The organism is Microseira wollei NIES-4236 (genome assembly GCF_020521235.1).
Lineage (GTDB): Bacteria > Cyanobacteriota > Cyanobacteriia > Cyanobacteriales > Aerosakkonemataceae > Microseira > Microseira wollei.
This window is the reverse complement of record NZ_BLAY01000066.1, coordinates 1-48502: the sequence shown is the minus strand read 5'-3', so window position 1 is coordinate 48502 and position 48502 is coordinate 1. Positions and strand designations below refer to the sequence as shown.

General features: G+C 44.7%; 59 protein-coding genes and 7 pseudogenes. 39 read left to right on the top strand and 27 right to left on the bottom strand.

Features of this window, described 5'->3' with window-relative positions; genetic code table 11:
- Window positions 1-243 precede the first annotated feature (243 nt).
- The 3 genes from MiSe_RS21765 to MiSe_RS21755 form a co-directional block, all read right to left on the bottom strand.
- A complete protein-coding gene (locus MiSe_RS21765) occupies window positions 244-699 on the bottom strand; it encodes an Hsp20/alpha crystallin family protein (protein WP_226584855.1) in 456 nt (151 codons plus the stop codon).
- Window positions 700-951: 252 nt separating this feature from the next.
- The gene (locus MiSe_RS21760) at window positions 952-1245 is read right to left on the bottom strand and encodes a hypothetical protein (RefSeq protein WP_226584853.1); all 294 of its coding nucleotides are present in this window, start codon (window positions 1243-1245) and stop codon (window positions 952-954) included.
- Between the two features lie 65 nt (window positions 1246-1310).
- Complete coding sequence (locus MiSe_RS21755; protein WP_226584851.1) at window positions 1311-1751, bottom strand: DUF3122 domain-containing protein; 441 nt, start codon at window positions 1749-1751, stop codon at window positions 1311-1313.
- Window positions 1752-2072: 321 nt separating this feature from the next.
- Here MiSe_RS21755 and MiSe_RS21750 point away from each other — a divergent pair, with 321 nt between their 5' ends.
- Together MiSe_RS21750 and MiSe_RS21745 are read left to right on the top strand one after the other, a co-directional pair.
- Window positions 2073-4862 (top strand): CHASE2 domain-containing protein, encoded by a 2790-nt coding sequence (locus tag MiSe_RS21750; RefSeq protein WP_226584849.1) that lies wholly within the window; start codon window positions 2073-2075, stop codon window positions 4860-4862.
- The gene (locus tag MiSe_RS21745; protein WP_226584847.1) at window positions 4846-6756 is read left to right on the top strand and encodes an adenylate/guanylate cyclase domain-containing protein; all 1911 of its coding nucleotides are present in this window, start codon (window positions 4846-4848) and stop codon (window positions 6754-6756) included. Before MiSe_RS21750 ends, MiSe_RS21745 begins: the two co-directional genes overlap by 17 nt.
- A gap of 833 nt (window positions 6757-7589) precedes the next feature.
- On the opposite strand, the gene MiSe_RS21740 is transcribed toward MiSe_RS21745, so the two are convergent.
- Window positions 7590-8282 (bottom strand): PEP-CTERM sorting domain-containing protein, encoded by a 693-nt coding sequence (locus MiSe_RS21740; RefSeq protein WP_226584845.1) that lies wholly within the window; start codon window positions 8280-8282, stop codon window positions 7590-7592.
- 696 nt (window positions 8283-8978) lie between these two features.
- On the opposite strand from MiSe_RS21740, the gene MiSe_RS21735 reads away from it, so the two are divergent.
- The 5 genes from MiSe_RS21735 to MiSe_RS21715 all read left to right on the top strand — a co-directional run bounded on the left by MiSe_RS21735 (window position 8979) and on the right by MiSe_RS21715 (window position 15029).
- Entirely contained in the window at window positions 8979-13550 is a 4572-nt protein-coding gene (locus MiSe_RS21735; protein ID WP_226584843.1) for a WD40 domain-containing protein, read from the top strand.
- A gap of 150 nt (window positions 13551-13700) precedes the next feature.
- Window positions 13701-13961, top strand: coding sequence for a hypothetical protein (locus MiSe_RS21730; protein WP_226584841.1), 261 nt, complete (start codon window positions 13701-13703; stop codon window positions 13959-13961).
- Window positions 13962-13963: 2 nt separating this feature from the next.
- Complete coding sequence (locus tag MiSe_RS21725) at window positions 13964-14368, top strand: type II toxin-antitoxin system VapC family toxin (RefSeq protein WP_226584839.1); 405 nt, start codon at window positions 13964-13966, stop codon at window positions 14366-14368.
- 216 nt (window positions 14369-14584) lie between these two features.
- On the top strand, window positions 14585-14812 hold the full coding sequence (locus MiSe_RS21720; protein ID WP_226584837.1) for a type II toxin-antitoxin system HicB family antitoxin: 228 nt from the start codon (window positions 14585-14587) through the stop codon (window positions 14810-14812).
- Between the two features lie 34 nt (window positions 14813-14846).
- Complete coding sequence (locus tag MiSe_RS21715; RefSeq protein WP_226584859.1) at window positions 14847-15029, top strand: type II toxin-antitoxin system HicA family toxin; 183 nt, start codon at window positions 14847-14849, stop codon at window positions 15027-15029.
- 65 nt (window positions 15030-15094) lie between these two features.
- Here the strand turns inward: MiSe_RS21715 and MiSe_RS21710 are convergent, their stop codons facing one another.
- From MiSe_RS21710 to MiSe_RS21705, 3 genes are read right to left on the bottom strand one after another with little or no spacing between them, the layout of a single operon-like run.
- Window positions 15095-15304, bottom strand: a complete 210-nt coding sequence (locus tag MiSe_RS21710; RefSeq protein WP_226584835.1) for a DUF6887 family protein — start codon at window positions 15302-15304, stop codon at window positions 15095-15097.
- On the bottom strand, window positions 15301-15420 hold the full coding sequence (locus MiSe_RS52815) for a DUF6888 family protein (protein WP_373872834.1): 120 nt from the start codon (window positions 15418-15420) through the stop codon (window positions 15301-15303). The genes MiSe_RS21710 and MiSe_RS52815 overlap by 4 nt, the downstream gene beginning before the upstream one ends.
- The gene (locus MiSe_RS21705) at window positions 15413-15685 is read right to left on the bottom strand and encodes a hypothetical protein (RefSeq protein WP_226584834.1); all 273 of its coding nucleotides are present in this window, start codon (window positions 15683-15685) and stop codon (window positions 15413-15415) included. Before MiSe_RS21705 ends, MiSe_RS52815 begins: the two co-directional genes overlap by 8 nt.
- 51 nt (window positions 15686-15736) lie before the next feature.
- Here MiSe_RS21705 and MiSe_RS21700 point away from each other — a divergent pair, with 51 nt between their 5' ends.
- From MiSe_RS21700 to MiSe_RS21625, 16 genes and pseudogenes are all read left to right on the top strand, one after another.
- Window positions 15737-15964, top strand: a complete 228-nt coding sequence (locus tag MiSe_RS21700) for a type II toxin-antitoxin system HicB family antitoxin (RefSeq protein ID WP_226584833.1) — start codon at window positions 15737-15739, stop codon at window positions 15962-15964.
- Window positions 15957-16181, top strand: a complete 225-nt coding sequence (locus MiSe_RS21695) for a type II toxin-antitoxin system HicA family toxin (protein WP_226584832.1) — start codon at window positions 15957-15959, stop codon at window positions 16179-16181. Before MiSe_RS21700 ends, MiSe_RS21695 begins: the two co-directional genes overlap by 8 nt.
- Window positions 16182-16300: 119 nt before the next feature.
- Window positions 16301-16519 (top strand): AbrB/MazE/SpoVT family DNA-binding domain-containing protein, encoded by a 219-nt coding sequence (locus MiSe_RS21690; protein WP_226584831.1) that lies wholly within the window; start codon window positions 16301-16303, stop codon window positions 16517-16519.
- Window positions 16516-16791: a type II toxin-antitoxin system VapC family toxin gene (locus MiSe_RS21685; protein WP_226584830.1), complete on the top strand. Its 276-nt coding sequence runs from the start codon at window positions 16516-16518 to the stop codon at window positions 16789-16791. The genes MiSe_RS21690 and MiSe_RS21685 overlap by 4 nt, the downstream gene beginning before the upstream one ends.
- A 95-nt stretch (window positions 16792-16886) precedes the next feature.
- A pseudogene (locus tag MiSe_RS21680) lies at window positions 16887-17087 on the top strand (PIN domain-containing protein); the annotation flags it as partial.
- Window positions 17088-17349: 262 nt separating this feature from the next.
- Window positions 17350-17583: a hypothetical protein gene (locus MiSe_RS21675; protein ID WP_226584828.1), complete on the top strand. Its 234-nt coding sequence runs from the start codon at window positions 17350-17352 to the stop codon at window positions 17581-17583.
- A gap of 107 nt (window positions 17584-17690) precedes the next feature.
- Window positions 17691-17918, top strand: a complete 228-nt coding sequence (locus MiSe_RS21670; protein ID WP_226584826.1) for a type II toxin-antitoxin system HicB family antitoxin — start codon at window positions 17691-17693, stop codon at window positions 17916-17918.
- A complete protein-coding gene (locus MiSe_RS21665) occupies window positions 17911-18138 on the top strand; it encodes a type II toxin-antitoxin system HicA family toxin (protein ID WP_226584825.1) in 228 nt (75 codons plus the stop codon). The genes MiSe_RS21670 and MiSe_RS21665 overlap by 8 nt, the downstream gene beginning before the upstream one ends.
- A 242-nt stretch (window positions 18139-18380) precedes the next feature.
- Window positions 18381-18566, top strand: coding sequence for a hypothetical protein (locus MiSe_RS21660; protein WP_226584824.1), 186 nt, complete (start codon window positions 18381-18383; stop codon window positions 18564-18566).
- Window positions 18567-18578: 12 nt separating this feature from the next.
- Window positions 18579-18857: a DUF433 domain-containing protein gene (locus MiSe_RS21655; RefSeq protein WP_226584821.1), complete on the top strand. Its 279-nt coding sequence runs from the start codon at window positions 18579-18581 to the stop codon at window positions 18855-18857.
- A 39-nt stretch (window positions 18858-18896) separates the two neighbouring features.
- Window positions 18897-19130, top strand: coding sequence for a hypothetical protein (locus MiSe_RS21650; protein ID WP_226584819.1), 234 nt, complete (start codon window positions 18897-18899; stop codon window positions 19128-19130).
- Window positions 19130-19477 carry a type II toxin-antitoxin system PemK/MazF family toxin gene (locus tag MiSe_RS21645; RefSeq protein WP_307731494.1) on the top strand — a complete coding sequence of 116 codons (348 nt, stop codon included), beginning with the start codon at window positions 19130-19132 and terminating at the stop codon, window positions 19475-19477. Before MiSe_RS21650 ends, MiSe_RS21645 begins: the two co-directional genes overlap by 1 nt.
- A 127-nt stretch (window positions 19478-19604) precedes the next feature.
- The gene (locus MiSe_RS21640; protein ID WP_226584817.1) at window positions 19605-19844 is read left to right on the top strand and encodes a hypothetical protein; all 240 of its coding nucleotides are present in this window, start codon (window positions 19605-19607) and stop codon (window positions 19842-19844) included.
- Window positions 19832-20272 (top strand): type II toxin-antitoxin system VapC family toxin, encoded by a 441-nt coding sequence (locus MiSe_RS21635; RefSeq protein WP_226584815.1) that lies wholly within the window; start codon window positions 19832-19834, stop codon window positions 20270-20272. Before MiSe_RS21640 ends, MiSe_RS21635 begins: the two co-directional genes overlap by 13 nt.
- Window positions 20269-20541 carry a hypothetical protein gene (locus MiSe_RS21630; protein ID WP_226584813.1) on the top strand — a complete coding sequence of 91 codons (273 nt, stop codon included), beginning with the start codon at window positions 20269-20271 and terminating at the stop codon, window positions 20539-20541. The genes MiSe_RS21635 and MiSe_RS21630 overlap by 4 nt, the downstream gene beginning before the upstream one ends.
- A gap of 4 nt (window positions 20542-20545) precedes the next feature.
- The gene (locus tag MiSe_RS21625; RefSeq protein ID WP_226584811.1) at window positions 20546-20911 is read left to right on the top strand and encodes a hypothetical protein; all 366 of its coding nucleotides are present in this window, start codon (window positions 20546-20548) and stop codon (window positions 20909-20911) included.
- A 104-nt stretch (window positions 20912-21015) separates the two neighbouring features.
- Here the strand turns inward: MiSe_RS21625 and MiSe_RS21620 are convergent, their stop codons facing one another.
- From MiSe_RS21620 to MiSe_RS21610, 3 genes are all read right to left on the bottom strand, one after another.
- The gene (locus tag MiSe_RS21620) at window positions 21016-21237 is read right to left on the bottom strand and encodes a type II toxin-antitoxin system HicB family antitoxin (RefSeq protein ID WP_226584810.1); all 222 of its coding nucleotides are present in this window, start codon (window positions 21235-21237) and stop codon (window positions 21016-21018) included.
- The gene (locus tag MiSe_RS21615; RefSeq protein ID WP_226584809.1) at window positions 21230-21442 is read right to left on the bottom strand and encodes a type II toxin-antitoxin system HicA family toxin; all 213 of its coding nucleotides are present in this window, start codon (window positions 21440-21442) and stop codon (window positions 21230-21232) included. Before MiSe_RS21615 ends, MiSe_RS21620 begins: the two co-directional genes overlap by 8 nt.
- A gap of 98 nt (window positions 21443-21540) precedes the next feature.
- The gene (locus tag MiSe_RS21610; protein ID WP_226584808.1) at window positions 21541-21774 is read right to left on the bottom strand and encodes a hypothetical protein; all 234 of its coding nucleotides are present in this window, start codon (window positions 21772-21774) and stop codon (window positions 21541-21543) included.
- A gap of 151 nt (window positions 21775-21925) precedes the next feature.
- Here MiSe_RS21610 and MiSe_RS21605 point away from each other — a divergent pair, with 151 nt between their 5' ends.
- From MiSe_RS21605 to MiSe_RS21595, 3 genes are all read left to right on the top strand, one after another.
- Window positions 21926-22102: a hypothetical protein gene (locus tag MiSe_RS21605; protein WP_226584807.1), complete on the top strand. Its 177-nt coding sequence runs from the start codon at window positions 21926-21928 to the stop codon at window positions 22100-22102.
- Window positions 22103-22272: 170 nt separating this feature from the next.
- Window positions 22273-23724 carry an RNA-guided endonuclease TnpB family protein gene (locus MiSe_RS21600; RefSeq protein WP_264196632.1) on the top strand — a complete coding sequence of 484 codons (1452 nt, stop codon included), beginning with the start codon at window positions 22273-22275 and terminating at the stop codon, window positions 23722-23724.
- Window positions 23725-23993: 269 nt separating this feature from the next.
- Window positions 23994-24560, top strand: a complete 567-nt coding sequence (locus tag MiSe_RS21595; protein ID WP_373872832.1) for a Uma2 family endonuclease — start codon at window positions 23994-23996, stop codon at window positions 24558-24560.
- Window positions 24561-24593: 33 nt separating this feature from the next.
- Here the strand turns inward: MiSe_RS21595 and MiSe_RS21590 are convergent, their stop codons facing one another.
- On the bottom strand, window positions 24594-25160 hold the full coding sequence (locus tag MiSe_RS21590; protein WP_226584805.1) for a YdcF family protein: 567 nt from the start codon (window positions 25158-25160) through the stop codon (window positions 24594-24596).
- A gap of 225 nt (window positions 25161-25385) precedes the next feature.
- On the opposite strand from MiSe_RS21590, the gene MiSe_RS21585 reads away from it, so the two are divergent.
- The 3 genes and pseudogenes from MiSe_RS21585 to MiSe_RS21575 form a co-directional block, all read left to right on the top strand.
- Window positions 25386-26477, top strand: coding sequence for a medium chain dehydrogenase/reductase family protein (locus MiSe_RS21585; protein ID WP_226584804.1), 1092 nt, complete (start codon window positions 25386-25388; stop codon window positions 26475-26477).
- A 133-nt stretch (window positions 26478-26610) separates the two neighbouring features.
- Window positions 26611-27651 (top strand): annotated as a pseudogene (locus tag MiSe_RS21580) (pyruvate kinase); the annotation flags it as partial.
- 173 nt (window positions 27652-27824) lie between these two features.
- A pseudogene (locus MiSe_RS21575) lies at window positions 27825-28304 on the top strand (pyruvate kinase); the annotation flags it as partial.
- Window positions 28305-28701: 397 nt separating this feature from the next.
- Here MiSe_RS21575 and malQ read toward each other — a convergent pair.
- Window positions 28702-30216: a 4-alpha-glucanotransferase gene (gene malQ / locus MiSe_RS21570; RefSeq protein ID WP_226584801.1), complete on the bottom strand. Its 1515-nt coding sequence runs from the start codon at window positions 30214-30216 to the stop codon at window positions 28702-28704.
- Window positions 30217-30439: 223 nt separating this feature from the next.
- Between malQ and MiSe_RS21565 the strand changes: the two genes are divergently transcribed.
- Window positions 30440-31006, top strand: coding sequence for a hypothetical protein (locus MiSe_RS21565; RefSeq protein ID WP_226584800.1), 567 nt, complete (start codon window positions 30440-30442; stop codon window positions 31004-31006).
- 628 nt (window positions 31007-31634) lie between these two features.
- On the opposite strand, the gene MiSe_RS21560 is transcribed toward MiSe_RS21565, so the two are convergent.
- Window positions 31635-32207: a Crp/Fnr family transcriptional regulator gene (locus MiSe_RS21560; RefSeq protein ID WP_226584799.1), complete on the bottom strand. Its 573-nt coding sequence runs from the start codon at window positions 32205-32207 to the stop codon at window positions 31635-31637.
- 294 nt (window positions 32208-32501) lie between these two features.
- On the opposite strand from MiSe_RS21560, the gene MiSe_RS21555 reads away from it, so the two are divergent.
- From MiSe_RS21555 to MiSe_RS21540, 4 genes are all read left to right on the top strand, one after another.
- The gene (locus MiSe_RS21555) at window positions 32502-32663 is read left to right on the top strand and encodes a hypothetical protein (protein ID WP_226584798.1); all 162 of its coding nucleotides are present in this window, start codon (window positions 32502-32504) and stop codon (window positions 32661-32663) included.
- A gap of 386 nt (window positions 32664-33049) precedes the next feature.
- Window positions 33050-33790, top strand: a complete 741-nt coding sequence (locus MiSe_RS21550) for a sulfite exporter TauE/SafE family protein (RefSeq protein WP_444980531.1) — start codon at window positions 33050-33052, stop codon at window positions 33788-33790.
- A gap of 132 nt (window positions 33791-33922) precedes the next feature.
- Complete coding sequence (locus tag MiSe_RS21545) at window positions 33923-34966, top strand: AI-2E family transporter (protein WP_226584796.1); 1044 nt, start codon at window positions 33923-33925, stop codon at window positions 34964-34966.
- Window positions 34959-35108, top strand: coding sequence for a hypothetical protein (locus MiSe_RS21540; protein ID WP_226584795.1), 150 nt, complete (start codon window positions 34959-34961; stop codon window positions 35106-35108). Before MiSe_RS21545 ends, MiSe_RS21540 begins: the two co-directional genes overlap by 8 nt.
- Window positions 35109-35231: 123 nt before the next feature.
- Here the strand turns inward: MiSe_RS21540 and MiSe_RS21535 are convergent.
- Window positions 35232-35875 (bottom strand): annotated as a pseudogene (locus tag MiSe_RS21535) (DUF389 domain-containing protein); the annotation flags it as partial.
- Between the two features lie 42 nt (window positions 35876-35917).
- On the opposite strand from MiSe_RS21535, the gene MiSe_RS21530 reads away from it, so the two are divergent.
- Both MiSe_RS21530 and MiSe_RS21525 read left to right on the top strand, forming a co-directional pair.
- Complete coding sequence (locus MiSe_RS21530) at window positions 35918-36301, top strand: cation transporting ATPase C-terminal domain-containing protein (RefSeq protein WP_264196630.1); 384 nt, start codon at window positions 35918-35920, stop codon at window positions 36299-36301.
- Between the two features lie 42 nt (window positions 36302-36343).
- Window positions 36344-37042: a rhomboid family intramembrane serine protease gene (locus MiSe_RS21525; RefSeq protein WP_226584794.1), complete on the top strand. Its 699-nt coding sequence runs from the start codon at window positions 36344-36346 to the stop codon at window positions 37040-37042.
- 635 nt (window positions 37043-37677) lie between these two features.
- Here MiSe_RS21525 and MiSe_RS21520 read toward each other — a convergent pair.
- From MiSe_RS21520 to MiSe_RS21475, 11 genes and pseudogenes are all read right to left on the bottom strand, one after another.
- Window positions 37678-38124 carry a ubiquinone biosynthesis protein COQ4 gene (locus MiSe_RS21520; protein WP_226584793.1) on the bottom strand — a complete coding sequence of 149 codons (447 nt, stop codon included), beginning with the start codon at window positions 38122-38124 and terminating at the stop codon, window positions 37678-37680.
- Between the two features lie 114 nt (window positions 38125-38238).
- Entirely contained in the window at window positions 38239-38958 is a 720-nt protein-coding gene (locus MiSe_RS21515; protein ID WP_226584792.1) for an RNA ligase family protein, read from the bottom strand.
- Window positions 38959-39105: 147 nt separating this feature from the next.
- Window positions 39106-39729, bottom strand: coding sequence for a LysE family translocator (locus tag MiSe_RS21510; RefSeq protein WP_226584791.1), 624 nt, complete (start codon window positions 39727-39729; stop codon window positions 39106-39108).
- A gap of 616 nt (window positions 39730-40345) precedes the next feature.
- Window positions 40346-40666 (bottom strand): DUF5615 family PIN-like protein, encoded by a 321-nt coding sequence (locus tag MiSe_RS21505; RefSeq protein ID WP_226584789.1) that lies wholly within the window; start codon window positions 40664-40666, stop codon window positions 40346-40348.
- Between the two features lie 24 nt (window positions 40667-40690).
- A complete protein-coding gene (locus MiSe_RS21500; protein WP_226584787.1) occupies window positions 40691-40966 on the bottom strand; it encodes a DUF433 domain-containing protein in 276 nt (91 codons plus the stop codon).
- 161 nt (window positions 40967-41127) lie between these two features.
- Window positions 41128-41406 (bottom strand): BrnA antitoxin family protein, encoded by a 279-nt coding sequence (locus MiSe_RS21495; protein WP_226584786.1) that lies wholly within the window; start codon window positions 41404-41406, stop codon window positions 41128-41130.
- A pseudogene (locus MiSe_RS52810) lies at window positions 41369-41509 on the bottom strand (BrnT family toxin); the annotation flags it as partial. The pseudogene MiSe_RS52810 and the gene MiSe_RS21495, both read right to left, overlap by 38 nt.
- Window positions 41510-41541: 32 nt before the next feature.
- Window positions 41542-41826: pseudogene (locus MiSe_RS53935) on the bottom strand (type II toxin-antitoxin system RelE/ParE family toxin).
- Window positions 41823-42050 (bottom strand): hypothetical protein, encoded by a 228-nt coding sequence (locus tag MiSe_RS21485; RefSeq protein ID WP_226584784.1) that lies wholly within the window; start codon window positions 42048-42050, stop codon window positions 41823-41825. Before MiSe_RS21485 ends, MiSe_RS53935 begins: the two are co-directional and overlap by 4 nt.
- 178 nt (window positions 42051-42228) lie before the next feature.
- Window positions 42229-43512, bottom strand: coding sequence for a serine hydroxymethyltransferase (gene glyA / locus MiSe_RS21480; RefSeq protein ID WP_226584783.1), 1284 nt, complete (start codon window positions 43510-43512; stop codon window positions 42229-42231).
- A gap of 436 nt (window positions 43513-43948) precedes the next feature.
- Window positions 43949-45257, bottom strand: a pseudogene (locus MiSe_RS21475) (RNA-guided endonuclease InsQ/TnpB family protein).
- A 611-nt stretch (window positions 45258-45868) separates the two neighbouring features.
- On the opposite strand from MiSe_RS21475, the gene MiSe_RS21470 reads away from it, so the two are divergent.
- Genes MiSe_RS21470 through MiSe_RS21460 form a run of 3 tightly spaced genes read left to right on the top strand, consistent with a single transcriptional unit; the run spans window position 45869 to window position 46698 of the window.
- Complete coding sequence (locus MiSe_RS21470; protein WP_226584781.1) at window positions 45869-46066, top strand: hypothetical protein; 198 nt, start codon at window positions 45869-45871, stop codon at window positions 46064-46066.
- A gap of 31 nt (window positions 46067-46097) precedes the next feature.
- Window positions 46098-46235 (top strand): hypothetical protein, encoded by a 138-nt coding sequence (locus MiSe_RS21465; RefSeq protein ID WP_226584779.1) that lies wholly within the window; start codon window positions 46098-46100, stop codon window positions 46233-46235.
- Window positions 46207-46698 (top strand): Tic20 family protein, encoded by a 492-nt coding sequence (locus MiSe_RS21460; protein WP_226584777.1) that lies wholly within the window; start codon window positions 46207-46209, stop codon window positions 46696-46698. The genes MiSe_RS21465 and MiSe_RS21460 overlap by 29 nt, the downstream gene beginning before the upstream one ends.
- Window positions 46699-46706: 8 nt before the next feature.
- Here the strand turns inward: MiSe_RS21460 and MiSe_RS21455 are convergent, their stop codons facing one another.
- Complete coding sequence (locus MiSe_RS21455) at window positions 46707-47498, bottom strand: fumarylacetoacetate hydrolase family protein (protein WP_226584775.1); 792 nt, start codon at window positions 47496-47498, stop codon at window positions 46707-46709.
- 482 nt (window positions 47499-47980) lie between these two features.
- Window positions 47981-48145 (bottom strand): hypothetical protein, encoded by a 165-nt coding sequence (locus MiSe_RS21450; protein WP_226584773.1) that lies wholly within the window; start codon window positions 48143-48145, stop codon window positions 47981-47983.
- Window positions 48146-48502: the final 357 nt, after the last annotated feature.

Below are 48502 nucleotides of genomic sequence, written 5' to 3'. Positions count from 1 at the left end.
TGTGTTGCACCCAGTTGGTATGGCGTAGGGACACGGCATCAATAAATTTTGTCCCTCAGGGCAAAGTTGGTGGAATGCCGTGTCCCGACAATGTTGTGTTGCACCCAGTTGGTATGGCGTAGGGACATGGCATCAATAAATTTTGTCCCTCAGGGCAAAGTTGGTGGAATGCCGTGTCCCGACAATGTTGATTCCTGTGAAATAAAGTTTCATCCCCCACCAATGGCGGGAGATGAAAACAATTTAGTTAGCTGCTTCAGGGGCAGTTTCTCCTAAGTTAATCTTGACCACTTTGTTGCGAACTTCGACAACTTTGGGCAAGGTTAGGGTCAAAATACCATTGGTGAAATCAACTTTCACTTGGTCATTTTGAATCGGGTAAGGTAATTGCAGAACTCCTTGGAACTTGCCGTAGCGAAACTCTGAGTGCAGCTGTCTAGCGCCTTCTCTTTGTTCGGTGCGATATTCCCCAACGATGGCAACTGCTTTTTGGGTTACTTGAATCTCAACATCTTTACCTTCAATACCCGGCAGTTGAGCTTTCAGAATCAGGTTATCACCCGCATCGATTAATTCAATAGCTGGCTGCCAGGTAGAAGGAGTATTCTGAGCATTTAAAGCGAATTGATCGAACATTTTATCGAGTTGACGACGGACGTTTTCAATTTCAATGCCTGGATGCCAATAGCGAATCATCATAGTAACAATTGCCTCGATTTGAATCTCTGAATTTTTGGGTTAGCTGCGGTGTTACGCTGGAGTTGCTTACCTTTTTATAATGCCAATAACTCAATTCGACTGACAGTAAAGAGAACCCTACCGAGTTATTCGTATTCACCCTAATTTTTGGGTTAGGAAATAGGGGATTAGGAAGTATAAGGGAACAGATAAAAAAGCAATTGGGTAAACCCAACCTATCAAGTAGGGTTTACCTCAATACGGTTGGGTTTTCTATAGGAGTCCTGCGGCTTTCAATTCGGCTTCATTGGGGAGGGAAGCTCCGGGTGTTTTGCAGATTGCTTCTATTTTGGAGAAAAGCTGATCTTTTTCTTCAAAAGAACAGGATTCGAGCTTTTCGAGTAAGGTTTCTGGATCGCAGCCGTAATCTGGTTGGTTAGCGATACGGCTGACGCCACACTTCGTGACCGCATCCTCGATCTGGGTGATAAATGTAGAAGCGCAGCACTTGATACCACTTAAGGCTGCGATCGCAAAAGTAAGTTCTTCTTTAGTAAATTGCATCATTGACAACTGACTAACAACTCAAATGGCTAATAGCTAATGGCTAATGGCTAGTCTCAGGAAAAATGCTACATTACGACCCGATCGCAATTAGCAATTAACCAGCAATTAGCATACTCGCCAACATTAGCGGGTAAAGATAATTCATCGAATGCATCTTTAGCTTGCCAAACTTCCCCAGTTCCTGCCGTAATTTGTAAGTTTTTTGGGTGCGATAACTCGACCATTCCGGGAAAGCCAACCAAGCGCAGATGGATCGAATCCACCATCCCCGACTTAACGCGCTTATACACGACGACTTGCCAAGCTTTATGGGAAGCATCCCGAAAGCTTTGAACAGAGCGATACATGGTTTGAGTCGGCGATTCGGGATAACCGTGAATAGAAGCTAAAGTGGGAATCGGATTCCCTAGAATTAGAGCTAAAAAGCATGGTATTATAACCCAAAATCGCCAATTTTTGAAACTCTTTATGACCAAGATTTTATTCATAATGGGAAAATTTTCCATTTGCTTGTGGCTCCTAATCAGAGCGAGTCCGCTCTCGGAATTATATCGGTTGTAAAGATTTTTTGCCCCTAGAGCGCCAAAAATCTATTTTTATCCAAAATGAAAGAGTTTTTTTAATCAGCTGTGGCTCTAATAATCTGATTTTAATTAAAAAAATGTGTTAATATTATAGCATATTTGGCTAGATTTGCTTAATTTTTCATTGAACAAATACAAGAAGGCAGCGCCAGCTGCGAGATGGCTATTTAAGCTGCTGACGGCTAAATAATATTGAACCAGACCTCAAGGGGTCTGGTTTTAACCTAGAGATAAAAAGGGAAGATGAAAAGGCTGTTTAGGCAAATTTTGCAACGGCGAGGCATCGGGATTACAGTTATTGGGGTAACGGGAGCAGTGTTGGCACTGCAATGGTCTGGAGCGTTGCAGTTGCTTGAATGGGCGATTTTAGATCGATGGTTTCGCCTGCGTCCGTTAGAATCTGGAGAACCCCGCGTCGTCATCGTCACGATTGACGAATCAGATATTTCGCGCTTGGGACGCTGGCCTATGTCTGATGAGACTTTAGCAAAAGTGTTGGAAAAAGTGAAACAGCAGCAACCTCGAGCGATTGGGTTAGACTTGTATCGCAATCTGCCGGTAGAACCCGGACACTCCGAATTACTCAAAATCTTTGGTTCTACGCCTAATTTAATTGGGGTTAAAAAGGTGGTCGGCGATGCCAGCGGACCAGTGGTTGACCCGCCGCCGGTGCTGCGAGATCGCTCTCTGGTCGCCGCCAGCGACTTAGTAGTAGATGCGGATGGCAAAGTCCGCCGTCACCTATTATCGCTGCGCGAAAGCAGAGGTAAAACGATGTTGACCTTGGGAACCAAGCTGGCATTAACTTATTTACAAGAAGAAAATATTGGACTTCAAACTAATGGCAACACCAGAAGTCTCAAGCTAGGTCAAGCGAAGTTTTTGCCCCTGGAAAAAAACGCTGGCGGTTACGTGCGCGTGGATGTAGGCGGATATCAAATACTATCTAACTTTCAGAGATTGCAAACGGGATTTCCGAAAATTTCGCTCACTGACGTACTGGAGGATCGAATACCGGCGAATTTGATGCGGGGACGGATTGTGGCGATCGGATCGACAGCGGAAAGTTTGGGCGATCGCTTCTACACCCCCTACACAAACAATATTCCCACGGCTTGGTCTGGGGTAGAAATCCACGCCAACCTTGCCAGTCAGATCGTCAGTGCTGCCTTGGATGGCAGACAACTGCTCAGAGGCATTGGAGAACCCCTGGAATGGCTGTGGATAGGCTTTTGGTCGAGTTTGGGAGGTGCGTTGGGATGGAGCGTGCGCACCCCACGCTGGGCAATTATTACCATCCCCGCCGCCATCGGTAGTTTGTTTGGCAGCGCCTACCTATTATTTTTAGCTGGTTGGTGGATCGTCGCCGCCTCGCCCTTTTTAGCACTGATCGGCGCCGGACTGGCAAGTCGCGGCTACCTACTATGGAAACAGCTACAATTATCCCACCAAGAGTTAGAAAACTACGCCCAAACCTTAGAACAAAAAGTGCAACAGCGCACCCAAGAACTGCTAGAAAAAAATATCGCCCTGGAGAAAGCAAAACAAGCAGCCGAAGCAGCCAACCGCGCCAAAAGTGCTTTTCTAGCAAACATGAGCCACGAACTACGAACCCCCCTGAATGCCATTCTGGGATTTAGTCAATTATTGAGTCGAGAGCTAGAACTACAACCGCAGTACAGAGAGCAAATAGGCATCATCAACCGCAGCGGCAACCATTTGCTCAACTTAATCAACGATATTCTGGAAATCTCCAAAATTGAAGCAGGCAAAGCCGCAGTCAATCTCAGCCAAGTTGACCTGTACAACTTGCTGCAAACCTGGCAAGAAATGTTTCAACTCAGAGCCACATCAAAAGGATTGCAACTGATTTGCGATTTGGCTAGTGACTTGCCCCGATACGTAGAAACAGACGAGGGAAAACTAAGTCAAATTTTAATTAACTTACTGGGCAATGCCGTTAAGTTTACCGAAAAAGGTAGCGTAACGCTCCGCGCCAAAATCGGTAAGGGAAAAGAAAATCACAATTCCCAATTACCAATTCCTTTTCGTTTTACAAATTCCCAATTATTCTTTGAAGTTGAAGACACTGGACCCGGTATTGCCCCAAAGGAAATCGAAAAATTATTTGCCACATTTGTGCAAACCGAAGCCGGTGTGAAATCTCAGCAAGGCACTGGACTCGGATTGGCAATTAGTTATCAACTCGCGCAATTAATGGGGGGTGAAATGACCGTTAAAAGTACTGTAGGTCAGGGTAGCATCTTTCAATTAGTTCTTCCCGTCAGCATCAGAGAATTTGCCGAACAAGCCGATCCAATCGACGCATTAAAAGTAATCGGTTTGGCTCCGAATCAACCCAAGTATCGCATTCTTGTAGTTGAGGATGTGGCGGAAAATCGTTTATTTTTAGTACAGTTACTTTCATTGGTGGGCTTTGAGGTGCGCGCAGCCGAAAACGGTCAAGTAGCCATCGTCATGTGGGAAAGCTGGCATCCCGATTTAATTTTGATGGACATGCGGATGCCAGTGATGGATGGTTACGAAGCAACTCGGCAAATTAAAGCCACTGCCGCCGGACAAAAGACAGAGATTGTCGCTTTAACCGCGAGTGTGTTTGATAATAAACCGGCGATTTTGGCAGCTGGTTGCAATGACTGCGTGCAGAAACCTTTCCGGGAGTCAGAACTGTTCGCCAAGATAGCCGAACATCTTGGGGTACAATATGTCTACTCACAAAACCCATTGAGTCCAAAGCTTGCTCGCTCTGAGGAAAATGGGAATAAATCTGCTGGTATAGTAGAACAAACTGCAAGAGAAAATCTCGCAGCTTCTCTGTCAGCGATGCCCACCCAATGGAAAACCGAGCTATACGATGCAGCCTTGCTGCTCAACGAGGAAGGATGCATGGAACTGCTCGATCAAATTGCAAAAGACTACCCCGACTTGTACGAGATGATAAAAAATTTGTTAATTAACTTTCGGTTTGATCTTGTGATGAATTTAATTAAACCCGATGAAAATGGTGAGTAGCGAACGCGATTGCGTGCGGTCGGCATATCGCCCCCAACTACCAAAACTATCAACCTTAATTTTTGACGGCATTCTTTCTCCCACGCGGGAACTTGGATTAAATTTTGCTCAAATGGGATTAGATGTGGCGAATTTACACCCAGAAAATCGGCTTTTACTTTCTCCGGCGATCGCCTACTACCTGCAAAAATTACTCCTGCTCAATTTAGATAGATTAATTGTTATAAGCGCTGACGTCGCCGATAGGGTGAGCGATTTAGATGCAGTTTTAGAAAGTTTGTATTTAAGAAACCAGCAAATTAATGCCGCCACCCTTGAATTAGAACAGTTGGTGTTATCCCATCAAAATTTGAGTTATCAAGGAGCGAAGGCGATTTTACAGCGAAATAAAATAGAGCGGCAAATTTTTGAGCGATTAGGATTTAAGCTAAAAAATGATGGAAGAGTCAATATCTTAATTATTGACGATACCCCCGATAATCTGCGCTTGCTATCGGCAACGCTGATTCAGCAAGGGTACAAAGTTCGCAGCGCAATTAGCGGTAAAATCGCTATAGAAAGTATTAAATATTTTGTTCCTGATTTGATTTTACTCGATATTTTGATGCCAGAAATGGATGGCTATCAAGTCTGCACGCACCTGAAAGTAAATGCCGTAACTCGCGACATTCCAGTCATATTCATCAGTGCAGTCGATCGGGTTATAGACAAAGTTAAAGCTTTTGGTATTGGGGGTGCAGACTACATTACCAAACCGTTTCATGTAGAGGAAGTATTAGTACGAGTCGAGCAACAATTGCAACTGAGAAACTTGCAAAAAAGACTCGCAGAACAAAACATGCGCCTGCAACAAGCACTGGTTGAACGCAAGCAATTAGAAGAGCGATACCGCAGCATGTTTGAAAATTCGGTTGACGGCATTTTTCAAAGTACGCCGGACGGACGTTTTTTAAGAGTAAACCAAGCCTTGGCGAGAATTTATGGTTACGCTTCTCCGGAAGAAATGATAGCTGCGATCGTAGACATCAATCAACAAGTATACGTCCACCCCGGACGCCGATATGAATTCGCCGCCTTTGTCGAGCAATACGACACCGTATCGGATTTTGAATCCCAAATTTACCGCCAAGATGGCAGCATTATTTGGATATCCGAAGACGTGCGTGCAGTCAAAGACGGGAATGGCAATTTGCTATTCTACGAAGGTACTGTCAAAGATATTACCGCGCGCAAGCAAGCTGAAGAAGAACTGCGGCGCGAACGCCTGAAAGCAGAACGGTTGCTGCTCAACATTTTACCCCAACCCATAGCCGAACGGTTGAAACGGAATGAAACAGCGATCGCAGATCGCTTCGACGCGGTGACGGTTTTATTTGCCGATTTAGTTGATTTCACTTCACTTGCTGCCAAAATTACACCCACCCAACTGGTTAATTTACTGGACGAAATTTTCTCCGCCTTCGATCGCCTAGTCGAGCAATATAATTTAGAGAAAATCAAAACAATTGGGGATGCCTATATGGCAGTGGGAGGCTTACCCACCCCCCGCACCAATCATGCCGAAGCCGTCGCCGATATGGCATTAGCAATGCAGCAAGCTATTGTCAACTTTCAAAAAGATGTAAAAAAACCCTTTCAACTTCGCATCGGTATCAATACCGGCGATGTAGTAGCCGGTGTGATTGGTAAGAAAAAATTTAGCTACGATTTATGGGGCGATACAGTTAATATTGCCAGCCGCATGGAATCAGAAGGCATGGCAGGAAAAATTCAACTCACCGCCGCCACCTACGAACTATTGAAAGATAAATATATATTGCAGCCGCGAGGAAATGTTTTTATTAAAGGTCGCGGAGAAATGTTGACTTATTGGTTATTGGGTAAAAAAGAATAATACGCAAAGAAACTAAGGTGATGGCAACGCCCTGGCGTAAGTCCTATAAATTTCAGGAAAACCTAGACGAATGATTAAATCAGCAGTTAGCTTAGAGGCAGAGCCTCTCTGATCTCGTTCCCAGGCTCTTGCCTGGGAACGATAATCTAGAGGCTCTGCCTCCCTTAGAGACTGGTGCAAGATCTCAGTTTTTTCTTTTGATGCGTTACGGTGTGGGTTTTACAAACAATCAAAGCGTTTCACAGACATTTTCAGTCAGATCCAGGACTTACGCAAAGAAACTTTGGTGATCCGAAAAATCGTTGGTTTGGTTTCGAGAGATCGACTCTGAAACCGGGTTTCTGGCAACGCCCTTGCGTAAGTCCTGAGAGCAATGGGGGGTAGGGAACATCAGTAAGTTTTGTCGCCAGCTCAAAGGTTGTAGGATGTTCCCTACTACAATGTTGTGTTGCACCCAATTGAAACCCACTGTAATTGGTAATTGGATTAAAATGCTTTTGCCGTCTGCACAATTACCGATTACCCATTACCCATTACCTATTACCAGTCCAAAAGCGATCTAACTAACTCAAGTTGCTAGTTATCTCTCTGGGAGCGGCTAATGGCTAATGGCGAGATTGGTAAAAATCCTATATTAGCAAGCTGGCAATTAGCAATTAGCAATGCCCTTGTTTATAACTAGCAACTTACGTTATTTAACTCAAGTTGCTAGTTATCTCTCGATGAGCGGCTAATGGCTAATGGCTAATGGCGAGATTGGTAAAAATCCTATATTAGCAATTAGCAATTAGCCATTAGCAACGCCAAAGTTTATAACTAGCAACTTACGTTATTTAGCTTTCGACGGGTATTACAGCCTGTTTTGACTGTTGGCGCTTGCGGAAAGAAGCAGCACCCAAAGCACCAAAAGCCAACAAACCCATCACAGAAGCAGGTTCGGGAACGCCAACGACTTGGGCGCCACTCAGAGCAATTCTGTAAGTTCCGCTGCCGTAAATCTCTCCCCTCCAAGTTTCCAGCGGTCGAGAGCCACCAGGACCCGTTGGCGCGTTGAGTTCAGCGTAGGGCGGATCTGGGAAAATCTCTCTTAAACGGAAACCAAGACCGCGGCTTACTGGGTCATAGTCGTAGCTGGAAATCCCTAAGAAGTATAAGCCTGCTGAGAGTGTGGTTGAGATCGTAGAACGCCTTGTTCCAGAAGCATCGTCGTTTGCCAGCAAGCCAAAACCAGCCGAGTTAAACAGAAACAGTTGCGTATCGCCAAGCGTTCCAGGCTGATCAACCGTTGTAGCTGAAAACAAGCCTCCAGGGGAGTAAAACTGGAACAAGTCAGCTGCTCCACCCAAGCGACCAGAAATGCTGGTGATGGAGGTGCCGGGTGTACCTGTGAGAACGCGAGCAGTGCCAAGGGTTTGACCCGCATCAGGCGGTTCGCTGAAGGAAATGGCTTGAGCCTCTCCGATTGAACCAAAAGCTACCATTGCGGTTCCAGCAGCAGCAAGAGCGAACTTTTTGATCGCAAACATGGAATTTCTCTCTCCCAATTGGGCGAACGTTGACAGCAAAGATTTGTTGCAGAGTCCTTCTGCAAGAGGTCATGTTGTGCAGTAGACGGGATGCAAGGTGCATCGCCGTAGTTTAAAAGGTTTGATCGGGTGCGATCGCATACCATACAAGTCGCTAAGACTTGTGTTTCTAGGCAGCTCTGGGTTTCGTTGCGCTCGCGTCAAAATTCGTTTATGTAGTAAATTTACTTTTTTTCTCTCAGTATTGCAAGCCACTCGCTTGGATCTTGATTAAAACTCTACAGTACGCTTTGCCAATGTAAAGTTAGAGTAAACAAGCTGGTAAATCTGAGCCACCCACAGCCGTTATATTTTCTAGTTAATATGCATAAACTCTTATACAGCAAGGATTTAAGCCGTTTTTCCCAATCCGTATCGCCTCAGTTCGATCGACCTTTTTTCAGTGTAAACACGTGGCATTTATGTAAAATTACGGAACGGTTATCGCTCTGATTGTCATGGGAATTGAGAGCGAGATCGCCAGCCACATCACCATATCCAACCATAGTAATAGTACTGAAAGTTACTTGTTTACTTACGTAATGTCACTCAAGAAGCCGATTCATACCAAATCCGCCTCGACACACTGGGTCGCTGGTAACTGGTGTAAGCGAGAGGTTAGCGTAGAAATAGATTCCCGTTCGCTCCTGCAACTCCATGATTCCCATCAACCTCGAAGCGATAATTAGTGCTATTACCGGCGTCGCCAGTCCCACCGCCGTACTAAAAGAAAAACTTCAACGCAACGAAACCGTCATCAAATTATTAAAACAATTTAACCTCGACCCCGAACATCCGCCCTCAGATTTTAGCGCCGTTTACGTCTACGCCTTAGTAGAATACGGCGTTGGCAAACCCAAACCCCTTTTAGAACTATTCCGAAAAAACGAAATTCAAAAGGCATTTCGCGAAGCATTTGATGCGTATAATTTCGCCATTTTAGAAAAAGCTTGTACTGAATTTCTAGATACTTATGAATTAGGCGATGAAATTCGCAATTTAGGTATTGACATCCGACGAGAATTTATCGCCTTTGCTGCCGTTTATATCGAAGTCGCCAAACGTACCCGCACGCCGAAAGAAGTTTTAACCAATCAACAAATTGGTTCCTTACACAGAACTATAGCAACCCTCCAAGAACGCCTAGATAGACTCCCCACCCTAGAGGGAATTCGCACCGAAATGGCGCGCCTCGCAGGTCAAAATTATCCCGCACTTCCCGCTGCTGTAGAGACGTTGCAGGCAACGTCTCTACAGGAAAATAATTGTAAGGCTTTTGCTTTAGCTCAACAAATTAAAGGTTGGTTTGAAACTTTAGGATATCGGTTTGAAAAATATGAAAATTGGCAAGATAACTATTTTGAATATATTATCAACATTCCAGTCAGAAGGAATCGCTACGACCGCATTTTAGTACGCGGAATTGAAGGCGAAGTGGGACTCAAAGATATAGCAGCATTGCGCGATGTAGTGGAAAAACAAAGAACCGATGAAGGATGGTTAGTGACTGCCCGTCGCATCAGTCGGGCGGCGCGAGATGAAGTTGAAAAAGCAGAAAATCGTCACTTGGGATGCTATACATTTGACGAATTATTAGACCAAGATGCCGATTTTAGCGGTTATCTCAATTGGCTAGAAACTGAAATAAAATCCCGCCATATTGAAACTAAATACGTCCCTCTTGCCTGTACAAAAGAAGAACTCGATCCAGTAACGGGGCGAAAAATTGCCGTCAGTCGCTACGACGAAAGAGATGGCTGGATAGACGGTTATATCGACCTTTGGATTGATGATCCTGCCAAAGAACATATCTCAATTTTAGGCGAATTTGGCACAGGAAAAACCTGGTTTGCCTTCCACTATGCTTGGACAGCATTGCAACGCTATCGAGATGCCCAAAAACGCGGCATCGAACGTCCTCGCTTACCTTTAGTTATTCCCCTGCGCGATTATGCCAAAGCGGTGAGTGTGGAGTCTTTATTTTCCGAGTTTTTCTTTAGAAAGCACGAGATTCCTTTAGCCGGATATTCAGCTTTTGAACAACTCAACCGCATGGGGAAATTGCTGTTAATTTTCGATGGTTTTGACGAAATGGCAGCGAGGGTAGACCGCCAAGAGATGATTAATAACTTTTGGGAATTAGCCAAGATAGTAGTTCCCGGTGCAAAAGTTATCCTGACTTGTCGCACCGAACACTTCCCAGAAGCGAAAGAAGGGCGGGCTTTACTTAATGCGGAATTGCAGGCATCAACTAAAGCTTTAACGGGAGAAACGCCGCAATTTGAAGTATTGGAATTAGAGAAATTCAACGACGACCAAATTCGGCAAGTGTTATCGTTACAAACCGAACCCGCGACAGTAGAACAAGTGATGGGAAATCCGGCATTATTGGATTTAGCCCGTCGTCCGGTGATGACCGATTTAATTTTAGAAGCATTGCCCGATATTAAAGCCGGGAAACCTGTGGATATGTCGCGGGTTTATCTGTATGCAGTGCGACGGAAGATGGAGAGGGATATTAAAAGCGATCGCACGTTCACCTCGTTAGCAGATAAGCTATATTTCCTGTGCGAATTGTCCTGGGAAATGCTCTCTACCGACCAAATGAGCATCAATTATCGACTATTTCCCGACCGCATTCGTCGCCTCTTCGGTTCCGTTGTCCAGGAGGAAAAAGACTTAGACCACTGGCATTATGACATGATGGGTCAGACAATGCTGAGCCGCAATTCAGATGGGGATTATACTCCCGCGCATCGTTCGCTGTTAGAGTTTTTTGTCGCTTATAAGTTTGCGGCAGAATTGGGAGTGTTGGCGGATAATTTTATCGAATTGGCTCAAGCACAATCTTATTTAGATGCTAGTGCTGCACCTCAGAATTACACTTGGTCATCTTATTTTCGCCGTCAGATAGATGGGGCGGGTAATATTGTGCCTATTGCGCCTTTAAAGGCATTTACCAGCGAAGATTTAGCGCAGCTTCGCCATAGTTTTGGACAAGTAACGCTGGCAAAAGCAGTGATGGATTTGTTATTGCCGATGCTGAATACAACTCCCCCCTTGATAAGGGGGGCAGGGGGGGATCTTCACGATGCTGGAGAAGAGAGATCCCCCCAACCCCCCTTGCAAAGGGGGGCTAAGTCGCTACTCTTTGAAATTCTAGAAGCGACAAGGAGCAAAACAGAAAATGAGGTGGGTTATGTTGGAGGAAATGCAGCGACTTTGTTAGTGAAAGCTGATAAAGCAGCGTTGGAAGATAGAAATCTCTCCCGTGCTGTAATTTTAGGGGCTGATTTTTCTAATGCTAGTCTGCGCCGCGTCAATTTTATAGAAGCGAATCTGACTGATTCTGTTTTTACGGAAGTTTTAGGTACTGTTTTGTCGGTGGCATTCAGTCCAGACGGAACGGTCTTGGCTACAGGGGATGCTAACGGTGAAGTTCACTTGTGGAGAGTTGCAGATAGCGAACGACTTTTTATCTTTAGGGGACATATTAATTGGGTGCGTTCAGTTGCTTTTAGTCCTGATGGTCGGATGTTAGTTAGTGGGAGTGATGACCAAACAGTGATGTTATGGGATGTCCAAACTGGTCAACGTCTTCAAACTTTGCGGGGTCACACGAAGCTGATACAGTCGGTTGCTTTCAGTCCTGATGGTTACCTGCTAGCTAGTGGGAGTGATGACCAAACAGTGATGTTGTGGGATATACACACTGCTCAATGTCTTAAAACCTTACAGGGACATACTGCTGAGGTAGGGGCTGTCACCTTCAGTCCCGACAGTCAAACCCTAGTCAGTGGTAGTCATGATTTAACGGTGCGACTATGGAATGTCCAAGATGGTGAATGCCTCCGAATTTTGCAGGGTCACACCGAAAATGTGCGGTCAGTCAGCTTCAGCCCTGATGGTCACACGATAGCCAGTGGTGGCAAGGATCAAACAGTGCGACTCTGGGATGTACATACAGGGGAATGCCTTAAAGCTTTGCAAGGGCATACTAATACGGTACGGTCAGTCACCTTTAGTCCTGATGCTCAGATACTAGCCAGTGGTGGCAGGGATCAAACAGTGCGACTCTGGGATATACGTACTGGTACATGCCTGAAAAATTTGCAAGGACATACTAACTGGGTACGGTCAGTCACCTTTAGTCCCGATGGTCAAATGATAGCCAGTGGTGGAGATGACCAAACAGTGCGATTGTGGGACGTTCATACGGGTCAATGTGTCAAAACTTTGCAGGGTTACCATCATCTGGTAGTATCCGTTGCTTTTAGTCCTGATGGTCACATGTTAGCCAGTGGCAGTAATGACGCAATAGTGAGGCTATGGAGCGTAAGCACGGGTAAATGCTTCAAAACTTTACAAGGGCATACTAGCTGGGTAACATCCATTACTTTCAGTCCTGACGGACAAATCTTGGCTAGTGGGAGTAGTGGGAAGAGCGACCAGACAGTAAGACTTTGGGATGTCCATACTGGTGAGTACCTCAAAACTTTACAAGGATACAGCAGTTGGGTATTACCAGTTGCTTTCAGTTCTGATAGTCAAACCCTGGCTAGCGGTTATGACAAGACAGTAAAGTTGTGGAATGTCTCTACTGGTGAGTGCCTTCAAACTTTGCCAGGACATAGCAGTTGGGTAAGGTCTGTCACTTTCACTCCTGATGGACAAATACTAGCTAGTGGAAGCGAAGACGGGACAGTAAAACTTTGGGATGTCCATACTGGTCAGTGCCTCAAAACCTTGCATGAACACGTTAATAAAGTATGGTCAGTTGATTTCAATCCTGACAATCAAACTTTAGCCAGTGGGAACGATGACGGGACAGTAAAACTGTGGAATATTCATACTGGTCAGTGCCTTAAAACCTTGCAGGCGCATAGCCTTCGGGTAAGGTCAATTGCTTTTAGTCCGAATGGTCAAATCCTAGCTAGTAGCAGCGACGACAGGACAATAAAATTATGGAATGCCCATACTTGTCAGTACCTCAAAACCTTGGAGGGACACATTAATTGGGTTGTATCCATTACCTTTAATCCGGATGGACAAATTTTAGCTAGTGGGAGCGAAGATGGAACCATTAAGCTGTGGGATATTAAAACCGGAGAGTGCCTCAACACGCTCAGACCTGAAAGACCTTATGAAGGCATGAATATCGCGGGTGTGATGGGTTTAACCGAAGCTGAGAAAGCGACGCTCAAAGCTTTAGGGGCGGTGGAAGATTAGGTGATGGGGAGGAGTGCGATCGCCTTCAGGTGCAAGTTGTTAGCGCGATCGCCTTCAGGTGCAAGTTGCTGGCGCGATCGCATCCTCCACTAGCTAAAATATAATCAATCGTAGATCTTCTCTAATTCATGGTATTAAAAAGGAGAAAGTATGCAATCAGCAATACGGATTACAACCAAGATTCTTCCAGGAGATAAACTTGAAATTCAAGTGCCACCTGGCTCTGTAGGTGAAGAAGTTGAAGTCTTTGTCATTCTGCCAGAAAAACCTCAACCAAGCCACAGATTTGTCAAGAAACGGCTCAGCGAATTCTATGGTGCATTACCTGCAACTGAACCCTATCCAGGAAAGGAAGCAATTCGTCAGATTGTTGCAAATGTTCTGGCTCAACAAATACTCCCTACTGAATAATCATGACTGACTTATGGGTAGATGCTAATGTCCTCCTGCGATTTCTCACCGGAGAGCCTCCGGAGCTAGCCCAACGCGCTCTGAGGCTGATGCAACAAGCTGAAAGAGGAGAAGTTATCCTCAGACTTTCACCCATCGTAGTGGCAGAGGTAGTTTGGGTATTAGGTTCATTTTACCGCTATCCTCGCAACCAAATTGCTGAAGTTTTGTTACCGTTGGTGATAGCGGAAGGAGTCTTTTTAGAAGAGTCTGAACAAGTGGTAGCAGCTATCGATCGCATGGCAACTGCAAATGTAGATTTTATTGATGCCTACCTTGCAGAAGTTGCCCGTAGAGAAGGAGGATCGGTAGTTTCTTTTGACCGAGATTTCAGACGTTTAGACATTCCTTGGGTGGAGCCAGAGTAGGATATCAAAAACAGGCGTTAAGGGTTTAACAGATGCCCAGAAAGCGATGCTCAAAGCATTAGGTGCGGTGGAAGAATGGGTGATGGGGAGGAGTGCGATCTCTCGCTGCTACAAGTCGCAAGTTGCTGGCGCGTGAAGCGAAGCTATCGCGTCAGCGAATCGCATCCTCCACAAGGCTAAAATGTAATCAATCGTAAATATTCTCTAATTCATGATATGAGCAATATTCGACAATTTACAGCAATCATCGAACGGGAAAATGATGGATACGTCGCACTTTGCCCAGAACTGGATATTGCCAGTCAGGGAGACACCGTTGAACAAGCACGAGCGAATTTAATCGAGGCTTTAGAGTTATTCTTTGAAGTTGCCGATCCTTCAGAAATTGAAAGACGTTTGAATAATGAAGTATTTATTACTCGACTAGATGTGTCTGTTGGGTAAACTACGAGTTCTGTCAGCACGATAAGTTTGCTCCATTTTAGAGCAACAGGGCTTTGTTGAAGCTAGGCAACGCGGTAGCCACATTATCATGCAGCAGCGAACGGAGGAAACAACGAGATCTGTTGTGGTTCCTAATTATGCAGAAATACGCACCGGAACTTTAATGTCAATTATCCGGCAGTCTGGGCTACCCCGTTCTCTGTTTGAAGTTATCTAGTTGCTGGCGCGTTCCGCTGGCGCGATCGCGGAGCGCGATCGCATCCTCCACTAGCTAAAATGCAATCATTTTTTTCCTGGTTCTTTACCTATTGCTTGGAGAAATTCAGGATAATTATCAAGGTCATCAATTGACTTGAGAGGTGGCATTTTTATCCAGTTTTCTTCTGCCTTAGATCTGTCCATGTACGCATAAAAAGCCTCATTATCATCTCGATGCTCAAGCATATATGCTCGTAGCTCTTTAAGACTCATTGCTGCAAAATTAGGTTTCATGCTTTGTATGTCCATTTACCATCTGGCTCAATTGCTATCTGGGTTTCGTCCCCAGCTATGATGACTACCTCACTTGTACGTTCATCTAAACGTACAAGATAAATAGGTCTATACATCATCGTTAGCCGTTGACACAAAATAAAACACTGTAATAGTTGTGCTACTGTCGGAATGATTGCAACTCCTAAAGATTCTGCTTTTTTTATTGTATAACTTCCGATTCAGCATGAAGAGTAGGGACGCGGGTTTAACGGAACCCCAGAAAGCCAAGCTCAAAGCATGAGATGCCGTGGAAGAGTAGGTGATGGGGAGGAGTGCGATCGCCTTCCAGTCGCAAGTTGTTGGCGCGTGAAGCGAAGCTATCGCGTCAGCGAATCGCATCCTACACAAGGCTAAAATGTAATCAATCCTAGATATTCTCTAATTAATAGTATGAGCAATATTCGTCAATTCACAGCAATCATCGAACGCGAAAATGATGGATACGTCGCACTTTGCCCAGAACTGGATATTGCCAGTCAGGGAGACACGGTTGAACAAGCACGAGCGAATTTAATCGAAGCTTTAGAGCTATTCTTTGAAGTTGCCGATCCTTCAGAAATTGAAAGACGTTTAAACAATGAAGTGTTTATTACTCGATTAGAGGTGTCTGTTGGGTAAACTACGAGTTCTGTCAGCACGAGAAGTTTGCTCCATTTTAGAGCAACACGGCTTTGTTGAAGCTAGGCAACGCGGTAGCCACATTATCATGCAGCAGCGAACGGAGGAAACAACGAGATCTGTTGTGGTTCCTAATTATGCAGAAATACGCACCGGAACTTTAATGTCAATTATCCGGCAGTCTGGGCTACCCCGTTCTCTGTTTGAAGTTATCTAGTTGCTGGCGCGATCGCACTCGCGCGTGAAGCGAAGCTATCGCGTCAGCGAATCGCATCCTCCACCAGGCTAAAATGTTGGTGACTAGGAAGATTAAAAATTAAAAAGGGGAAGATGGAAATGGTTGTGAATCGAGAATTTATTAAACAGGAATTAGATAGCCTGAATGACGAACAATTGAAGCAAGTGGCGGATTTTATTGCATCGGTAAAGCATCGTTATCAAAATTTAGATGCTAACCCCTGGCGACTCTTATTCGACAGCTTGCAACTATTTTCTGACGACTTTATGGCATCTAGAGAACAACCCGCTTTAGAAGTTAGGGAGTCTTTAGAATGAGATTCTTGCTGGATACAAACATCTGCATCTACATCATCAAACAAAAGCCGCCCCTGGTATTGGAGAAATTTCGTACCCTTGAACCATCAGAGGTTGGTATCTCCTCAATTACTGTAGCAGAACTCGAATATGGCGTTTACAAAAGTCAGCGACAAGAACAAAATCGAGCTGCTCTTAGTCAGTTTCTGTCGGGAGCATGTCAGGTTTGTAAATTTACGCCGACACCCGCGCATGGTGCGGCTATACAAACGAAGCCCGCCAGAGCGGGCTAAAGCTTTTAAAGCCTGCCAAAGCAGGCTTTGTTTGTGTAGCGACACCATGCGCGGGTGTCGGCTACTACAAAGTTGACATGCTCCCGTTTTTGTCTCCTTTAACGATTGTCCCTTTCGATCAAACTGCAACTCAAACTTACGGACAAATTCGCGCCGAACTGGAGCGTCAGGGCATCGTCATTGGCTCAATGGATATGCTGATTGCAGCACAGGCGATCTCTCTTGGATTAACCTTGGTAACTAATAATGTGAGAGAATTATCGCGCATTCCAGGTTTGGTGTTAGAAAACTGGTGAGAAAATGATACAACAAAAGGGGGATGAATATCGCGGGTGTGACGGGTTTAACGGATGCTGAGAAAGCGACGCTCAAAGCTTTAGGGGCGGTGGAAGATTAGGTGATGGGGAGGAGTGCGTTCGCGCAGCTAGCCCTTGGCATATCGCTTTCAGGTGCAAGTTGCTGGCGCGTGAAGCGAAGCTATCCTTGGGCGCGAATCGCATCCCCCTACACAAGGCTAAAATGTAATCAATCATAGAAGTCAATATATCGGATGAATTAATGGCTCAAGTAAAGGTTTTTTACGAACCTGAAATGGAACTGCTCACAGTCTTTTGGCAAGCTCCCAGAAAAGAGCAAATCTGCACTGAATTGGCAGATGGAATTATTCTGATTAAAGACGCTACCAGTGGTGAACCAATTGGTTTAGAGCTACTTTCCTATCGTCCTGGCGATAATCGCTTTGATACGGTGAGCGTGGAAGTTGGACAGTTGCCAAATCCGTTGAAAGCATGAGGTGATGAAAACAGCGCGATCGCATCTAATAGTCGCAAGTAATGGCGCGATCGCATCCTCCACAAGGCTAAAATGTAATCAATCGTAGATATTCTCTAATTCATGATATGAGCAATATTCGACAATTCACGGCAATCATCGAACGGGAAAATGATGGATACGTCGCACTTTGCCCGGAACTGGATATCGCCAGTCAGGGAGACACCGTTGAACAAGCACGCTCCAATTTAATTGAAGCTTTAGAGCTATTCTTTGAAGTTGCCGATCCGTCAGAAATTGAAAGACGTTTAAAGAATGAAGTGTTTATTACTCGATTAGAGGTGTCTGTTGGGTAAACTACGAGTTCTCTCAGCACGAGAAGTTTGCTCTATTTTAGAGCAACACGACTTTGTTCAAGTTAGGCAAAGCCGTAGCCACATTATTATGCAACAGCAAACAGAAAACACAACGGTTACTGTTGTAGTTCCAAATTATGCAGAAATACGCAGCGGAACTTTAATGTCAATTATCCGGCAGTCTGGGCTACCCCGTTCTCTATTTGAAACGATCTCGTGAGACATATAGAGAGGAAAAGATGGGGTGATGGGATTGAGAGTGCGATCGCGCAGCGTGCGGTCGGCATATCGCGCAACGTGCGGTCGGCATATCGCATCTTCTAGTCGCAAGTTGCTGGCGCGTGAAGCGGAAGCTTGCGACTAGAAGATGCGCTTAGCTATCGCTCCAAGAATCGCATCCTCCACAAGGCTAAAATGTAATCAATCGTAGATATTCTCTAATTCACAAATCAAATAGCACCAATGACCCTCACAGAATTAAAAGCCCGATTGCTTTCCTTGACGCCAGCAGAGAAAGCTGAAATCATCCAGCTATTATATCATGTCCGGTCGATTACCCATAATCAGAAGCCGGGACACGGCACGATCAACGCCATCTGTTTGTCCGAGATATCTATGATGCCGTGTCCCTACGCAACGACTCTGTGAGGTTTTTTTATTATGGGCAATTCAACGGACATCATATTATCCCAAAATCTTGCGAACGCTTGGCAAGAAATTAACAAAACTCCCGGTGTCATGGGAGGAGACGCCTGTATTAGAGAAACTCGTATTCCCGTTTGGTTACTGGTAAGTTATCGTCGTTCAGGTATGAATGAAGCCAAAATCTTAGATAACTATCCAACTTTATCTGCTGCTGACTTAGCAAATGCCTGGACTTATGCTGAAACTTACCCCGAGGAAATTGAAGCAGCAATTCAAAAGCATGAGGAAGCATAATCAATGGCACGTCTTTATGGGTTAATTAGGAGTTAAAAAATGAATGAATTAAAAACAACTGAAGCCGTAAATATCCAACTGGTTGATTCTCTAGTGCAAATTATTCGTTCGCTTTCCGCCGCAGAGCAAGCTTTACTCCAAGTCAAATTATTTGGCAATCTCCCCTATCCTTCCACTCCCGAACTCATGCACCTGGCTGAGAGTGGTGGAGCTTTTGACTTTCTCCACGATGAACCCGATCTTTACACGCTTGAAGATGGAGAACCTGTCTAATTACTCTGAGTAAAGGTGATATTGTTCTGGAGCAATTCCCATTCACCGATCTGAGTCAAACAAAACTACGTCCTGCTGTTGTCCTCTGGTCATCACCAACGATTAATGAAGTTACTATCTGTTTTATTTCATCTCAAAATGTTAGCAATTTGACAAGCGATGAATTTGCTATCAATGATACTGATACCGAGTTTCAAGGCACGGGATTGCGAGTCTCATCTAAAGTGCGTGTGACTCGAATTACCACCTTGAATCGCCAGTTAATTGTTAGACGCTTGGGTATGTTAGGAACTCAACAGGTGCAACTGTTGAATGCAATTATGATTCAAGTATTTCAACTAACCTAAATAGATGGGATTCTGGGAGCGATAGCTACCCTTCGGGAACGCGAAGCTTCCGCTTCACGCGCAGTGTGAGGTCGGCATATCGCTTCTGGGCTAAACTAAAAGTAAAATCTGGAAAATAGGAGGAATCATGCAAGCAGCTTTACGAATTACCACCAAAGTTCTGCCGGGTGACAAAGTTGAAATTCAACTACCACCTGGTTCAGTCGGCGAAGAGGTGGAAGTTTTTGTGATTATACCTGAAAAAAAACAGTCTAAAAAAAGAAATGTTCTAGAAATATTGGAAGAAATTCACAAGCACGGCCCGTTTAGAACTGTTGAAGAAATCGAGCGGGACTTGCGACGGGAAAGAGATTCATGGGACAGCTAAACATTCCATCCTCTGCTGTAATCTATGTAGACACGGCAATTGTTATCTATAGCGTCGAGTTCAATCCCGATTACTGGCAATTGCTTCAACCTCTGTGGGCGAAACTTCAGGCTAATGAGATTAGTATTGTCAGTAGCGAACTAACATTAATGGAATGCCTAGTTGTACCATTGAGGAATGGAAACAATCTTTTGGTCGATACTTACGAACAACTGCTTTCATCACAAGTTAGCTTAGTTCCTATCAGCCAAACAATCCTGAAAAATGCTGCTCAGCTAAGGGCTACGACTAACTTAAGAACACCCGATGCTATTCATGGTGCTACGGCTTTAAGTCAAGGCTGTACGCTGTTTATAACCAATGACACTGGATTTCGTAATGTTCCCAATCTGTCCGTTGTCATCCTCAGTGAAGTATTAGCATCATGACAGATGAGAAACCAGGCGAAGATTTTGAGGATTGGTCTAGAGAACGTAAATTAAGTTCAAATTCTTCTACAACTCGTCAACTTTACGAGAATCGCTATCTCACCGTTCAGGAGTATATAGGTAAATTTCCCAGGGGGAGTATCAATGCAGTGCTTCCTGAAGAAGCCAAAGTGATGTCGGTCGAAGAAGCTGTAAAAATGGGAAAAGTAGGAAGCGTAAACATTCGCAAGCTACTAACAGATAATCGCGATAAGTTCCAAAAAAGGTGAAATTATGACTTACAGCATCAACCAAAAGGATGAACTAACAGAAAAAATTAGGCAAACGATCGCCAAAAAAATACCAGAAGCAAACGAAAGCGATCGCGCCGAAGTATCTTTATGCACTTTGTCATTCCAAAGTAGCATTTATCCACAAAGACATGTCTGGATTGATACAGATGATGGCATAAAAATCGATCTAGAAGACTGGCAGGATGAGAGTGAATGGGATAATGCTGTTGCTAGAATTACAGTTGAATCGATAGAAGAGTTAGTAGACCTTGTGAGAACTTGGCTTGGTGGTGAAAACTTAGAGCAGTACTCAAACGTTAACAAAGAATATAAAATCGTTAAAAAGATAGCTGCTATCTCTACTTAAGTCAGAATGCGATCCCGTAGCGGAAGAGAGGTATATCGCATTAAATAGTAGCAAGTTGCTGGCGCGTGAAGCGAAGCTATCGCGTCAGCGAATCGCATCTCCAATCACGCGACGTGAGACACTGTTGTTGGTTCTGGAAGCGGATCTCCCGCAGCTTCGTAGGCAATAATCAGCGACTCTAATGCTTCAATTCCATTTTTGACTGCCAATTCGTAGGTATCTCCATGAGTCCGCCAACATTGTCCCGGAAAATCAGGGAACCCTACCAAGAAGCAATCATCTTCTTCAGACCATTGAATCATCATTGGATACTTAATTTTATTCATTTTCTTCGTTCCTTTCTACTTCTTCAATAGCTTTTTGAACTTCCTTTTCTTGATATGGTTTCGCGTCTGCTCCATCTTTTCCAGAAATCGTTAGCTTGCCAGCATAAAGTGGATGTACCCAGTTACTATGACTCCCTTTACCTGGAAGTTCGCTAAAACCTACTCGGCGCAGCATTTGTTTCAGCTCGCGGATTTTTTTGGGCATGACAAAGAAGCGCAGATTTCCTGCTTTTCCTAGTTTACAAATTTCAAGCTAGTGAGCGATCGCACTCCCTCCCACCAAAATGCGATCGCTCCCCATCATCACTCAACCCAATAACGAGTTAAAATCCGAATCACCTCACCCCTGACAGGCGAAGGTAAAGGCGGACTCCATTCCTCAACCTCTGCAAAGCGCACTACATACAGTTGACGCACGACGCTTTCTACGCCCTTGGGAACGCCGCAAGCAAGCAAGCGGATCGGGTATTTGCCTGGAGGGACATCGGGAATGCTTTCCCGCAGCAGTTCCGGGACTGACTTTGGTGTTATTATCATAAAACTTACCTCTGAATAGGTATCCTTTGCCCCTACCTTGTCTTGATTGGCGTCATCGCGGTGGGGGTTTGGTTTTGCAATGAACTTATGGTAACATGGAAATATGGAAACGCAAACACGTGCAGCCATGTCTTTATGTAAAAATTTGGACATGACTAAAGAAACTACTATGCACGTCGTTATTCCCACAGACTTGAAAAAAGAGTTCAAGTCCACTTGCGTACTCGAAGGGGTAAATATGAGTCAGGTTGTATGCGAACTGATCCAAGACTGGCTCTCGCAGCGTAAAGCAAAAACAGACGAATCAAATAAATCCAGTAAGAGTTGACCATCTCACTTTGCCTTCACTGCCAGTGGCTGATCGTGTAAAATTACCAAAAACATACAAGCGTGCCACCAAAAAACCTCAGACGTAGCACCAAGTAGCGAATTATCTACTTATCTCGCTTAATCCTGAGCATTTCGCTCTCGCCCACTCGCGCTATTAAAGCAACAACGATGTACAGCCTGAAGTTGGAGTTAAAACTTAACAACTTTGAGAGGTCATTCCTAGCCGGTTGCGCTGGTTTTAGCCGCTTAGTTTACAACTTTGGCCTATCATTGCTTACCTCTTCCTGGGGATTCGAGGGCGTTAAAGCTAGTGACTCAAAGCGCTTAACTGAAATCGAAAAGGTTTTTACAAACCACGTCAAAACCTTGCCCCAATACGCTTGGATGAAGCAATATTCATCAGCTATCTATTCATCAGCATTAAGAAACTTAGCCAAAGGTGTTGATCGATGGCGCAAAGGTACTTCTGGCTTTCCTAAATTCAAGTCAAAAAAACGAGGTGACAGTTTTACCGTCTTAAAAAAGGCAGGAGTGTATCCCGCCAAGGGTGAACCGATGGTTCCATTTACGAACCGTCAGGTACTTTGCCCAGGCAAGAAGATAAATATCCCTAGTCTAGGACAATTCAGGCTAAAACAACCAATCCCATTTTTATGTTCAAGCCAAACATTTACTCTAACGAGGGTAGCCGACAGATGGTTTGTTTCATTCGCACTAGATGTTGACAAACTTCCACCAGTTATACATCCGGTTCAATCAGTTGGCATTGACTTGGGGGTTAAATGCTTTGCTACCTTGTCAGATGGTTCCAAGATCGTTGCGCCGCCATCTCTGAAAAAAGTGAAAACCAAGCTAAGTAAAGATATGTGGCGCAACCGGAACAAGCAGGCAGGCAATCGCACTCAAGGGATAAAATCATCAAACAATGCCTTGAAATACTACCAAAGACTAGCCAAGAAGCACGCTCGGATTGCTAATATCAGACGAGACTTTTTGCAAAAGGTCACAACTGATATAAGCCTTAAATATTACAGCATTCGGATAGAGGATCTGAATATTCAAGGCATGATAGCTAACCAGAAACTGGCTGAAGCTATTTCAAGCTTGGGATTCTATGATTTCCGCAGAATGCTGGTGTACAAGGCGTCATTTTTTGGCACTAAAGTAGAACTGGTTGATAGATGGTTTCCCTCGTCCAAAACATGCTCTTACTGCGGCAACGTTCAGCCGATGCCCTTGAAAGAGCGCGTTTATAGATGCAACAAGTGTGGCGTTTCTATCGAGCGCGATTTAAATGCGGCTCAAAACCTAGAAAATGCCCCAAAAGATAGAGTACGTGCGGCAAGCGCGGAATTTACGCCTGTGGACTGTTGGAGCCGACTCCCAAGGTTGAAGCAGGAAGCAAACGTCAAATTAAGCGCAATGCTCGATTTGAGTAAGTTTTGTCTTGCACGGGTAACCAGTTACGTTCTTCCGGAAATAGCCAAAGCATTAGAAGAATGGGCCCTTAAAGAAGAACGGTCTGTGTCTTGGTTGGCGGGTAAGCTGATTGAGAAAGGTGTTCAAGAGTATCAAAGCCAACAACAGCAAAAGGAATCTACTCAGAAGGAGAGCAAATGATTAAATTGGTTGTAGGGAACGGCAAAAAACCTTCTCGTTACCAGCAAAGCTTATTGGTGCCGTGCCCCTACAATAACTGTGTTGCACCCCATTGAAAACAGCTGTAATTCCGATACAACCGGAATCCATATGAGGCGCTTTGCTCTCAGCCAGGGGATTTAATGGTTTGGTTTATGAAAACGATGAAACCCAGCAGCAGAGGAAGCTGAAAGAGTAAGCGATCGCCTTCTTGAATGTCGGTATAAAAATAAGGAGCTAGTACAACGATCGTGAGTAAAAGCTATCCTTACTTTTCGCCAGAAGAGTATTTAGAGCTTGAGGAAATTAGCACAATTAAGCATGAATATATTCAAGGCCATATTTATGCAATGGCAGGAGCAAGTAAAGCTCATGTCATCATTACGGGAAATTTGGTCACCCTGCTGAATAACCACCTGAGAGCGACTGGCTGTATCGTTTACTCAACTGATATGAAGGTCAGAATTGAAGCTGCGAACACTTTTTACTATGCTGATGTTGCTGTGACTTGCGATGAACGGGACAGAACATCATCGGAAAGTTTTATTCGCTATCCCAGGCTAATTATTGAAGTGCTATCCCGCCAGACGGAAGCCTTCGATCGAGGAGATAAATTTGCCGACTACAAGACTCTAGAAACTTTGCAAGAATATGTCCTTGTTAATCAATATCAGAGAACGGTAGAACGTTTTTATCGCAATTCTGAAGGAGAATGGGTGCCATTTGTATATCGGGACGGCGAAGAAGTGAGGTTTGATAGCATTAATTTTGGTCAAGCGATCGCGGCACTGTATGAGAATGTAGCACTGCTAACCTAAACCGAGCGCTCGCAAAGGTCGCATCCTCAAAACTTAAATTCCCCAAATCAGGTAAACAATATAAAAATACGTCTCTCTGGCGAGAAACCCAAGCTGACCGTTCAAACTGCGATATCGAGTAGTCGGCGTTGGGGATGGATATGCATTTAAACCCAAGTCTCTTGCCATTAATACAGATCGCTTCATATGCAAAGGATCGCTGACAATCAGAAACTTGGTTAATCGGCGATTGTTTGCTACTATTTTAGCATTTTTTAGGTTTTGATGCGTAGTTCTAGATGAAGTTTCAATCAAAATATTGGTGGCGGGTATTTTTTGAGCGAACGCATAATTTTTGGCAACAATTGCCTCAGCGGTTTCGTTGCTATTGCCAACCCCGCCTGTAAAAATTATCCTCTGAACTTTCCCTGTTTTATATAGTTGAATGGCGTGGTTAATTCTTTCTCTAAAAACGGGAGAGGGTTGGTTTCCCCAAACTGCTGCTCCGAGTACAATTGCTGCATCGGCTTTAATCTCGTTCTGCTGGGTACCATAGATATAAATGCTTACGGAAATGTAGCCAATTCCAACTAGGAGCGCAGACGCAACGCCAAGAAACATAAGCTTCAGCCGTTTTTTAATTTTACCACTCAGTTGCATCATTTATATCGGTAAGCGATCGCTGATGTATTCCAGATTACAATAAACCAATAGTTTCCTCACAATTTCCTCAAGATTTTTTCTTATAACCAAGACAGGAGAATTGGGAGCATAGCCAAGAAATTAGCGGTAATTATAAAATTTGATACCGCAATTAGGGTTGGATTGTGATGGAGTAACTTTAGTATGGAGTACAAGCAGGTTATCATCAACCATCATGGCGGAACTGAAGTTTTACAATTAGTTGAAAATGAAGTTCCAGAACCAGGTTCCGGCGAAGTACGCGTAAAAATTTTGGCGACGGTTGCCTCTTTTACAGATATCTTAATTCGCGAGGGGTTATATCCAGGCGTACCCAAACCGCCGTTTTCTCCTGGTTATGAAATTGTCGGCATTGTAGACAAGCTAGGGGACGGAGTATCCAATTTGCAACTTGGACAGCGAGTAGTTGCACTAACAATTGTGGGTGGTTATAGCGAGTTTATCTGCATCGCTGCAACCGAGTTAATTCAAGTACCTGAAAGTGTGGATGCAGTGGCAGCGGTTTGCTTGCCTTTGCACTACGTTACCGCTTATCAAATGTTGCATCGCATCGCGGCAGTCAAGTCTAGTAGACCTCTCCAACAAAGAATCTCTTTGGCAGGCAGGATGCCTACCCCACAAGAGTTTTTGGAGAGGTCTAATCAACGCATTTTAATTCACGGTGCGGCGGGTGGTGTGGGGACGGCACTTTTGCAACTGGGTAAGCTGGCGGGACTCGAAATGTATGGTACAGCTTCTCAACCCAAACACGAACTCGTATCCAGCTTGGGCGGAATTCCGATTGATTATAAAAATGAGGATTTTGTCCAAACAATTCGCACCCTCACCAGCGACGGGGTTGATGTTGTTTTCGATCCGATTGGTGGCGGTCACTTGCTGAATTCTTACAAAACCCTGCGCCGGGGTGGAAGGTTAATTAGTTACGGTGTTTCTGCTGCACTTGCGGTTAAGCAAGGCAGATTTTTAATTGCGGCATCGACTTTTGCATTGTTGCCGCTGTTGCAGATAATTCCAGATAATCGTCAGGCGGTTTGGTACAACATTGAAGCACTGAAAAAGCAGCATCCGAATTGGTTTAGGGAGGATTTGACAAAACTGTTAAATCTGTTGGCACAAAAGCAAATTAATCCGATTATCGCGGAACGCTTGCCATTAGCAGAAGTTGCCCGCGCCCATCTTTTACTGGAAAAATCGGCGGTGAGTGGCAAGTTAATTCTCACTTGTAACGATGGTTGAATTAGGATGGTGCGTTGCGCTATCGCTAACGCACCCTACATTTAGGGATGGTGCGTTGCGCTATCGCTAACGCACCCTACGGATAGAGGTTTGGCGTAAGTCGTGTGAATGTATTCCCAAAAGAGGCTTTTTTATGACGAACGTTATTTCACCCAAGGAAGATTTAGCACTAGAAAAATTATCAAATCCTCAAACTTTACTGATAGCTTTGCAAAAACTGCGACAGTCGGTGATGCGGGAAGGTCAAGAAATATTTAGTCAGTGGCGATCGCTGATTCACCGCCCGGTTTTCAAAAGCAGCGCCCTCAATCTAGCTTACTACCTAGCGTTGCGCCGACACGACTTGCGTACTTTGCAAACTGCTTTGATGCCTTGGGGGTTATCTTCTCTGGGGCGGATTGAAGCGCGAGTTTTGCCGAATTTAGATGCTGTCATTGCCACTTTAGGGGCAATTTGTGGGGAAGATCCGGCGAAGTTGCCGCCGCATCCACGTTTGGGAGCATTTTTTGCAGGCGATCGCTTGCTGCAACAGCACACCGAAGATGTGTTTGGCGAAACGCGACGGCACCGCCGCGTCAGAATTATGGTTACCCTGCCGACGGCAGCTGCCAACGATGGCGAATTTGTGCGCGATTTGCTGCGGCGGGGATGCGACTGCGTGCGAATTAATTGCGCCCACGATAGCGCCGATATTTGGGCAGCTATGATCGCCAACTTGCGTCAAGCAGAAATGGAAACTGGGCATCATTGCAAAATTTTAATGGATCTGGGCGGCCCCAAACCCCGAATTGAGCAAATATTCGCCCCCGACTCTAACAAGCAACGTTTGTTTGTTGGGGATTATTTGCTAATAACGCGCACCTCGCCCCCAACTGCCAATCCTACCTGTTTCCAAGCGAGTTGTACCATTCCACAAGTCCTCGATCAATTGCAAGTTGGGGCAACAGTATGGATCGATGATGGTCGCATCGGTGCTGGCGTTGAATCTATCAATTCTGAAGGGGTTCTGCTAACAATTACCCATGCCAGACCGCAGGGAGAGAAACTTCGCGCCGATAAAGGAATCAACTTTCCAGATACTGTCCTAAACTTAAGTCCTCTAACCCAAAAGGATTTACAGGATTTAGACTTTATTGCTACCCATGCAGATATTGTCGGCTATTCCTTTGTCCAAACTGCTGCCGGGAGCATGTCAACTTTGTAGCCGACACCCTAAAGGGTGTCGCTACACAAACAAAGCCTGCGAAGGCAGGCTTTAAAAGCTTTAGCCCGCGAAGGCGGGCTTCGTTTGTATAGCCGCACCCTTTAGGGTGTCGGCGTAAATTTACAAACCTGACATGCTCCCCTGCTGCCGATCTGGAAATGTTGCAGCAGGAATTGCAAGTTCGCTTGCTAAATCATCCATCTCGGCAAATAGCAATTGTCGCCAAAATTGAAACGCCCGAAGCTGTTCGCAACCTGCCAGAATTGATTGTGCGTGCGGCGGGAAAACAACCTTTTGGCGTCATGATTGCTAGGGGCGATTTAGCCGTAGAAATTGGCTACCAACGCCTTGCAGAAATGCAGGAAGAAATTTTGTGGCTGTGCGAAGCTGCCCACGTACCCGTCATTTGGGCGACTCAGGTATTAGAAAATCTAGTCTCTAAAGGCATTCCTTCCCGTGCCGAAATCACCGATGCAGCAATGGCTGAAAGGGCAGAGTGCGTGATGTTAAATAAAGGGCCGTTTATTCCCCTTGCCGTAACGATTTTGGATGATGTTTTAACCCGAATGCAAGCTCATCAGTTGAAAAAAACTCCTCAATTGCGAGCTTTACATTCTTGGTAAATACAGCGGATTGCCAGCGAGTGAAAAAAGCCTTATGGCGCAAGTTTGTGTAGCGGCACATTTTAGGATTAATCACACCAGCGGTTAATCCTCTTTTGAAAAAAGCCTTATGGCTGAGTTTGTGTAGCGGCACATTTTAGGATTAATCACACCAGCGGTTAATCCTCTTTTGAAAAAAGCCTTATGGCTGAGTTTGTGTAGCGGCAGCATTAATGCTGCCGCTACACAAACAAGCCGTATTTCATACGGCTGCAATCCGCTATAATATCATGTCCGCTGGTATCGGTAGTGTATCGATGGCTAATTGCTAATTGCAAGCTTGTCATTTACCTGAGAGCAGCCATTAACCATTAGCTATTAGCAGTTACACAACCTTTGCTTAAGGACATGATATAACCTAACGGTTGTAAATTTGGGTTAATTCTAACAGCCTTTCGCTCAATTCTTCGGTAAGCAAATCGGAACTTTCATAACGCCAGCGCCAGTTACCGGGAATTTTACTCGGATCGTTCATTCGGGCGCGATTATCCAAACCTAAAATATCTTGCAGCGGGATAATCGCTAATTTGGCAACTGACGCTAAAGCGGTGCGGATGAGAACCCAATTGATCTCTTGGATATCGTCAGGGGAAGAATAACCCAAATATTGCGCCAAAAATTGCTTTTCTTTGTCACTAGCTTTCCCCCACCAACCGATGGCGGTATCGTTGTCGTGAGTGCCGCTGTAAACTACACTGTTGGGGACGTAGTTATGCGGTAAGTGGGTATTGGTGGGGTCTTCGCTGAACGCAAACATCAAGATTCGCATACCGGGAAAATTGAAGCGATCGCGCAATTCTTCCACTTCTTTAGTAATAATTCCCAAATCCTCTGCCAAAATTGGCGGCATCTCTCCCAACGCGCTACGCAGGGTTTCAAATAACTCTGCACCAGGCGCTTTTAACCATTCGCCATTTATAGCATTTTCTTCCCCAGCAGGTACTTGCCAGTATGCTTCAAATCCGCGAAAATGATCGACGCGAACCAAATCTACATATTGCAGCGTCGCTTTAAACCGATCGATCCACCAAGCAAAATTAGTTTTTTCCAATTGTTCCCAATTATAAACCGGATTGCCCCACAATTGTCCGGTTTCGCTAAAGTAATCTGGGGGAACTCCGGCGATAAATGCGGGGTCAAAAGTTTCTGTATCGAGTTTAAATATATCCCGATTTGCCCAAACATCGGCGCTGTTGTGACAAACATAAATCGAGATATCGCCGATAATTTTTATCCCTTTTTCCTTGGCGTATTCCCGTAGCTTTGACCACTGAGCGAAAAACTTAAATTGTAAGAATTTGTGGAAGGCAATGCTGTCTTTTAAAGCTTTGGATTGAGCTTTGATGGCGTCGGGTTCCCGGAGAGCGATCGCGCGTTCCCAATTATTCCAACTTTTCCCCTCATTCGCTGCTAATAATGCCATAAATAAAGCATAATCTTCCAGCCAATAAGCTTGCGCTTGACAAAATTCTTCAAACGCGGCTTTTTGTTTGTTAGTTAGCGAGGCGTGAAAACTCTTATAGGCTAATTTTAGTAATTGTATTTTGTGCGGAACAACTGCATCAAAATTGACTTTATTTGGAGCTAAATCTGCTTTTATCGGTATTAACTCATCTCGACTTAATAACCCTTCTTCGGCTAATAAATCGAGACTAATCAGCAAGTGATTACCCGCAAAAGCGCTAAAATTCATCGTATAGGGGGAATGTGAGTATCCGGTAGGCCCCAAAGGCAGAATTTGCCACAACTTTTGACCGCTTTTTTCTAAAAAATCTACAAACTCGTAAGCAGATTTGCCTAAATCGCCAATTCCAAATCGGCTCGGTAAACTTGTCGGTTGTAACAGAATTCCACTGGCGCGTTGAAAATCCATGTTGTTTTTTTGTTGCGATCAACCTGTAATCTTAACTATAACACGAATATTATTCAATTCGACTTCAGATAGATTTTAATCTGACTTTAGATAGAAGACTCTGGCGAGTAAATTAGGTAACTTAGCTTGTGAGTGACAAGAATGCCTATTTTTTATTGAACCGCCATAGACGCGCAGCGTCTATGGCGGTTCATTTTCATATTCTCAATAATTCAGAGTAAAAATGCAAAGACATACCCCGGATATTCAACCGTTGGCGAAAGCTGTCCTTAACCGCCAAGAAGAATTTTTCGGACGCTTCCGGTTAGTTTTGAAGCAAAAAATTACCGCCATGCGTACCCGCTATCACGGCGATTACCATTTGGGGCAAGTTCTTTATACGGGGAAAGACTTTATGATTATTGATTTTGAAGGGAAACCAACTCGTCGGTTAAGCGAAAGAAGAATGAAGCGATCGCCTCTGCGCGATGTAGCGGGAATGCTGCAATCTTTCAACGATGCTGCTAGCATTGCCTTTGCTAATGAAGTCGAAAGCGGCACGATCCAGTCTAAAGATCTGCCCTTAATGGAAGCTGGGAATCAGTTTTGGGTTTACTGGGTTAGTGCAGCTTTCCTCAAAGGGTATCTAAAAGTAGCAAGCGGGGATAATTTCTTACCAAAAACAACCGAGGAATTGCATCTGCTGCTGGATGTCTATCTTTTGGAAAAAGTGATTTATAACTTAGGGGAAAAGCTCAACCATCGCCCGGATTTGCTGGGAATTACGCTGAAGCAACTGCTGAAATTTTAGGAGTGCTAATTGCTAATTGCTAATTGCTAATTGCTAATGAAGCGATGGTTAATCTAGCATTTTTCCTGAGATTAGCCATTAATTACGTTGGCCTCGGAATTATATGATGTCCGTTGAATTGCCCATAATAAAAAAACCTCAAAGAGTCGTTGCGTAGGGACACGGCATCAGAGATATCTCGGACAAACAGATAACGTTAATAATGCCGTGTCCCGGCTGCTAATTATGGGTAATAGACCGGACATCATATTATACCAATTTTATTTTTTTTTCACAAAAAAGTATGGTATGGTTTTACCAAACATTTTTTTGAAATCAAGAAATATTTTGTTAAACCCGCCCCTACAGCCAATTATATGAGCTCCGGTGGCATCGGCAGCGTAAGCCGGGGCGGGTTTATTTATCCTTGGCGCTGTTAGCAAAAATCTCTCGTTAAACCCGCCCCTACAGTATTAAAAATATACACAACAGAAGCTAGCGGACATGATATTACCAATTACCAATTACCAATTACCAAATCAACTCAATAAACGCTCGTATTCTTGTTTGACAACCCGATAACATTCACAAGCTCCAGCTTCTAAACCTTTTCGGTCAAGAATTATTATTTTGCCGCGATGGTAGTCGATTAATCCTGCCTGACACTAGCACGGCGCACTCCCAGCATTTGGGAGAGAAACTCCTGAGTCAGAATAAACTCGTCTAAACCTACTCTATCTTGCACCTGCAACAACCAACGGCAGCATCGCGCTTCCACTGGGTGCAGGGTGTTGCAGATAACCGTAAGTATCAGCTGGTTCATCAGCGCTTGTACGTAGCGCAGCAGCAAATTGTGAAATGGACTACCTGGGGGAACTTCCCTTTTGAATACATCCACTTTCATTCGCCAGCTATCGCCAGCAACCTGCACCATTGTTTCAGCCGGAATTCGGTCGGTTCCCAGTAATATAGGAGTGCCAATCATTCCTTCATTCCCCACTGAAGCGACTTCAACTGTGCCGCCATTTCCCAAAACGCCAAGAAAAGAAATAACGCCGCTGTTGGGAAAATAGACATGCTCAATCGGTTCGTTGACTTCGTAGATCCGCTGCTTCAAAGGCAAAGGAATCGCCTGCATCTGTGGTAGGAGGCGTGAGTATTCCTCCCTAGACAGAGCAGCTAGAAGCTTGTTGCCAACTGGGTTACGCCAGCTTTGGGACAAGGAAATAAATCAGGAACTTTTTTGAGTCATTATCGTTTAAAGCATACAATTTACCGCAGTGGTAAGTATCCCTGTCGCCAGAGTGATTCTTTTGTAAAGAAGATATGTGTTCTTGATTACATATTACCCGCCATGCGGGGCGCGCGTTCGCGCTTTTCGCCTCTCGCTCTCCCTATTTTAAGGTGAGAAAAATAATTGGTAAGAAATGTACGGTAGCGTACAGACAGATAATTGCCAAGACGATAGGTTATAAACAGTGTCAACCTTACAAAACTAAACTTGGGACGGATAGTTATGCAAAACTCCCAAAATCAGGTGATTTCGCCGCGAACCCAAGAATTGATCAAATACCTGGTGTTGGCAAAGTTTTCCTTGGCTGAGATTGCTTATATTACAGGGGTATCAGAACAATGGCTACAAAATTATATCGCTGCCCAGTACAGCTTTGTTCATTGATAAATCCGCGATGCTTAGCTGCATAATGCGAAGCAAAAAACCGGCTTTTCTCCCTTTTTAACTCAAAGTTTCAACAGATTATATAACTACTTTTGGTTCGTAGTAAACTTACTACGAACCTAACTTTTTAGCTGAGACGCGCTACTACAACGAAACAAAAAATTTATGAATTTAATTGTATGTAATTATGTCAGGATTTACCCAGTGGTGGCGGTGCCGTACACCCCTGGTGGACGGTTCCAGATTCTCCATTGGGCGGCAGTCCCTGTGCTATTGTTTGCTCATTTATGCTAGCTGAGTTGTCGGGTATCTACCAGGTGCGGCTAGTTATACCAAAATTAACCCGCAAATTCTACAATTATGGCAATGTAAATAGTTACACTTGCATGACGATCGTTTTATTAACGCTAGCCAGTTTTATTGCCTGGTTTCTCAGCAGCCTCGCGGGTGGCGGTAGTCCGTTTATCATTATTCCAATGGTCAATTTCCTTTTGGAAGCGCCAGCCGTCCCGCCAGTTGTAACGACGGGAATGCTGTTTGGTAACTTGCAAAGAACCTTACAACTTTGGCAGGATATTGACTGGGAGTTAACTTTGTGGTACTTGCCTGGGTCGGTTTTGGGAGCGATATTAGGAGCATTTGCATTTACTCGGACGCCGCTGCAATGGTTGCAAGTTTTGCTGGGATTATTTCTCGTTAGTTCTATTTTTACTTTCGGGTTTGGGAACAAAGAACAATCTTTTAAAGTTGAGAGTTGGTTTTTCTTACCCGCTGGTTTTGTTTATGCGTTTCTTTCAGGATTGATTGGCAGCATTGGCCCGATACTCAACCCATTTTACCTTAATTATGGTTTAGTTAAAGAGAAGATGATCGCTACCAAATCTGCCCACGTTTTGGTGGTGCATATCACCAAAATGATAACTTATGGTGCTTTGGGGGCGTTGACTTTGCCGTATCTTGGGTATGGTTTGGTAATCGGGATTGCCGCAGCGCCAGCGAATTGGATCGGAATGTTGGTGTTGCAAAAGATGAGCGACGAACAGTTTCGCAAGTTTGCGATCGCTCTCATTACCATCAGCGGTATATTCATCCTTTGGGATCAACGCAACTTTTTTGTTTTTTGGTAAGGTTACGGCGATCTAACAAAAATTCATCTTCCCGGAAGAACATTACCGCAGGTAGAGGAATTATGGCAGCTTGTCTGCCATAATTCATTCTATGGTAGCAAGGTTTACTCATAAGATAAAATTTCAGGAATAATGAATGATTCAAGTACAAGAAACTTCTGGGATCGATTCAGCACTACCAAGCTGATTCCCTATTTGTTACTGTTAGCTCTTGGCTGGGGAATTGTCCAGATTTTGGCTGATTTTGAAAATGTCATTGCGCTCTTTATATTTGCGGCTATTCTGGCATTTTTGCTGAATTATCCCGTGCAGTGGGTGGCTCGTTTTTTACCACGGGGGCTAGCAGTTACCGGAGTTTTTTTACTGAGTCTGCTAATTATTGGCGGTTTGATAGGCACTTTGGGTTTTGCCATTATCTCGCAAGCTGAACAATTGCTAAGTCAATCGCCTCAACTTTTTGAATCAGCGATCGCACTCTTAGAGCGCATCCAAAATCTTCTGAATAACTGGAATATTCAAGTTGATTTCGCTGCGATTGAAGCGCAATTACGCGAGCAAGCTTTAGCAGGAGTTGGAATTGGTTTGGCTACGCTTCAAACTTTAATTTCCAATTTCGTCGATTTAATTTTGGTAGCCGTTGTAGCTTTTTTCATGCTCTTAGATGGAAAAATTATTTGGAATTTTATTCTTAAAGCTTTTCCAGTAAATCTGCGCGGGAGACTGAATGAGGCAATTCAAAGAAACTTTTTAGGCTTCTTTTGGGGGCGGTTACTTTTATCAATTTTCTTGGGAATTTCGGCGTTTATTGGATTTATTATATTACAAATTCCTTATGCCTTAGTAATGGCAGCGATTGCAGGCGTTTTCGACCTGATTCCCGGCATCGGAGCCACTATCGGAATTAGTCTAGTTTGTTTAATTATATTACCTCAAGGAATTTGGCTAAGCCTTAAAGTTTTAATCGGTTGTGTTTTGCTCCAACAGGTAGAGGAAAATCTGCTCATGCCTCGGATTATGCAAGGTTCGATTAATATGAACCCAGTTGTTATGTTCTTTGCGTTATTAGTGGGGGCTAAAGTTGCAGGGTTGGTCGGGATTTTTCTATCAATTCCCATTGCTGGAGTATTGATTAGTTTATTTGAAGTTAAAGAAATGCAGGTAGAAAATAATGGCTAATGGCTGGCTAATGGCTAATAGAAAAGAAAAATCACCAATGGCTAATGGCTGGCTAATGGCTAATAGAAAAGAAAAATCACCAATGGCTAATGGCTGGCTAATGGCTAATAGAAAAGAAAAATCACCAATGGCTAATGGCTAATGGCTAATGGCTAATAGAAAAGAAAAATCACCAATGGCTAATGGCTAATGGCTAATGGCTAATAGAAAAGAAAAATCACCAATTAGCAATTAGCAATTAGCAATTAGCAATTACCCCGAGTTATTAATCTTCTCGCAAGACTTCTTCGATTTGACCGACTTCAAAAATTAAAGTAAAACGTTGACCCATTTCTGCTTCGACAAATTCTTCCAATAACCGCACCTGTTTTGGGGTTACTGGATCTTTTGCTCTGACGCTTAAACGCACTTCTGGCGGACTGGTTAACCAGTTGATTTCGCTTGTAAGCAATCGCACTCGTTGAAAAGTAACAGTTCGGTTTAACAACGCTCGTCGCAGACTGGTTTCCAGTTGCGCTTGACGAACTAATTCACCAAAACTGAAACCTAAAGGAATCAGCAGAACTGCCGTAAAACCTAAAGTCCACATCAAAGGTTTTTTTGCTCGCACCAAAGAGGTATATCCTGCTACGAGAAAGGTCAACATGCAAGAAAGGGTAATGCCCAACAAATTGGTGAGATAAAGTAAGGTTGCTCCTAAACTTAGCGACCAATTTGCTTGCGATAATCCTAAACCAATGACGCAAATCGGAGGCATTAAAGCAACTGCGTTCGCGTAGCGTGCGGTCGGCATATCGCTGTCCCCGCCAAACTCCCAGAAATCTTCGGTTCTACCTTAGCGTATCCGCTGATACCACCAGCCGCCACGGCAATACCTAAATCTAACAGCGTCGGTTTCCCCCGCGCCACCCCAACGATCCTTTACTAACGGGTAACGTACTCAGGCGGATCTTGGCAATTACCATCGTCAATTGTCTGATTACCTTTGACATGTTTGAATGGGGTTTGCCAACCACAAATAATGTAAATTTAGCCAGAACAATAGCAGTTCAAGCATTAGTTGCCGCCGAAACCTTTTATCTTTTGAGTATCAGTCAATTTATCCCATCGCTGGTAGCTAAACTAGCCGGGAAATCTGAAAAGATTGCTTATGCACCCGCGATTGGGATTGCTTGTTTGTTGATTCTGCAAATTATCTTTAGTCAGTGGAGTATAATGAATCAGTTACTCGATACCTTCCCCCTCAATTTGACTCAAGCATTGATTTGTATTGGAGTAGGCTTACCCGTAGTTATCGTCGCCCTCTTGTTCAAACGCTTTGACCCACTCGATTGAAGAAATCCCGCTCAAATGTTCACTTGTTAGAGGAAAAAAACCGTGGTTCCATTACGCGATAACAACCCCACCACAACTACCGCATATGTTAACTATGGGTTAATTACGGCTAATATTCTCGTTTTTCTTTATCAAGTGAGCCTAACGCCGCAGCAGTTACAGAGGTTTTTATACGCTGCGGCGTTAGTACCCTGCCAGCTTTCAGCCACTTGTCCGATTGGCGCGGGAAGTCAAGGGATTCCTGAGTGGATGACTTTGATTACATCGCAATTTTTACATGGAGGGTTTTTACATATTGCGGGAAATATGTTGTTTTTGTGGATTTTTGGCAATAACATTGAAGACCGCTTGGGTCATATAAAATATTTGATTTTTTACCTAAGCTGCGGCGTTTTAGCAGGGCTAAGCCAGTGGGTTTTCTCACAAAATTCTACCATTCCCTCCTTGGGTGCAAGCGGTGCAATTGCTGGGGTGTTGGGTGCGTACATTCTCCGTTTCCCGCGCGCCGAAATTTTGACTTTAATTCCCTTGGGATTCTTTATAACTACCGCAAGACTTCCTGCCTATTTATTTTTGGGATTTTGGTTTTTCCAGCAAGCCTTTTATGGATTTGCTAGCTTACAAGTTCGCACCAATGTTGGTATGGAAAGTGGCGGCATAGCCTACTGGGCGCACGCTGGAGGCTTCGTTTTTGGAGCGATTCTTGGCCCCCTATTTGGGTTATACAACCGCCGCCCTTAAATTTTTAAATTTCTATCTAACGCAAGTTGCTAGTTATAAACAAGGGCTTTGCTAATGGCTAATTGCCAGCTTGCTAATATAGGATTTTTACTGACATTAGCCATTAGCTATTAGCCATTAGCCATTAGCCATTAGCCATTAGCTCCTATCCATGAGATAACTAGCAACTTGAGTTATCTACATTCAATTCAATTGAACTGCGGCTGTCACTTTCTCGTCACATTTGCTGTCAATACTAGAGCTAGCAGGAAAGGGTAATATGATGTCCGGCTTTTCATATCATGTCCGGTTGAACACTTATAATTAGGGCTGACGCTCTGACGGGGCGACGCGGCGACGGGTCGAAGTTTTTATTGCAAGTAATTAAGCGGACATGATATCACCCATAATTAAAACTCAGAGCATCCCCGTGTCACCGCGTCAGAGCGTCATATCATGTCCGGTTCTTCACCCATAGTTAGGAATGACTTGGGAGAACGGTGACACGGTGACGCTCTGAGATTTTTATTAAGGGTAATTAGGCGGACATCATATCAGTCCTAACTATGGGTAATCAAACGGACATCATTCAAGGTCTCACCTTTGTTTCTTTTCTCGTCTTGCGTAAGTTCTGACTTTGTGAGACACTCTTGCATTCACAGGACGATGCCGTGTTCTCGGCGAATTTCAACTATGGATTGTTCCTTTAGCTGGGAAAGTTCCTCTACAGCTAGCCTCTTTTTCATGCGTAAGCTCTTGGAGATAATGGCAATGATGCGTGGAAGGCAGGTAAACCAGATGCCGATCAATTTGAGGTGTCCAATATTAGACAAAACATTGCGATGCTCTTGGTTAGCAACTGCGCGATGCATCTTGCTGATTTTTGCCGTTGTGCCAAAGACCATCCATATATGTGCAGCGATTTCGTCCTCCATAGAAGTGCCACAATTAAACAACACGTGTACTGCATCATGCCGATCTAATGCTTGCGTTATTTCCGCCGACATTTTGTTTGTCATGTCGCCTTCATGCTGTGATGCGCGCAATTTTTGAATCGCCTCACCCAGTGTAATTAAAGTACTCGAACCAAAATTCTCATTCATAGCAACGTTCCTATTCTTGTATAGCCTAACAAACAACATCACACAGGACTTACGCAACTGACACGTTGAAACAGGTTTGTAGTAGTCTCAAAATGGGTCAATCAATGGCCTATCCTACTTAACACGACGTTTAGCATGACGTTCGTAATCCTCAAACCGCAATTTTGCGATCGCATTTCTGGAAACGGTTCTAGCCACAATACCTTCGCCTCGACCACCTGCACCCTCATCGAGTGCAACCTTAGTTTGCGGCAGCGTTGCCTTAAGAAATTCATAGGTTTCTTGAATACTAACTGGCAGCGCCGCAACTGTGGCAATTCGCGGCGTTAGCTCAAATCCGTAATTTTTTGCCGCATTATTGAGTTGCTCTTCATCAAGGAATGCCTGACCACCATTGTCCCGCCATGCTGCTAGTTGCTGAACAGATTTAGAGAACAACGCTTCTATTTCTGTGAGGACTGCAACATCAAACAGTCGCCAACCAATGTTTTGCTGTGACGTGTATTGCTTGCTAGCAGCCGTAATTTTACCCCCATAAAGTTCAAGGTATGCAACAACAATCTCACTCTGTGCCTGGGGCAATGTGTCTGCAACGTTTTTGAGGGCATCCACGATACCGAGTGCCGGATTGCCAATCAGGTCGCCTTTTGCAAACAGCAATTCTTCTCTGCTACCTAAGACAAAGTTACCATCAGGCAAAAGAATGATGCGAGAGTTAGTACCGTCTACTTTCTCTGTCAGGATAACCTCGCCATCAAAACTAACCGTCTCTTCTAGTAAAGCTCCTTTATCCCCTAGTGTATGGTATGTAGGGATACTGGGATATTTAGTCATGGAATTGAGCTTGTTTAGGTCACAAATCCCCATGGCAAAATCGTAACTCATATGACTGCATAATTTAAATCTTACTACAACCATATCACAAAAACAATAAAAGTCAATCCTGCCAGAGGGTTTAAACAAAAAATATTGATATTATGATTAAGGTTTTGTCACTAAAAATACTCCAACAGCAATCATTACACAGCCAGCGGCAATGTTTATTCTGTTTCTTATTTTAGAATTAATAAGCAATCTAGCTCTATCTGCCATGAATGCATAACCAAGTTTTACACCGCCTACGGCGACTATAGCGATCGCTATGATGATGCCGGTATCAAAATAAGATATTTTAGAAATATCAAGAAAAGCTGGAAAAAAGCCAAAATAAAATAAGATGGCTTTTTGATCGGCTAATGTAATCAGCAGTCCAGTCATAAAACTGGACAGCAAAGAGGATTCTATAACCTCCTCGGTTGCCACGTCCTGCGATTTTGACCTGCATAACCCTATTCCCAACAACATAAGATAAGCACCACCAAGGTATTTTATTAGCACAAATAGGTTACCCATCGTTTCAGCAAGAAACGATAAACCCCAAATGGCTATGATTATGAAAATGATGTCGCCAAGTACTATTCCTATGGTTGTTAAAACACCATGAATAAATCCAGATGTAGCCGCTCTTGTGGTGACAGCAAGTACGCTGATACTGGGAATAGATGCCAGAACAATCATGGCACTGAATAATGCAAGGATACTGCTAAATGTCATATTGCTTTGCATGGGGATAATGCCTAACGACTGAAGTCGCGGCTACACAAACAAAGACCGCCTTCGCGGTCTATAAAATCAAGGGTATCATCAATCCGGATTTGGTCTAGCTTGAGATTTTGTAGATTTTGTAGGTTGGGTTGAGGTACGAAACCTATCCTCAGACTGTTGGGTTTAACTATAGTGAAACCCAACCTACTACTACAAACAACTGGGATCTTTCCGAAGTGCTTTAATAGTTTCTTCATAGATTATCATTCGGACAACTATCCTCGCATCATAAATACACATAGCTAATCCATTATCCTGCGGATTCTCTGTTAGCTGACAACTCCATTTCACTAATTTTCCTCTCATACCGTTCAGTGCTTCTTGGAAACTTCTCGATCTAAGGTCTTCTTCAAGATGCCTAGTCATAGCTTTAGCTTCTGGTTTCCAAACTCCTTCCATGTACCACATATCCATCCGCATATTTTATGCTACACCAACAAATACGCCTCGAAAGTAGAGGTAAATTGTGTTTTCTTTTGATTCAAGTTGTGTTTGCATAACTTAATTGGTTACGTATTGATAAGCGAAGTCTCCCACCCATCAGCAACTTCTGACAGATAGGAGACTTCGCTGTTCTTCAAATATACAGAATTTGGTTTTCCATCTCATCGGCTGTTGTACTGTTGAGGATTGTAAGTAGCCTTCGCACAATTTCCTGATACGGGTTCCTCACAGCAACGATGATGCCGTAATGCAACATCTCTTGTTCAAAATACTCCCGTGCGATCGCCTCAAAATCATTCCGATTGTGGGTGAGAATAGCTGCTTTCTGACTCACAGCGTACTCTAGTTGCTCTACATCAGTCTTTCCCAGCTGTCCTGCAAGCTTTGCGGTAGTTGCCTCAAAACCGCGAGAACGTAATAAGCTAGCCACAAGCACATCTACATCTTCATCCAAATAGACGGAAAATATCAGTCATGATTACCGAACCCTTGGATCGATTAGCTCATCGGGAATGCGGTTACGTTCAATGTACTCATTAATTTCTGCCTGATGATCCAAGTAGTAACTTAATGCGTCGAATACTTGTGATAAAGTAAGGTGCGGCAAACGATGAGGAATTTCTTCTGGTGTAACCCCGATCCGCCACATTTCTACAATTGCCCGAACTGGTGTTCTTGTCCCCTTGATAATAGGTTCACCACTAAGAATTTCATCATTTCTGACAATGTGACAATGTTCTGTTGATTGAACCATAAAAATTGCTCCAAACGGACACTCCGCATATATTTTAGCTTTGTATTACCTATTGAAAAGCGAAGTCTCCCACCCATCAGCAACTTCTGACAGACTCGCACTCCACGACGCCAACTCAATTCTGCGTGGCGATTGAGCCTACCATTGAGTGCAGCAAGCTATTAGACAGGTTGCTTGCCGGTGCTACTTTCTATATGACGGCGCAACACTGAGTGAATCAACTCCTTATCGTTTCCGCCTTGGGAACGGAACCACGCCATCACTTCGGCGTCAAGCTGGAGCATATTTCGAGCTTGTGCTGCTGGAATTCTCAGCGTTGCCTGCTCGAAAAATTCATCCGTCAATGGTGGAATGTCCGAGTAATCAATCTCGTCATCTGCGATCGACTCGAATGCTGCCCAATCAGTACGAGAGGTATTCTTCGAGTCGTTGCCGTTCATAGCGATTCGCCCGTCGTGCTGAAATAATCCGAATCACCTTCTCTGCTCTTTCTGTCCAGATCGCTACCGCTACACCGTTACCGAGAAACCCGATACCAATCCAGGGTTGTTATGCCGCCGCAACTACCGACGCAGTTAATAAACTTCATCATGCGTTCCGATGTCGAGCAGAACAATGACTTCAGTTTTAGTTTGCGAATCTTGTTCAATGGAAAAGACTATACGACAATCCTAGCCGCAAGAGCAGGACTGAAGACCTTCGAGGTTGCCGCTCAGTTTGTGCGTACCCAGGTTTGGGGCAAATACGTCTGCTTCCATTTGTTGAAGAGTGTCTTCAATACGTTGCTGGATGTCAACGTTTCGCTTTACAAACTTGCGGAATGCTCGTTTGAACTTGGGGGTTAAAACCAAAGCTCTCATGCTTCTGGATCGTGCAAAGACTGGCGCAATGCTGCAACCACATCTTGGGCTGACTGGGGTTGAAATTTACCTGCACGGAAATCCGCCAAGGTTCTTAGTGCATCCGCAGCGATTTCTTTTCGGCGGCTTTCGTGGTGGCGATTTTGCAGAATTTTGATCAGCATTTCCTGCTGTTCATAGGGCAGTTGTAAAGCGGTTTCTAGCACTTGGTCGAGAGTATTCATGGAATTAGGCTATTACCTCTCTTGTTGCAACAGCTTAGGAAGTTAAGTAAATTGTATCGCTCATCTGATCGAGTTGCGAGGTACTCTCTTTTCACCCATCAGTTAATTCTGATAGATAGGAGACTTCGCACTGCAAGAGAAACCCGGTAACTTCTGCGAAACCGGGTTTCTGGGCAATTTAAGCTAAAGCAGGAACGGGTATTGTCAGATGCGGATATAACGGGAAGCGCGAACACAACGACGCTACCCGACCCCGACAGTCACTCGCTACTGTTTCATCTTCCGGATGCAACAATCGGTCTGCAATAATGTTGGCAATTTCGGTAAATTCTGCCGTTCCCATCCCCCGCGTGGTCATCGCTGGCGAACCCAAGCGCAAACCCGACGTCACAAACGGCGATTCGGTATCAAATGGCACTGTATTTTTATTCGCCGTAATGTTCACGCCGCTGACCAGTTTGTCTGCAAGCTTTCCGGTCATGCGTATGCTACGTAAATCTACTAGCATCAAGTGATTGTCAGTGCCGCCGGATACAATCTTGAATCCCCGTGCTTGCAGTTGGGCTGCCATTGCTTTGGCATTTTCGATTACTTGCGCGGAATAGGTTTTATATTCGGGTTTGAGGGCTTCGCCAAACGCCACTGCTTTAGCGGCGATGACATGTTCCAATGGTCCGCCTTGAGTACCGGGGAAAACGGCTTTATCGAGTTGTTTGCCCAATTCGACGTCGTTGGTCATAATTAAACCACCTCTGGGGCCGCGCAAGGTTTTGTGGGTGGTGGTGGTGACGACGTGACAGTGGGGTAGGGGATTGGGGTGATGTCCGGTGGCGACTAACCCGGCGATGTGGGCGATGTCAGCTAACAGGTAAGCGCCAATTTCGTCGGCGATCGCTCTAAACTTTTCAAAGTCGATGATGCGGGGATAAGCCGAATAGCCGCAAATAATTAATTTGGGACGATGTTGCAGCGCCTGTTCCCGCACTTGGTCATAATCTAATTGCTCGGTTGCTTGACTGACGCCGTAGTGCTGAACTTGAAACCATTTCCCCGATACATTCACCGGGGAACCGTGGGTTAAGTGTCCGCCGTGGGACAAATCCATCCCCATAATCGTATCCCCTGGTTTGAGCAGGGACAGGAATACGGCAAAATTGGCTTGAGCGCCGGAGTGGGGTTGGACATTCGCCCAAGCAGCGCCAAACAGTTGCTTAACTCGGTCGATGGCGATTTGCTCGATTTTATCGATATATTCGCAGCCGCCATAGTAGCGCTTTCCAGGCAATCCTTCGGCGTATTTGTTGGTTAAAACCGATCCTTGGGCGGCTAGAACAGCTGCTGAGGTAAAGTTTTCGCTAGCAATTAATTCTAAATGGTCCCGTTGTCGCCCAAGCTCTTGAGCAATCAAATCTGCAACGATTGGATCGGTTTCGGCTAAGAAGTCTAAGTTAGTGTGAGTCACCTTCAATCTCCGGGAGTATGGAAGTCCCCATCTTTTAAGTGGGGGATGAAATACAAAAGCGAGCAATTTTAATTGCCGTCCCCTTTCGGGGTGGAGGGGTATCGTTGCCCCTCCCTGGGGATATGGTTGTCCCCTTTCACCCATTTGGGGCGAAATTTAGCCAAGGCCATGGTTATCAGTCGGTACTATCTCGGTCGCACTGCTTTACCCCTCGTAATACTGTTTAACAATCGAGTTCTAGAGCTACTTGCCTGGCGGAAGCATTTGCAGGTAGGAACCTAAACGCTTACCGATAACTTCGTTTCCCCGTTGCCGGGACTCGGGCCCGTCAGCTACCTAAAGATTTGAGGCGATTTTGCCCCGTCTCTTTAGAGCGGGGTGCTGACAATGGGTCCTGAGAATATCTGTTGACCCTCCCCCCTCTTAGAGGGGGATTCTACAAGGAGGCGAAGCCCCGGCATAAATGCACGTTGCTCCGCTTTGTGCTTGCCAATTTCCACAGGAAAATCCTGGGTGGGGAGGTCAATGTCCCCCTACTCAGTTTACTTAGATCGAGTCCAAGTATTCCGGCTACTTTTCGGAGCATGTTTGATGCCCCGTTGGCATCCGCATTAATATAAAAGTTATTCGCAGCTCCGTTACAACCGCGCTTCACTCGCTTGCCCTCCGACTTCCATGTTTCGGGTTTCTCACCGTATTTGGCAACTGTATCGCCGTCTAAAAACGATGCTGCCGATGTGTTTGCTTCCTCCGTTTCAATAAACTGTATGCCGTATTGTTCGCACAATTCTTGCATACTGCTTTTTAGTTTATCCCTAGGTCGCACAAAAGATTGGTTATTGCGCTTGCCAATGTTTATCTCTGGCTTAATGCCTTGATTCCATCCAAAAACACTGCGCCCATTCTTATTTTCTCGGCAATGGTTTATAACAATCCTTGCCGCTTTGTTAGCGGCGTCACCCATCTGCCGATTGCGTTTCTCTGTCAGATAGGCAAGTCGCTTAGACCAAAATCCTTGAGGCTTACCTTCTTTAATTTTGGCAACTGATTTGTTGTCCCACTGATTTAATGATTTGATGTGCCGACCATCAATAATGAAAGAGGTATTGATATTACTGACCCATGTCAACCAGTTCACCAATCCGCTATCAATACCCAGCGATCGCGATCGATCTAGTTCAACCGATGCGGTTTTTTGAATGTAGACCCACTCGGCGTAAAAGCATCGATTGCGGGGCAATATGCGGACTTCTTTGATATCTTCAAACCGCTGGTTGGATGCCATGGTTAACCAGAAGGCTTCTAGCCCAAACCAAGTTTTACAAAGCTGTCCCAGAGGATCGCGTACTTGCTTACCCACCAACTTCAAAGCTTGCTTTGGATAAGTAGCGACTGCCATGCCTTTGGATTTGCGGTACCTGGGTGGGCGAGGTCTGTTTTCGATTTCACCTTTTTTGTGGGAATTAATTAATTCCTGAAACGATTTAAAAGATTCGGCTATACCGTTGAGTGCCTGCTGCCCGACTTGATAATATACTGCACCGTAATGGATGTTTGTTTTCATCTTGCTTGCACAATACAGCGCTTCCTGACTTGCCGGACAGGATTCTTCCGGTTTTGAAATATATTTGGCTGGCATAGTATGTACCGCAGTTTATTAAGTCATTGATTTCGCTGCACAGGTACTCCAGAATAAATGTTAAATCTCGGCTTTTCGGTATTAGCTCCTGTTGACAACCGTACAAACTCATCACCTCCTTTAACAAACTAAATTATACTATTTGTTGGTAATCAAAACTTTTTTTTAGCGAATTTTAACCTTTTAATATTGACTGGTTGGATCTATCCAACCTCTGGTTTTCATCCCCGCACCTACTGGCGAGGGGCTTTCAACCTTGTTTTTGGTAACGATTTTAAGTAACGGTCGTGCGATCGCGTTCCTCATGATAGCGCCGTTTTTCCAATCTCTGACCAAGAAGACGCACCAGACAAAGGAGTTGGGGAGACGCTCTTTGCGACCATTCTCAAGTGAGAAGCTCCAGGTCTTGAGCCTCCCGAATTTAAACGCGCGAGAAGAAGAAAATTGTTCGGAGTTGGAATCCCCTGGCGCCTACCATGGGGTGTCCCCGCGTCCCCGTGTCCCCGAGTCCCCGCGTCCTCCTCAAAGAAGTTCAGCCTCTTTTTAACAACTTGGGCATCGGATTTGCCATATGCCGACCGCAAGCACTAGCGTTCGCGTGGTTTGGCGTGTAGGAGGAGCTTAAGTTAAGCTATGTGTGTATTTATACCATTTTCCCCGATTGTTAACTTAAAATTAACTCAGATGCATCACCGGATGTACTGGAGGTGTCAAACTATGTTAGTCATCTTAATGGAAGAGCAAGTCCTTCCTCCCCAAGTTGTTTGTCAAACTTGCTTGCTAGCTGACCACAGCGGTCAACCCCGCTGGCGAGGCGGTCAACTGCGTTGCGGTCACGCCGTTGGCAAACTGGGGGAAAATCAACCAGACCAGTACGAATGTCAAATGGGTTTCCGCATCGCCAATATCAAGTAGTAGCGCCAGCGAACTTAAGTAATATCCAGGCATGACAGCCAAAGACGCCCCTAGCGCCTGGGTTCGGTCTAGTGCGGCGTGGCTGCGCTATCCTGGGTTTAAGAGGAACGATTCTGATGGCGCGAAAGGAGAAAAAATCGATGACTTGGCGGGGAACGACGACGGTTAGAGATCGCATTTTTGCCAGCCTTCCTTATTTGCTACCTTTGATTGATGGGCTAGGCTTTGGAGGGTTTTTATTTGGACAGTTTCCTGTTTTGAGGGTGCTTTTTCTGCCCCTGCAACCTGTGTTGATAATTTATGGTATTCTCGATAGCTCTTTTTTTGGATTGGGTGGGTTAATTATTTTCTTTGCTTTATACCTTCTGGTGGTTAGAAACGAAAGGATCGCCCACTTTATTCGCTTCAATACGATGCAGGCTATCCTGATAGACATTGTTTTGGTCTTATGCCGTCTGATCGTGCCAATTTTGGCGAAAGGTATTCAAATTACCTTTATCATTGAAACGATTTTCAACGTTATATTTTTGGGCGTCTTGGCAGCAGTAATTTACTCGGTAGCGCAGTCGCTGCTGGGACGTTATGCAGAAATTCCCACGATTAGTGACGCCGTCCACATGCAAGTGCGATAGAAACAGCACTAAGAGGGTGCGGTTGAGGGTCTTGCGACAACGGTATTATCCAGAAATCCAATGCCCTCAATTTCAACTCGCACGCGATCGCCCACCTGCATCGCCCCTATCCCCGCTGGGGTGCCTGTCAAAACCACATCCCCAGGCAGCAAGGTCATTACTTGACTAATATAGGACACCAGTTGCTCAGGCGAAAATACCATCTGCTCGATGGACGCCGATTGTACTGGCTCTGGATTATCATTCAAAAACGTTTGCAATCTGGCTCCTGGACTCAATTCTCGCACGATCCAAGGGCCTAACGGACAGAAGGTATCGAATCCTTTAGCTCGCGTCCACTGACTATCCTGTCTTTGTAAATCTCTCGCCGTCACGTCGTTGGCGATGGTGTAACCCCAAATTTTCGCTCCCGCTTGTTGGGGCGTACAATCGAAGGTGCGATCGCCAATCACTAGCGCCAGTTCCCCTTCGTAATCAACGCGCTGAGACTGGGGAGGATACCAAATATCGGTAGCAGTGGGAATTACCGTTGTTGGTGGCTTCAAAAATAATAGCGGCTCTTTTGGCACATCGGTTCCCATTTCGTTGGCGTGAGCAGCATAATTTTTACCCACCGCTACAATTTTGGACGGCGCGCAAGGAGCCAGTAGCTTGTAACTGTCTGGTTCTAACTCCACATTGGTAGGTTGACCTTGCAACCAAGGGGGCGCATCCAGGACGATCACACTGCGACTCAGTTGTAATAAGCCGTAATAAGTCTCACCCTTTGCAGTCTGAACTCGGACGTAGCGTTTAGCCATAAATTAGAGGGAAAGGGAAAAAGGACAGGGAAAAACAGACTATTAGCAGTCGGCGATCGCCTAGTGCGATCGCCGACTGCTATTGACACTGTATGAGAACGGGAGCGTGGTAGCACGGTATTTTTAAATCGACACCCAAACGCGACTCGGCATTTTTAACTATTGGTGAGTTTGACTTGCTCTGGGTCCCACGCTGAACACCCAGTGTCAGCGTGTGGATACATGGACCCCTCAACAGGGTTGAGTAGGACTCAATGTCCCCGCCACAGGCTTTTTCGGGAGGCTTTTGATATAGTCCCGAATCACTTCTGCAGACGAAATACCCTGTTGTTGAGCGTAACTTTCCAGTTTGTCTCGTTCCTGCGGGGTCAGTCGGATAGGAAAAACTAGAGTTCTGGCCATAATTGTATTCGGAATGTAATACGATTATGGGATCAACAATAGTTGCACAGGATTCGTTTCCGGGCTTGTGTGTGTGAAAGTTAGGCTGATACGCCATAACATCCACCGTTTTGGGGCAGCCCTTGGTCACCAGAAATAGCATTGCGCGTGGTGTCAAAGACACCTATTGCCATCAAAAATCGATAGGTTGTACCCAGGGACTCTGGGGAAGGAAAACGCCTATGCAGTCGGTCTGTCGGGGTCATAAATAGGTAACTGTTTCTGGCTAGATCAGAGGCGAAACACCTGCAAGGGAAGAAACTAGGAATGTCCAATCGCGAGCTTGGAAGCCTACACTCACAAGCTTTCTTTCGGGGGGAAGCGAAGCTTCCCCCCGAAACGTCGCGCCCGATAGGGTGAGTTTAGGAGCATGTCACCTGCTGTCAAAATATGTTACGATGTTTGGCACTCATTTTAGGTGAGGGCAAAAAGTTAGCCGTTCTGAAAAACCTATGCAAAGCTAGGCATTCCTAGAATTTGCAACCTGTCAGAACGTGCAGACTAAGCGAAAGCTACGATTTTTGAGTCATGACACCAGTTGGTGAACGCCAGCCTTCTGCTCT

Excerpts from the sequence above, each read along its gene's own strand:
- MiSe_RS21590 (WP_226584805.1), bottom strand. The coding sequence starts at position 25,160 with ATGTTTCTTGGCGTTGCGTCTGCGCTCCTAGTTGGAATTGGCTACATT.
- MiSe_RS21655 (WP_226584821.1), top strand. The coding sequence starts at position 18,579 with ATGGGCAATTCAACGGACATCATATTATCCCAAAATCTTGCGAACGCT.
- MiSe_RS21485 (WP_226584784.1), bottom strand. The coding sequence starts at position 42,050 with ATGAATACTCTCGACCAAGTGCTAGAAACCGCTTTACAACTGCCCTAT.
- MiSe_RS21615 (WP_226584809.1), bottom strand. The coding sequence starts at position 21,442 with ATGCCCAAAAAAATCCGCGAGCTGAAACAAATGCTGCGCCGAGTAGGT.
- MiSe_RS21555 (WP_226584798.1), top strand. The coding sequence starts at position 32,502 with ATGCAAAACTCCCAAAATCAGGTGATTTCGCCGCGAACCCAAGAATTG.
- MiSe_RS21450 (WP_226584773.1), bottom strand. The coding sequence starts at position 48,145 with ATGACCCCGACAGACCGACTGCATAGGCGTTTTCCTTCCCCAGAGTCC.
- MiSe_RS21510 (WP_226584791.1), bottom strand. The coding sequence starts at position 39,729 with ATGCAAAGCAATATGACATTTAGCAGTATCCTTGCATTATTCAGTGCC.
- MiSe_RS21585 (WP_226584804.1), top strand. The coding sequence starts at position 25,386 with ATGGAGTACAAGCAGGTTATCATCAACCATCATGGCGGAACTGAAGTT.
- MiSe_RS21670 (WP_226584826.1), top strand. The coding sequence starts at position 17,691 with ATGAGCAATATTCGACAATTCACGGCAATCATCGAACGGGAAAATGAT.
- MiSe_RS21625 (WP_226584811.1), top strand. The coding sequence starts at position 20,546 with ATGACTTACAGCATCAACCAAAAGGATGAACTAACAGAAAAAATTAGG.
- MiSe_RS21730 (WP_226584841.1), top strand. The coding sequence starts at position 13,701 with ATGCAATCAGCAATACGGATTACAACCAAGATTCTTCCAGGAGATAAA.
- MiSe_RS21600 (WP_264196632.1), top strand. The coding sequence starts at position 22,273 with ATGTACAGCCTGAAGTTGGAGTTAAAACTTAACAACTTTGAGAGGTCA.
- MiSe_RS21760 (WP_226584853.1), bottom strand. The coding sequence starts at position 1,245 with ATGATGCAATTTACTAAAGAAGAACTTACTTTTGCGATCGCAGCCTTA.
- MiSe_RS21565 (WP_226584800.1), top strand. The coding sequence starts at position 30,440 with ATGCAAAGACATACCCCGGATATTCAACCGTTGGCGAAAGCTGTCCTT.
- MiSe_RS21720 (WP_226584837.1), top strand. The coding sequence starts at position 14,585 with ATGAGCAATATTCGACAATTTACAGCAATCATCGAACGGGAAAATGAT.
- MiSe_RS21500 (WP_226584787.1), bottom strand. The coding sequence starts at position 40,966 with ATGGTTCAATCAACAGAACATTGTCACATTGTCAGAAATGATGAAATT.
- MiSe_RS21660 (WP_226584824.1), top strand. The coding sequence starts at position 18,381 with ATGACCCTCACAGAATTAAAAGCCCGATTGCTTTCCTTGACGCCAGCA.
- MiSe_RS21470 (WP_226584781.1), top strand. The coding sequence starts at position 45,869 with ATGTTAGTCATCTTAATGGAAGAGCAAGTCCTTCCTCCCCAAGTTGTT.
- MiSe_RS21765 (WP_226584855.1), bottom strand. The coding sequence starts at position 699 with ATGATGATTCGCTATTGGCATCCAGGCATTGAAATTGAAAACGTCCGT.
- MiSe_RS21605 (WP_226584807.1), top strand. The coding sequence starts at position 21,926 with ATGACTAAAGAAACTACTATGCACGTCGTTATTCCCACAGACTTGAAA.
- malQ (WP_226584801.1), bottom strand. The coding sequence starts at position 30,216 with ATGGATTTTCAACGCGCCAGTGGAATTCTGTTACAACCGACAAGTTTA.
- MiSe_RS21710 (WP_226584835.1), bottom strand. The coding sequence starts at position 15,304 with ATGAAACCTAATTTTGCAGCAATGAGTCTTAAAGAGCTACGAGCATAT.
- MiSe_RS21620 (WP_226584810.1), bottom strand. The coding sequence starts at position 21,237 with ATGAATAAAATTAAGTATCCAATGATGATTCAATGGTCTGAAGAAGAT.
- MiSe_RS21515 (WP_226584792.1), bottom strand. The coding sequence starts at position 38,958 with ATGACTAAATATCCCAGTATCCCTACATACCATACACTAGGGGATAAA.
- MiSe_RS21465 (WP_226584779.1), top strand. The coding sequence starts at position 46,098 with ATGACAGCCAAAGACGCCCCTAGCGCCTGGGTTCGGTCTAGTGCGGCG.
- MiSe_RS21550 (WP_444980531.1), top strand. The coding sequence starts at position 33,050 with ATGACGATCGTTTTATTAACGCTAGCCAGTTTTATTGCCTGGTTTCTC.
- MiSe_RS21740 (WP_226584845.1), bottom strand. The coding sequence starts at position 8,282 with ATGTTTGCGATCAAAAAGTTCGCTCTTGCTGCTGCTGGAACCGCAATG.
- MiSe_RS21755 (WP_226584851.1), bottom strand. The coding sequence starts at position 1,751 with ATGGAAAATTTTCCCATTATGAATAAAATCTTGGTCATAAAGAGTTTC.
- MiSe_RS21685 (WP_226584830.1), top strand. The coding sequence starts at position 16,516 with ATGAGATTCTTGCTGGATACAAACATCTGCATCTACATCATCAAACAA.
- MiSe_RS21540 (WP_226584795.1), top strand. The coding sequence starts at position 34,959 with ATGGCTAATGGCTGGCTAATGGCTAATAGAAAAGAAAAATCACCAATG.
- MiSe_RS21700 (WP_226584833.1), top strand. The coding sequence starts at position 15,737 with ATGAGCAATATTCGTCAATTCACAGCAATCATCGAACGCGAAAATGAT.
- MiSe_RS21635 (WP_226584815.1), top strand. The coding sequence starts at position 19,832 with ATGGGACAGCTAAACATTCCATCCTCTGCTGTAATCTATGTAGACACG.
- MiSe_RS21520 (WP_226584793.1), bottom strand. The coding sequence starts at position 38,124 with ATGAATGAGAATTTTGGTTCGAGTACTTTAATTACACTGGGTGAGGCG.
- MiSe_RS21745 (WP_226584847.1), top strand. The coding sequence starts at position 4,846 with ATGAAAATGGTGAGTAGCGAACGCGATTGCGTGCGGTCGGCATATCGC.
- MiSe_RS21650 (WP_226584819.1), top strand. The coding sequence starts at position 18,897 with ATGAATGAATTAAAAACAACTGAAGCCGTAAATATCCAACTGGTTGAT.
- MiSe_RS21690 (WP_226584831.1), top strand. The coding sequence starts at position 16,301 with ATGGTTGTGAATCGAGAATTTATTAAACAGGAATTAGATAGCCTGAAT.
- MiSe_RS21750 (WP_226584849.1), top strand. The coding sequence starts at position 2,073 with ATGAAAAGGCTGTTTAGGCAAATTTTGCAACGGCGAGGCATCGGGATT.
- MiSe_RS21610 (WP_226584808.1), bottom strand. The coding sequence starts at position 21,774 with ATGATAATAACACCAAAGTCAGTCCCGGAACTGCTGCGGGAAAGCATT.
- MiSe_RS21630 (WP_226584813.1), top strand. The coding sequence starts at position 20,269 with ATGACAGATGAGAAACCAGGCGAAGATTTTGAGGATTGGTCTAGAGAA.
- MiSe_RS21545 (WP_226584796.1), top strand. The coding sequence starts at position 33,923 with ATGAATGATTCAAGTACAAGAAACTTCTGGGATCGATTCAGCACTACC.
- MiSe_RS21725 (WP_226584839.1), top strand. The coding sequence starts at position 13,964 with ATGACTGACTTATGGGTAGATGCTAATGTCCTCCTGCGATTTCTCACC.
- MiSe_RS21735 (WP_226584843.1), top strand. The coding sequence starts at position 8,979 with ATGATTCCCATCAACCTCGAAGCGATAATTAGTGCTATTACCGGCGTC.
- MiSe_RS21495 (WP_226584786.1), bottom strand. The coding sequence starts at position 41,406 with ATGAACGGCAACGACTCGAAGAATACCTCTCGTACTGATTGGGCAGCA.
- MiSe_RS21455 (WP_226584775.1), bottom strand. The coding sequence starts at position 47,498 with ATGGCTAAACGCTACGTCCGAGTTCAGACTGCAAAGGGTGAGACTTAT.
- MiSe_RS21705 (WP_226584834.1), bottom strand. The coding sequence starts at position 15,685 with ATGCGATTCGCTGACGCGATAGCTTCGCTTCACGCGCCAACAACTTGC.
- MiSe_RS21460 (WP_226584777.1), top strand. The coding sequence starts at position 46,207 with ATGACTTGGCGGGGAACGACGACGGTTAGAGATCGCATTTTTGCCAGC.
- MiSe_RS21640 (WP_226584817.1), top strand. The coding sequence starts at position 19,605 with ATGCAAGCAGCTTTACGAATTACCACCAAAGTTCTGCCGGGTGACAAA.
- MiSe_RS21675 (WP_226584828.1), top strand. The coding sequence starts at position 17,350 with ATGGCTCAAGTAAAGGTTTTTTACGAACCTGAAATGGAACTGCTCACA.
- MiSe_RS52815 (WP_373872834.1), bottom strand. The coding sequence starts at position 15,420 with ATGTATAGACCTATTTATCTTGTACGTTTAGATGAACGTACAAGTGAG.